General features: G+C 58.9%; 40 protein-coding genes and 2 pseudogenes (2 of these 42 only partly in view). 10 read left to right on the plus strand and 32 right to left on the minus strand.

Translation table 11 applies throughout. From position 1 onward, the window contains the following. Positions 1–1,260, plus strand: the 3' portion of a protein-coding gene (locus tag HBO23_RS08540; RefSeq protein WP_170037690.1) for an amidase. Its footprint begins 441 nt before the window's first position; the window shows 1,260 of its 1,701 coding nt (coding positions 442–1,701); its start codon lies beyond the left edge, outside the window; it ends in the stop codon at positions 1,258–1,260. Between the two features lie 154 nt (positions 1,261–1,414). Here the strand turns inward: HBO23_RS08540 and HBO23_RS08550 are convergent, their stop codons facing one another. The 3 genes from HBO23_RS08550 to HBO23_RS08560 are packed head-to-tail and all read right to left on the minus strand — an operon-like array spanning position 1,415 to position 2,845. Beyond that, complete coding sequence (locus HBO23_RS08550; RefSeq protein WP_170037766.1) at positions 1,415–2,152, minus strand: CPBP family intramembrane glutamic endopeptidase; 738 nt, start codon at positions 2,150–2,152, stop codon at positions 1,415–1,417. 7 nt (positions 2,153–2,159) lie between these two features. After that, on the minus strand, positions 2,160–2,630 hold the full coding sequence (locus HBO23_RS08555; protein ID WP_170037693.1) for a RidA family protein: 471 nt from the start codon (positions 2,628–2,630) through the stop codon (positions 2,160–2,162). Further along, entirely contained in the window at positions 2,627–2,845 is a 219-nt protein-coding gene (locus HBO23_RS08560) for a DUF6434 domain-containing protein (protein ID WP_017138970.1), read from the minus strand. Before HBO23_RS08560 ends, HBO23_RS08555 begins: the two co-directional genes overlap by 4 nt. Before the next feature lie 257 nt (positions 2,846–3,102). Between HBO23_RS08560 and HBO23_RS08565 the strand changes: the two genes are divergently transcribed. After that, positions 3,103–3,534, plus strand: a complete 432-nt coding sequence (locus tag HBO23_RS08565; protein ID WP_138453055.1) for a nuclear transport factor 2 family protein — start codon at positions 3,103–3,105, stop codon at positions 3,532–3,534. Between the two features lie 16 nt (positions 3,535–3,550). Here the strand turns inward: HBO23_RS08565 and HBO23_RS08570 are convergent, their stop codons facing one another. After that, a complete protein-coding gene (locus HBO23_RS08570) occupies positions 3,551–4,876 on the minus strand; it encodes a PLP-dependent aminotransferase family protein (RefSeq protein WP_170037695.1) in 1,326 nt (441 codons plus the stop codon). Between the two features lie 88 nt (positions 4,877–4,964). Between HBO23_RS08570 and HBO23_RS08575 the strand changes: the two genes are divergently transcribed. Further along, positions 4,965–5,855: a DMT family transporter gene (locus HBO23_RS08575; RefSeq protein WP_170037697.1), complete on the plus strand. Its 891-nt coding sequence runs from the start codon at positions 4,965–4,967 to the stop codon at positions 5,853–5,855. On the opposite strand, the gene HBO23_RS08580 is transcribed toward HBO23_RS08575, so the two are convergent. Then, positions 5,852–6,421, minus strand: coding sequence for a YceI family protein (locus HBO23_RS08580; protein ID WP_170037699.1), 570 nt, complete (start codon positions 6,419–6,421; stop codon positions 5,852–5,854). The two genes, HBO23_RS08575 and HBO23_RS08580, sit on opposite strands and share 4 nt — an antisense overlap. A 124-nt stretch (positions 6,422–6,545) precedes the next feature. Here HBO23_RS08580 and HBO23_RS08585 point away from each other — a divergent pair, with 124 nt between their 5' ends. From HBO23_RS08585 to HBO23_RS08595, 3 genes are all read left to right on the plus strand, one after another. After that, a complete protein-coding gene (locus HBO23_RS08585; protein ID WP_058420462.1) occupies positions 6,546–7,040 on the plus strand; it encodes a hotdog domain-containing protein in 495 nt (164 codons plus the stop codon). Between the two features lie 44 nt (positions 7,041–7,084). Then, positions 7,085–7,972 (plus strand): YghX family hydrolase, encoded by an 888-nt coding sequence (gene yghX, locus HBO23_RS08590; protein WP_170037701.1) that lies wholly within the window; start codon positions 7,085–7,087, stop codon positions 7,970–7,972. Positions 7,973–8,350: 378 nt separating this feature from the next. After that, on the plus strand, positions 8,351–8,644 hold the full coding sequence (locus tag HBO23_RS08595; RefSeq protein ID WP_225932995.1) for a hypothetical protein: 294 nt from the start codon (positions 8,351–8,353) through the stop codon (positions 8,642–8,644). 227 nt (positions 8,645–8,871) lie between these two features. On the opposite strand, the gene HBO23_RS08600 is transcribed toward HBO23_RS08595, so the two are convergent. The 10 genes and pseudogenes from HBO23_RS08600 to HBO23_RS08645 all read right to left on the minus strand — a co-directional run. Continuing rightward, a complete protein-coding gene (locus HBO23_RS08600) occupies positions 8,872–9,102 on the minus strand; it encodes a hypothetical protein (protein ID WP_138453804.1) in 231 nt (76 codons plus the stop codon). 476 nt (positions 9,103–9,578) lie between these two features. Then, complete coding sequence (locus HBO23_RS08605) at positions 9,579–10,130, minus strand: hypothetical protein (protein WP_170037703.1); 552 nt, start codon at positions 10,128–10,130, stop codon at positions 9,579–9,581. Positions 10,131–10,210: 80 nt separating this feature from the next. Next, positions 10,211–10,516, minus strand: coding sequence for a hypothetical protein (locus HBO23_RS08610; protein WP_170037705.1), 306 nt, complete (start codon positions 10,514–10,516; stop codon positions 10,211–10,213). A gap of 133 nt (positions 10,517–10,649) precedes the next feature. Next, positions 10,650–11,045, minus strand: coding sequence for a hypothetical protein (locus tag HBO23_RS08615; RefSeq protein WP_100219310.1), 396 nt, complete (start codon positions 11,043–11,045; stop codon positions 10,650–10,652). Between the two features lie 214 nt (positions 11,046–11,259). After that, positions 11,260–11,742: an RDD family protein gene (locus tag HBO23_RS08620; RefSeq protein ID WP_170037707.1), complete on the minus strand. Its 483-nt coding sequence runs from the start codon at positions 11,740–11,742 to the stop codon at positions 11,260–11,262. A gap of 75 nt (positions 11,743–11,817) precedes the next feature. Next, positions 11,818–12,210, minus strand: coding sequence for a DUF2846 domain-containing protein (locus HBO23_RS08625; RefSeq protein WP_026013838.1), 393 nt, complete (start codon positions 12,208–12,210; stop codon positions 11,818–11,820). A gap of 902 nt (positions 12,211–13,112) precedes the next feature. Next, positions 13,113–13,460: a hypothetical protein gene (locus tag HBO23_RS08630; RefSeq protein WP_056860342.1), complete on the minus strand. Its 348-nt coding sequence runs from the start codon at positions 13,458–13,460 to the stop codon at positions 13,113–13,115. A 501-nt stretch (positions 13,461–13,961) separates the two neighbouring features. After that, a complete protein-coding gene (locus HBO23_RS08635; RefSeq protein WP_170037709.1) occupies positions 13,962–14,447 on the minus strand; it encodes a hypothetical protein in 486 nt (161 codons plus the stop codon). 447 nt (positions 14,448–14,894) lie between these two features. Continuing rightward, positions 14,895–15,212 carry a hypothetical protein gene (locus HBO23_RS08640; RefSeq protein ID WP_017138984.1) on the minus strand — a complete coding sequence of 106 codons (318 nt, stop codon included), beginning with the start codon at positions 15,210–15,212 and terminating at the stop codon, positions 14,895–14,897. 5 nt (positions 15,213–15,217) lie between these two features. Further along, a pseudogene (locus tag HBO23_RS08645) lies at positions 15,218–19,810 on the minus strand (hemagglutinin repeat-containing protein); the annotation flags it as partial. A 331-nt stretch (positions 19,811–20,141) separates the two neighbouring features. On the opposite strand from HBO23_RS08645, the pseudogene HBO23_RS33815 reads away from it, so the two are divergent. Next, a pseudogene (locus tag HBO23_RS33815) lies at positions 20,142–20,411 on the plus strand (hypothetical protein). Between the two features lie 231 nt (positions 20,412–20,642). On the opposite strand, the gene HBO23_RS08650 reads toward HBO23_RS33815, so the two are convergent. The 5 genes from HBO23_RS08650 to HBO23_RS08670 all read right to left on the minus strand — a co-directional run bounded on the left by HBO23_RS08650 (position 20,643) and on the right by HBO23_RS08670 (position 39,550). Beyond that, positions 20,643–21,500: a PoNe immunity protein domain-containing protein gene (locus HBO23_RS08650; protein ID WP_017134667.1), complete on the minus strand. Its 858-nt coding sequence runs from the start codon at positions 21,498–21,500 to the stop codon at positions 20,643–20,645. Continuing rightward, complete coding sequence (locus tag HBO23_RS08655) at positions 21,497–35,389, minus strand: hemagglutinin repeat-containing protein (RefSeq protein WP_217858121.1); 13,893 nt, start codon at positions 35,387–35,389, stop codon at positions 21,497–21,499. The genes HBO23_RS08650 and HBO23_RS08655 overlap by 4 nt, the downstream gene beginning before the upstream one ends. 30 nt (positions 35,390–35,419) lie before the next feature. After that, complete coding sequence (locus HBO23_RS08660) at positions 35,420–37,132, minus strand: ShlB/FhaC/HecB family hemolysin secretion/activation protein (protein WP_170037713.1); 1,713 nt, start codon at positions 37,130–37,132, stop codon at positions 35,420–35,422. Positions 37,133–37,412: 280 nt separating this feature from the next. Further along, positions 37,413–38,597, minus strand: a complete 1,185-nt coding sequence (locus tag HBO23_RS08665; protein ID WP_026013734.1) for a DUF2252 family protein — start codon at positions 38,595–38,597, stop codon at positions 37,413–37,415. Between the two features lie 74 nt (positions 38,598–38,671). Next, complete coding sequence (locus HBO23_RS08670; RefSeq protein WP_170037715.1) at positions 38,672–39,550, minus strand: LysR family transcriptional regulator; 879 nt, start codon at positions 39,548–39,550, stop codon at positions 38,672–38,674. A 131-nt stretch (positions 39,551–39,681) separates the two neighbouring features. On the opposite strand from HBO23_RS08670, the gene ampC reads away from it, so the two are divergent. Then, on the plus strand, positions 39,682–40,824 hold the full coding sequence (ampC, locus tag HBO23_RS08675) for a class C beta-lactamase (protein ID WP_170037717.1): 1,143 nt from the start codon (positions 39,682–39,684) through the stop codon (positions 40,822–40,824). Between the two features lie 348 nt (positions 40,825–41,172). Here the strand turns inward: ampC and dctM are convergent, their stop codons facing one another. The 8 genes from dctM to HBO23_RS08715 form a co-directional block, all read right to left on the minus strand. Continuing rightward, entirely contained in the window at positions 41,173–42,453 is a 1,281-nt protein-coding gene (dctM, locus tag HBO23_RS08680; protein WP_017137472.1) for a C4-dicarboxylate TRAP transporter large permease protein DctM, read from the minus strand. Beyond that, the gene (locus tag HBO23_RS08685; protein ID WP_017137473.1) at positions 42,453–43,085 is read right to left on the minus strand and encodes a TRAP transporter small permease; all 633 of its coding nucleotides are present in this window, start codon (positions 43,083–43,085) and stop codon (positions 42,453–42,455) included. The genes dctM and HBO23_RS08685 overlap by 1 nt, the downstream gene beginning before the upstream one ends. A gap of 193 nt (positions 43,086–43,278) precedes the next feature. After that, positions 43,279–44,262, minus strand: a complete 984-nt coding sequence (locus tag HBO23_RS08690) for a TRAP transporter substrate-binding protein (protein ID WP_017137474.1) — start codon at positions 44,260–44,262, stop codon at positions 43,279–43,281. Positions 44,263–44,502: 240 nt separating this feature from the next. Beyond that, positions 44,503–45,318, minus strand: coding sequence for a CoA ester lyase (locus HBO23_RS08695; RefSeq protein WP_170037719.1), 816 nt, complete (start codon positions 45,316–45,318; stop codon positions 44,503–44,505). 15 nt (positions 45,319–45,333) lie between these two features. Continuing rightward, positions 45,334–46,527, minus strand: a complete 1,194-nt coding sequence (locus HBO23_RS08700) for a CaiB/BaiF CoA-transferase family protein (protein ID WP_099549623.1) — start codon at positions 46,525–46,527, stop codon at positions 45,334–45,336. Positions 46,528–46,536: 9 nt separating this feature from the next. Beyond that, positions 46,537–47,886 carry an MmgE/PrpD family protein gene (locus HBO23_RS08705; RefSeq protein WP_170037721.1) on the minus strand — a complete coding sequence of 450 codons (1,350 nt, stop codon included), beginning with the start codon at positions 47,884–47,886 and terminating at the stop codon, positions 46,537–46,539. Positions 47,887–47,896: 10 nt separating this feature from the next. After that, entirely contained in the window at positions 47,897–49,060 is a 1,164-nt protein-coding gene (locus HBO23_RS08710) for an acyl-CoA dehydrogenase family protein (RefSeq protein WP_099549621.1), read from the minus strand. Between the two features lie 28 nt (positions 49,061–49,088). Continuing rightward, positions 49,089–49,907, minus strand: coding sequence for a MaoC family dehydratase N-terminal domain-containing protein (locus HBO23_RS08715; protein WP_170037723.1), 819 nt, complete (start codon positions 49,905–49,907; stop codon positions 49,089–49,091). A 293-nt stretch (positions 49,908–50,200) separates the two neighbouring features. Here HBO23_RS08715 and HBO23_RS08720 point away from each other — a divergent pair, with 293 nt between their 5' ends. Next, positions 50,201–51,100 carry a LysR family transcriptional regulator gene (locus HBO23_RS08720; RefSeq protein WP_017137479.1) on the plus strand — a complete coding sequence of 300 codons (900 nt, stop codon included), beginning with the start codon at positions 50,201–50,203 and terminating at the stop codon, positions 51,098–51,100. Here the strand turns inward: HBO23_RS08720 and HBO23_RS08725 are convergent. Genes HBO23_RS08725 through HBO23_RS08740 form a run of 4 tightly spaced genes read right to left on the minus strand, consistent with a single transcriptional unit; the run spans position 51,087 to position 57,324 of the window. After that, positions 51,087–53,981, minus strand: coding sequence for a bpX6 domain-containing protein (locus HBO23_RS08725; protein ID WP_170037725.1), 2,895 nt, complete (start codon positions 53,979–53,981; stop codon positions 51,087–51,089). The genes HBO23_RS08720 and HBO23_RS08725 overlap by 14 nt on opposite strands. After that, positions 53,974–55,779 (minus strand): hypothetical protein, encoded by a 1,806-nt coding sequence (locus HBO23_RS08730; protein ID WP_170037727.1) that lies wholly within the window; start codon positions 55,777–55,779, stop codon positions 53,974–53,976. Before HBO23_RS08730 ends, HBO23_RS08725 begins: the two co-directional genes overlap by 8 nt. Further along, complete coding sequence (locus tag HBO23_RS08735; RefSeq protein ID WP_099549617.1) at positions 55,766–56,212, minus strand: hypothetical protein; 447 nt, start codon at positions 56,210–56,212, stop codon at positions 55,766–55,768. Before HBO23_RS08735 ends, HBO23_RS08730 begins: the two co-directional genes overlap by 14 nt. Then, a complete protein-coding gene (locus HBO23_RS08740) occupies positions 56,209–57,324 on the minus strand; it encodes an AAA family ATPase (protein ID WP_170037729.1) in 1,116 nt (371 codons plus the stop codon). The genes HBO23_RS08735 and HBO23_RS08740 overlap by 4 nt, the downstream gene beginning before the upstream one ends. 90 nt (positions 57,325–57,414) lie before the next feature. Here HBO23_RS08740 and HBO23_RS08745 point away from each other — a divergent pair, with 90 nt between their 5' ends. Further along, positions 57,415–57,671 carry the 5' portion of a GFA family protein gene (locus tag HBO23_RS08745; protein ID WP_017137484.1) on the plus strand. It continues 232 nt past the right edge of the window, so 257 of the gene's 489 nt are visible here — the first part of the coding sequence; the start codon lies at positions 57,415–57,417; its stop codon lies off the right edge, out of view.

Raw genomic sequence — 57,671 nt, forward strand, 5'->3', positions numbered from 1 at the left:
CCTTACAACGCCGACTACCTGACTGCACCATTTGCCTCCGGTTCGTCCAACGGCGCGGGTACCGCCACGGCGGCAAGCTTCGCCGCCTTTGGTGTGGCTGAAGAAACCTGGTCGAGCGGGCGCGGCCCGGCGTCCAACAATGGTTTGTGCGCCTACACACCGTCCCGTGGGGTGATTTCGGTGCGCGGCAACTGGCCGCTCACGCCGACCATGGACGTGGTGGTGCCCTATGCACGCACCATGGCCGACCTGCTGGAAGTGCTGGATGTGGTGGTCGCCGAAGACTCCGACACCCGTGGCGACCTGTGGCGCCTGCAGCCCTGGGTGCCAATCCCAAGCGTAGCGTCGGTGCGCCCCGCGTCTTACGCCGACCTGGCTGTGAGCAGCGAAGCCCTCGCCGGTAAACGTTTCGGCGTGCCGCGCATGTACATCAATGCCGACCCCGAGGCGGGCACCAGCGAAAAGCCCGGCATTGGCGGGCCGACCGGGCAGAAGATCAACACCCGCGCCAGCGTGATCGACCTGTGGGCAGGCGCACGCCAAGCGCTGCAAGCCGCCGGCGCCGAAGTGATCGAGGTGGATTTCCCGCTGGTGTCCAACTGCGAAGGCGATCGCCCTGGCGCGCCAACCGTGTTTACCCGTGGCTTGGTTTCCAGGGAATTCCTGCACGACGAATTGTGGGAACTGTCGGCCTGGGCCTTCGATGACTTCCTGCGCGCCAACAACGACCCGGCGCTCAACCGCCTGGCGGATGTCGATGGGCCGAAGATCTTCCCGCACGACCCGGGCACCCTGCCCAACCGTGAAGATGACCTGGCCGCCGGCATGGACGAATACGTGCGCATGGCCCAGCGCGGCATCACGCCGTGGAACGAGATCAGCACGGTGCCGGACGGTTTGCGCGGCCTGGAGCAAACCCGGCGCATCGACCTGGAAGACTGGATGGACACGCTTGGGCTCGATGCGGTGCTGTTCCCGACCGTGGCCGATGTAGGCCCGGCAGATGCCGACGTGAATGAAGCCAGTGCCGACATCGCCTGGAGCAATGGCGTGTGGGTCGCTAACGGCAACCTCGCCATCCGCCACCTCGGCGTGCCCACCGTCACCGTGCCGATGGGCGTGATGGCCGACATCGGCATGCCCGTCGGCCTGACCTTTGCCGGTCGTGCTTACGATGATTCGGCGCTGCTGAGCTTTGCCAGCGCGTATGAAGCCACCGGCAGCAAACGCCTGATCCCGCCGCGCACACCGCCGCTGTAAAAATTGTGGGATCACTGATCGTTCCCACGCTCCGCGTGGGAACGCATTCTGTGACGCTCCGCGTCACGACTTCAAGAGCGGACGCAGAGCGTCCAGGGTTGCATTCCCACGCGGAGCGTGGGAACGATCAGGGCGATCAGGGTTGTGTTTAATATCAGGCCATGTAGGGCACGGCGATCAGCAGGATGGCGGTGCCGTGGGCGAGTGCGGCGGGCAGTACGCCGTAACGCATGCGCACCAGCGCACAGGCCAACCCTTCAAGCAGGGTGAACAGCAACACCGGCCAGCCCAGTTGGGTAACGCTTAAGGCCAGGAACCCATGGCAGGCTGCAAAGGCCACGCCACTGATCAATGCAGCGCGCAATGGCGAAACCTGTTGCTCCAGGTAACCCTGCAAAAAGCCGCGGAACAGCACTTCCTCCAGCGCATTGGCGCCATAGGCCAATACCACCATGCCCGGCAACCACACCCAGTAGCCGTGGAACTGGCTTGCATCAATGCCTTGGTAAACCCGCAGCGGCACGCCGATCAAACAGCCGACCACAACCCCCACCGCCATGCCAACCAACGGGTTGCCAATGGACCAACGCATCAACCGCCACAACTCGGGTGCCAGGCGTGAGAGCAGCATGATCAGCAGCACCGACAGCCCGCCCAGCGCCGCCAGTACGAAGGCATTGCCACTGAATGCGATCTGCACATCGCGACTCACCGCCCACATACCCAGCGGCGTCATCACATCGCGCATCAGCACAAACGCCGCCAGCAGAATCAGGATGCGCATCGCCACCTGCGCTCTCGGTGTCAACGCGAACCACGCACCAAACAGCAGCAGACCCGGCGCCAAGTGCACGGCGTAGTCGTTCAGTACCTCAAGCCCTTGGGTGATCATCGCCAGTTCAATCGTGTGCAACAGCGATCATGTCGATCTCGACGGCCGCCGATTTGGGCAACTGCATCACCCCCACCGACGTGCGCGTGTGCACACCGGCAGCGCCGAGGATTTCGTGGAACAGGTCCGACGCGGCGTTGCCCACTTCACTTTGCTGATCAAAGTCTTCTGCGCTGCGCACATACACGGTGATACGCACGAGGGTCTTGACCTGATCCAGCGAACCCAGCGCTTGCTTGAGCAACCCCAGGCAACGCAACGCGCTGATACTGGCGGCGATTTGCGCCTGGGCCAGGGTCAGGCTTTCACCGACCTTGCCCGGCAGCATGAGGGTGTCACCGACACGCGGAATCTGGCCGCTGATGTACAGTTGGTTGCCATCGCGCACCAACGGCGTGTAGTTGCCGCCGATTTTGAATTCCTCCAGCAGGTAGCCGATGCGTTCCTGGGCAGCCTGGTATTTTTCGTCGCGTGTCATGGGCGTGCGTCCTCGTTGCGGCGTTGCCACTCATCCACCACATCGCCCAAGGTTTTGGGCATGTCGTTGCGAATCCAGGCCATGAACGGCCGGTCGAACTTGAACGTCGGGCCGCAGTGTTCGAGCATGAAACGGCGAACGTTCTGGGTATTTTTGTAGTGTGGGGTCACGGGAGTGGCGCGGGTGATGGCGTCGCTGTGCCAGTCAAAATCCATGTTGTCTCTCGGGCGGCTTGTTATTTGCGCAGTAGCATAGCGATCGGCTTGTTGGGCTGGAAGCGACAAGGTGTACCGCCCTCAGTTATTTATTGTGTTGGGACGTCGTACAAGAAGCTATGTGATTTACGACGCCATCTAGCTTAATCTTTTCGAGATATTTCAAAATTTCACTTTCCTTGCCCCCCGAAAATATTGCATGGTTGTACGACGACTTAAGTTGTCGTGTTCACCCCAACAACAATAAGGAAACACCCATGCCAAACGTCAAAGTGCTGATCGGTTTTCTGTGCCTGTTCACCGGCTACGTCGCAGCTGCGCCTGCCCCGGCCGAAAAGGATGTGGCTCACGCGGTCGACCAACTGACCCAAGCCATGCTGCACCTGGACCTCAAGGCGCTGCACGCGCTGACGTCCGACAAGCTCACCTATGGCCACTCCAGCGGCAAGGTGCAGAACAAAGCGCAATTTATCGCTGACCTGGAAACCCACACCAGCGCGTTCAAAACCCTCGAAATGCAAAACCAGACCATCACCCTGGACGGCGACACCGCGCTGGTGCGCAACCACTTTCACGCCCTGGCCGTGAACAGCGGCGTCGAAGTGCCGACCGATATCGACAACTTCCAGGTCTGGCAGAAGCAAAAAGGCAAATGGCTGCTGATCGGGCGTCAGGCTTACAAATACTGACGCCAAGCGGTGCGGCTCACCACCGCACCGCTTCCCGGACCTTCAGCAGCGCCTCACCCAGCGCGGCCATGCTCACCGAACCCAGCGCCAGGCGCAGCGCGTGCGGCACCGTGGCCGAGACCGCAAACGGCTCGGCGGTGGACACGGAAATCTGCTCGCGCTGCAAGGCCATGGCCACCTGATCGGCCCGCGCCTCGTCCCCCAGCGGCAACCACAAAAAATACGAAGACGGATGGCTGATGTAAGGCACGCCTTTGAGCACCTGCGCAGCCAAGGCTTGGCGTGCCCGTGCGTCTTGGCGCTTTTGTGCTTCGAGCTGCGCGACGGTGCCGTCCTCGATCCAGCCCACCGCAATCGCGCTCATTACACCGGGCACGTTCCAGGTGGTGGCCATGATCGTGCGCTCCAGTTTTTTCACCCACTCCAACGGCGCGGCGATAAACCCGACGCGCAAACCCGTGGCAACGCTTTTGGATAACCCGCCCACGTACACCGTGCACTCAGGCGCCAATGTGGCCAGCGGCGGTGGCGCGTCTTCGGCCAGAAACGCGTAGGCCGCGTCCTCAATGAGCATCAGATGGTGCTCACGCGCGATGGCAATCAGTTGCACGCGTTGCGCAAGGCTCATCACCCACCCCAACGGGTTATGCAGGGTTGGAATGCTGTACACCGCACGCACCGGGCGCCTGCGGCACAGCGCGTGCAGGAACGCCAGATCCGGGCCGCTGGCGGTCACCGGAATGGCGACGATTTCCAGGTGCAGGGTTTCGGCCAACACCTTGAAGCCTGAATAGGTCAGCGCATCCACGGCAATTACATCCCCAGGCTTGAGCAACGCCATCATCGTCACCGCCAGGCCGTGCTGGGCGCCGCTGACCATCAGCACCTGCTCCGCCTCAACCGCCAGGCCTCGGCTCAATAGATGCCGTGCCACGGCAGCGCGCTCATGCAAGCGACCGGCATGCGGCTGGTAACGCAACAGCGCTTCCAGGTCGCCCGACAGCGCCAATTGGCGCAGAGCGGTGCGCAGCAGGTCTGCCTGACCGGGCAGCGAGGGGTAATTGAAGTTCAGGTCGAGCATGCCGGTGGCCACATTCATCTGCCCACTGCCCTGCCCCGGCGGCAACGCGATTTCCCGCACAAAGGTGCCGCGCCCGGTTTCGCCGCTGACCAGGCCCATGGCTTCAAGCTCCGTGTACACCCGGCTCGCGGTGACCAACGCCAGGCCATGTTCAGCCGCCAATTGCCGGTGCGTGGGCAGGCGTGTGCCGGGCGCCAGTGCGCCTCTGCGGATGTCTTGGGCAAAGGTGTCGACCAGCGACTTGTAGCGGGCGCGCGGCATAGGCGGTGTATCCATGACAATTTTTTGATTGTCTTAATCCTGGCCCCTAGGATGGTGTTTACGCAACCACCTAGTTCGAGCCCTCACCATGGAACGCACCGCAAGCCTCACTGCACCGGATACCAGCGCCCAAGGCTGGATCAACGGCTTTATCGGCGTCGTCATCTTCAGCGGCTCCTTGCCAGCCACGCGCCTGGCGGTGATGGAGTTCAACCCGGTGTTTCTGACCATGATCCGCGCCGCCATTGCCGCCGTGTTCGGCGTGCTGTTGTTGTGGTTGTTCAGGGAAAAACGCCCTGCACGCCACCAATGGGGGCCGCTGGTGATCGTCGCCCTGGGTGTGGTGATCGGTTTTCCACTGCTCACGGCACTGGCGCTGCAATACGTGACCTCGGCGCACTCCATCGTGTTCATTGGCCTGCTGCCGCTGGCCACTGCAGTGTTTGGTGTACTGCGTGGCGGCGAGCGGCCGCGCCCGGTGTTCTGGGTGTTTTCGATTCTCGGCAGCCTGCTGGTGATGGGCTACGCCGTTGCCCAAGGCTTGAGCGCCGCGCCGGCCGGTGACCTGCTGATGCTGTTGGCCGTATTGGTGTGCGGCCTGGGATACGCCGAAGGCGCCACGTTGTCGCGCAGCCTGGGCGGCTGGCAGGTGATCTGCTGGGCGCTGGTGGTGTCGTTGCCGGTGGTGGCGCCGTTGAGCGTGATGCTGGCGCCGGCAACCCTCACGGGCATCAGCCTGCCGGCGTGGCTGAGCCTGGGCTATGTGTCGCTGTTCAGCATGCTGATCGGCTTTGTGTTCTGGTATCGCGGCCTGGCCCAGGGGGGCATCGCTGCGGTCGGCCAGTTGCAGTTGCTGCAGCCGTTTTTCGGCCTGGCGCTGGCGGCGGGCCTGCTGCATGAGCAGGTCAGCCTGGGCATGCTGCTGGTGACGGTTGCGGTGATCGGCTGTGTGGCCTCGGCCAAGAAGTTTGCCCGTTAGCGCTGCGGCGCAACCATCTTGAATTTGATGTTGATGTCATTGGACACCACGCTGTTGCCCGCCCATTCACCCTCACCAATCTTGAAGTCGCTGCGCTTGAGGATGAACGCCCCGTCAAACACGCCGATGCCGCTTTGCTCCTTGAGCTGCACCTCAATATCCACCGGCCGCGTGATGCCCCTGATCGTCAGGTTACCGGTGATCTTGTAGCGGTTATCGCCCAGCGCCGTGGCGCCATTGGACTCATACACGCCCACAGGATAGGTCGCGGTGTCGAACCACGCCGGTTGCTGCAATTGGGTATTGGCGTCCTGGCTGCCGGCGTCGATGCTGGCGAGCTGGATCTTGAGCAACGCATGCGCCGCCTCAGGCTTTTGCGTGTCGAAGGTCAGAGTGCCTTCAAAGTCACTGAAGGTGCCATACACCCGCTGCCCGAATTGCTGGAAGGTAAAACTGATCTGGCTGGCGGTGCGGTTGACGTCTTTGTATTCCACGGCCTGCGCGTTGCCGAGAAACACACCAAGGAGCACCGCCAGGCTTACAAACAGGGGCATTCGACGCTTCATGCAACACTCCGCAAGATAAATGAACAGATGTGCTGAGCTAACACGCCATGCCATGGTTTTATTCCCTTTCGCAGCGTGCCCTGCTAAACAGAGTAGTCGCCAAAAGAAACAATAAGGACTTTGCATGCACACCCCTTCCCTGCAGGACATCACCGCGCCCGAAGGCATCTGCTACGGCTGCGGCGGCAGCAACCCCCATGGCCTGCACATCAAAAGCCGTTGGGATGCCGATGGTATCCATGTGATCGCCGAGCACCTGCCCGAAGCTCAATACAGCGGCTGGCCGGACCTGGTCTACGGCGGCCTGATCGCCATGCTGGTCGACTGCCACTCCAACTGGACCGCCATGGCCTACCACTACCGCAACGAACAGCGCGAGCCCGGCAGCCTGCCGCGCATCGACTGCGTGACCGGTAACCTGGGGATCAAATTCATCAAGCCCACGCCCATGGGCGTGACGCTGACCCTGCGCGCGCGGGTTGAAGGCGACGTGGGGCGTAAAAGCCGCGTGGTCTGCGAGGTGTACGCCGGTGACGTGCTCACCGCCCTCGGCGACTCGGTGTTCGTGCGCGTCGATACCCGGCAACTGTCGGATTCCGCCCATGGCCGCGAACGTTGATCCTGGTCTACAGTGATGACCACCGCTAATCGAGGACTGCTCCGATGACTCGTCTCACCGCGAAAGACTTCGCCCCCGAACTGCTGGAACTCTACGACGGCTACGCCCACGGCAAGCTTAACCGCCGCGAATTTCTCGACCGCGCCGCGCTGTTTACCTTCGGCGGCCTCACTGCCTCGGCCCTGCTGGCAGCCCTGAGCCCCAACTACGCGCTGGCCGAACAGGTCAAATTCACCGACCCGGACATCGTCGCCGACTACATCACCTACCCCTCGCCCAAAGGCAACGGCACCGTGCGCGGCTACCTCGTACGCCCGGCCAAGGCCAGCGGCAAACTGCCCGCCGTGGTGGTGGTGCACGAAAACCGAGGCCTTAACCCCTACATCGAAGACGTCGCCCGGCGCCTGGCCAAAGCCGGCTTCATCGCCCTGGCACCCGACGGCCTCACCTCCGTGGGCGGCTACCCCGGCAACGATCAAAAAGGCGTGGAACTGCAACAAAAAGTCGACCCCACCAAACTCATGAACGACTTCTTCGCCGCCATCGAATGGCTGATGCACCACGACAGCAGCACCGGCAAAGTCGGGATTACCGGCTTCTGCTATGGCGGCGGCGTGACCAATGCGGCGGCGGTGGCGTATCCGGAGCTTGGCGCAGCGGTGTCGTTTTACGGCAGGCAGCCAGAAGCGAAGGATGTGCCACGCATCAAGGCGCCGATCATGCTGCATTACGGCGAGCTGGACACGCGCATCAACGAGGGTTGGCCGGCGTATGAACAGGCGTTGAAGGCCGCAGGCACGACCTATGAGGCGTTTATTTATAAGGGCGCCAATCATGGCTTTCATAATGATTCGACGCCGAGATATGACGAGGCAGCGGCGAATCTGGCGTGGGAGCGCACGTTGGGCTGGTTCCGCAAATACCTGGTCTGAACACGTTCAGAACTGTGGCAGCTAACTTCTTGTGGCGAGCGGGCTTGCCCCGCGTTGGGGCGCGAAGCGGCCCTGACACCTCACGACGCGATACATCTGGAAAACCGCGTTGACTCCCCTGGGGCTGCTGCGCAGCCCAACGCGGGGCAAGCCCGCTCGCCACAACACCCCGCCTCTCAGCTTTGATCGGTGTTGCCTGATCGACATGCAGTGTTAAAGGCCAGCAATCCATATCCCTTAACCTTGCAGGAAGCTTCCTAAGCAGCCCTTCGGCCTTGCGCCTGCGCATGCCACTGGCTAGCCTGTGCTCTGTCGCTGCCTATCAGCGAACAGGTGTGGAAACCTGAAACAAGTAGGCCCCTTATCAGGAGCTTATGCATGAGCAATACAACGCGCTTCACCCCCAGCCGCGAAATATTTGAACGCGCCCTGAGTCACTACCTGCAACCCACCTCACCGCAGCCCTTTACAGTGCATCACGACCTCAGCTTCGAAGACGCCCTCGCCCAACTCTGCGACCTGCTGCGCTGCGCAGCCGCCACCGCTGCCGACACCACCCAAGGCCTGACAGGCGATCAACGCCACATGGCCGGTGCCACCGAACACCTGATCGACAGGGCCCAAACCCTGGCCGACCGTGCGCTGGAGTGCCTGCAACCCAAAACCTGCTGACACACCACAAACCAACTGTGGGAGCTGGCTTGCCTGCGAAGGCGGTGTGTCAGTGCGGGGTTAATGACTGATACACCCCCGTAGGCAGCAAGCCGAACTGAGCACTTTCCCTCATGAGCCAATTTGCCGATTCAGGAAGGTTTTTTAAAAAAAATAGGGGTCAGACCACGTTTAGTGCTCCGTCAGAAGAATAGTGGTCTGATCCCACTCGATCTCTTTTGCTCCATCTACACTGCTTTAATCGCTGAAATCAGACCCAAAAGCTCGGACTCAGTCAACTCAAACTCCTCACCGTCCTCCATTGCCATCAATGTGAGAAGTGCTCGATCCATGCGAGCAGTGATTTCTAAGCCATGGTTTTGATAAATTTCAAATGCCAGTTTAGAAATCCTAAAGACATCGAAACCGTTAACCAGTGCTTTTTCTAAATCCATAGCGAGGTCGGCTTGTGAGTACATATTCCTAACTCTTCAACTCTGGAAAAATAGGGGCCAATCCACGCTTAATACTCAGCAAGAACAATAGTGGTCTGACCCTGAGGGATCCCCGATTTTTCTTAAGAAAAATCAAGAAGTTGGAATCATTGAAGAAGCCTGCATGAGTCGGCAACTTGGTTTGCACCACACTAAAACAAGATCCTCGACCCATGCAAGCCATCCGTTTTTTACACAGAGCGCTCGCTCAAGCACTGCCTTCAATCCATTCTCGTCGCCTGACAACACTGATGAGTTGTGTCAGTTCGTTACTGCAGGGATTCCTCAGGGTCAGACAACGTTAGTGCTCCGCCAGAAGAATAGGCGAAAAATAGGGGTCAGACCGCGTTTAGTGCTCCGTAAAAAATAGTAGCATAACCCCATTTTTTGCTCTTCCAAAGAAGAATAGTGTTCTGACTTATTTTTATCCTGTTTTCCTTTTACTGAACGATTCAACTAGACTAAAACCTTTTTGAGTAACGCTTTTCTAATCTTTCAGCAGACCTTAGAACAGCGCCCCCATCATCAGGAAAGAAAGTAGAGTATACATGAGCTGCAATTTTCATCAGGAAAACGTAGTCAGGCACTGGAAGACTTGAAGTTTCCACCTCGCCCAAAAAAAAGCTGACCTCATTGAAATCCTCTGGATCGTCCCAATCCTGATCGAGAGAGTAAAAAAAACCTTCACTTACAGAGACGCCAACCCCCCGCGAAGCATCATAGATAAAAGCCGGGAAGTTAGTCCTCCCTCTCGCTATAGCAGCCTCTATGAGTTCGTAAAGATCTTCATAACCCAGACCAGTTGAAGAAAATGACTCCTTGAGTTTTTCAAGCCAAACCAATCCATCCATCATTTTGTCCTTGAAAAATAGGGGGAAGACCACGTTTAATGCACCGCCAGAAGAATAGTGATCTGACCCCATTTCTCCCTTGACCTGAAGCGTCCAATTCTTCCAGTAATGCCCACTAAACTCATTAGAAACAGTAGAGATCAGACCACCTTTAGTGCTCATTTAGAACAACCTAGCTCTCCACATTAGTGATCTGATCGCATTTTTTTCGCAGGATCCGACCCATTTTTTCAACTCAAAAATCACTCTTTTCGACGATAAACAGCCCTATTGCCTTCCGAAAAACTAGGTAGATTTTCATTACCGACTAAAATCTCTGACTTGCATTGTAAACTCGAATCCTGATACGCGGCATATTGACATATAATGTCTTCTATCTCAGCGATATCATCTTCTATATTTTTCTCGAGATAAAATCTTATTACCCAGACATCAACCTCACAAGATAACACCACCATTCTAAAGTTTGGAGTAACTGCCCCTAGCATCGCTTGAACAAGCATTAACACTTGGAAATTCCAAGCTTTCAATTTGGCTACCGCATTCATTTCTCGAGAAAAATGGGACAGATTTATTTAACTTTCCGAGCCCTTTGTTACTTAAACCAACCCATCCCCTTTTCCCTAAATACCTACCAGGACAAAAATGGCAATAAATTTCATTTTTAAGTGGGAAGGCGGGCTAACCTTTGCCATCACAGAGAAGAACCTCAAGCGCGGACTTAGCCTTATCCACCACTAACTGCCACTCTTTCTTCTCCAAGTAATCCTTATCAGAAAGATCAACGCCATACTTATCAAAAACCACATCAATGGCACTCACAAGGGCTGCCATAGAACTGGCTTCTTCCGTATTTCTCAGAACCACACCTATCCAAGCATAGGGATCCTTAGCGAGCCCGGTATCATCATATAAGAAATGCACAGTGTAATCGAGTTTGTCATACCCAGACTCTGGCAAGGAGTGTTCAACCCAGGCCCGATACTGATAATTAGCGTCTGACAACCCCCCCATATAAGACAGAAGCTCCTCCCTCATTGTCGGTAGCTCCAGCTCGGAAAGTTCAGTACGTTTCATTTTTACACTCACCCAAGGACATAAGAAAAAAGGTGCCAAATTTACTTGTGATATCGACCACGTAAAATCAAATAAATTACCCACATTTTCCGCCCAGGGGAGAAAAAGCGGACGGATTTATTTGATTTTCCGAGTTCTTTGTTACTTAAAAAAATCTGTCCCCTTTTCGCCCCAGAGCCTTTTAACCTACACGTTGAAACCAGAGCTACCACCCTCAAGCAGTGCCGGGCTTCCCGTCGTCATAGATGTCGGCAAGACCGCGTACCTTAGTCAAGTTGCCGGTTTGAATCACGATGGTTTTGGCGAACATATCGCCGAGGCGGGTTCTGGACTCAAGGAAAATCCACACCCAGTCGATGATCACCAGCACCCCGGCATTGCGGGTGAGCGACTGAGAAATGGAGCAGCCCTTGCGGGTTTTACGGTCGACGACCGCGATGCTCAGCAAGCGCTTGCCCAGGCTCTGGCCATTGGGCAGCGCGTCTGCGAGCAAGAGGTAGGCAAAACCTGCGAAAAACGCCGCAAGGAACCCGCCCTTGGCCTTCACGGCGGGGACGGACGCCGACAGCACCTCGGCGCCGAACTTGACGATGAAAAAGATCAGCACCGCGATGCCAGAGTCGATGATTCGGGCCAGCAGGCGACGGCCGATGCTAGCCAAAATGGTCGGCCGTTTAGCGGGGGTAATTGCGTCCATACGGTGTCACTCCGGCTTATGTAAACAGCAACAACGGCCAAGCTCAACGCCCGGCCGCCTCAATCGCTTTTTTACTCACTTGCTTTCTTTTGCAATGGTACCCAACGACGCGTCCTTGACCAGATAACGGCCTTCCACATCGCTCAGCACTTTGAGGCTGTTGCGCGCCACGGCGAAGCCCATTTCGACTTCCTGCTTGAGGTAAACCACCTCACCGGCCTTGACGTTGATCGGCATGTCAGCCCAGTTTTCAGCTTTGGAACTGATCACGTGCTGGCCCGGCGACACGAAGAAATAAATGTACTGGTTACCACGGTTGTAACCCATCTCCGAGTCGGCTTCCTTGTCATCCAGGAACACGTTGAACCGCACCATCATCCCCACGTTGCTTGGGCGCACGACATACACCAGGCCTTTATCGGCGACGGCGGCCTTGGGCAACGAGTAGTTCGCCACGTCAGCCTGCATCTTCTCCACCGACGGCGTCGAGGAGCAGCCAAACAGCGTGGCCAGGGACAATACAACAGCAGCTTTGCAGAACAGCTTGATCATGTACTTCTTCCTTGTGGTGTGACGGTAGAGCGGGTTGAGAGCGCCGGCGATTGGCCGGCGCGGGTTCTTTGATGCGTTTAATCATCGCCAGGGTATCGGCCGCGGGGATGAAGACGTGAAGCGTTGTGCGTGGGCCAGCACTTTGATGCATTGTGGGGGGGTGGGCGCGGGGCTTGTAGTCCGGCCCGTCGCCCATATGGCGAACAGGTTTGGCGACCTGACAAGAGAGTGCAAAAGCAAGTTCTTCGTTATTTAAATAAATCTGTCCCCTTTTCGTTTCATCGTAGATAAAAAGCTCATCACCTAAGTTTAAAATGGATAGGCAAAAACCGTTATCAAACGAGAGAGCAACGCCTATCACTACGTCTTCTGCTAAGGACTGCACAAGCGATGCCGACACTAACCTTCTTCCTACAACATTGGAGAAATAAAGCTCACCAGAAATATTAAAAATATCTTGCCTACCGTATTCACCTAGATCGCAGTTTGAAATCGGATTCAAAGAAAAACAGATAGACGCACCATCAGGCCCGCCATAGAGCTTCCCAATTTCAGAACTTTCAAATAGAAGGCCAACCTCTTGAGGGGCAGAATCCCTCTCGAAAGAGAAACATGGAATAGAGCATTTACTGACAGTAATTTCTTCCCGAGCACTGTTAACAGCCAGGCAACCATAAGTCTAGGAGAGTTCATTACCTAACGCCGCCCTTTGATGCACTCTGCAGAAAAATAGAGGTCAGCACCACGTTTAGTGCTCCGTCAGAAGAATAGTAGTCTGACCCCATTTTTCTTTTTACCAATCCCCTCCTATTTCATTCTTATACTTTGTGTAACGTCCACCATCGGCAACTCACCTCAGGTTCGAATATCACCCTCGCCTCTGACAGTGATTCAGACATATCAAAGACAACATGAATCCCAGCCCCAGACTCATCTCGCACTAACTCAATAGACTTGACGCTCTCGGACGAAATAACTGCTAGCTCTTGAGTGGAAAGCCTAAGCACGACTTGGAATGACTTCATCACAGCACTAAAAGAAACATCAACCTCAAGTTCGCTATTTTTAGACTTCTGGATATAACGACATAGCGCCAAGTTTGGATCAACCTCAATAGGCTGGATACCGAACTCTTCCAAAAAATCATCTGTGCTTGGAAATTTCATTACGACCTCCTCAGTGAAGCGGTATGACTGTGCTGAGTTTACGACTTCCATCATCAAGAACCTGGAACGTGCTCTGAAAATTAGCAGCCTTACCCGATGGTCCCATAAACAAGGACTCTCTGACCTCAAATTTTCCGTATTGATTGGAGAATGCATTAATTAAATTGCCGTCAGTTTTGGCAGAGCGAGTCAAGTGATCAGTTAGCATCTGGCGACCAGCGGCATTATCTGGAACACCAAGTCTCTTCATTTCGAGAAAAAATAGGGGTCAGACCACGTTTAGTGATCCGTCAGAAGAATAGTTGCCTGACCCCATTTTTCCTCATTTACAAGCGAACCGGTCTTCCAATTGAGAAGGTGCGACAGCGGGATACTTTCAAACGTCTGCCCAAACAGGTCTTCAACCCGGCTGAACTTGGGTGGGCTGATTGCATCAGGGATAACCTGCACTGGTCCTTTTGCACCGCTTCAATCCAGAAACAGGACGTTGCCTCTTATAAATCACACACTAGAAAGCTTCCACAGTATCGCGTAAGGCAGCTCATCATCAACAATATCATGCAAGCGAAAATAATAAACAGCCAATGAACTTTCTAAGCCCTTATGAACAAATGCACCATCAGACATAACACGATAAGACGCGTACTCCATAAACTTCTCAGAACCAAGAGAGCTAAGAGCATTTTTAATCTGACTATAGGTCCCCCCCGCCCCAACCGGAAGCAACTCAGGCGGCGGCCGGCATACGGCCATGTCATCATTTTCAACATCCCTGTAGTAGGCTCTTCTAAATGCAGGCTCACTGCAAGCCCAGTAGAGGGATAGCAAACAAAGTTTTTCCTCTCCCTCATCAGAAAAAGCGTCAGCTAAAAAATACTGATCGTCTGAAATTTTGTATGCGCCGTCGTCCATAGCGATAACGCATTGCTCCCGTACATCAACGGCGTCCCCAACCTTTGACTTGCACAGCGATGACCATTCTTTCATCTTAAATACCTCAAGCCTATTGTGGCCATTTGAATATTCGGCCTTCGACCCTGCCAGCCTTAAGCGCACTCTCTGCGGCTGCTTTGGCCGATCCCTCCGGCATATTTTTAACAGAGTTTATGATCTCTGACTGCCAGGCCTGTAACTTTGAATCTGGCAAGGACGTCGGATAGCTTCCGCCAGGAGCACGATACTTGGCGTCCCAGACGATCACAGATCGCGATGATGGATCATACGTAATGTAATCTGCACCTGGGAGTGACGCTTTCCCAGGTCCGGAAATTGGTGTTTGCCCCGATTCAATAGCCTGACTCCAGCCACGAGCCTCCCCAATTGCACCGTTTAACTCAGAATATGGGCTGCGTCGAAAAAGGGGACAGATTTATTTAGTCCGAGCTCTTTGTTACTTAAATAAATCTGTCCCCTTTTTCCGTTGCTTTTGCACCATCAAGTTTTAACTAAAACGAACTCCAATAACGTATCAGGGTCTGAAATCGTACTTAGGAAGTACTTGGCCGATTTTCTAGACTCAGCTGGGAATAGCTCTCCGGCAGTCATAGCCAGGGCAGAAAAATCCGCAATACAATCCATGTCAGGCACTCTTTTACCTCCAACGACTTTGAACCCCTCGATTCCGAGTACGGCTGCATCGTGCTCATCGCAAAAAACTAGTAACTTATGCCCATCAATTAAGTTAAATAAAGGCGTTTCACCCCAAAGCCTAGTGGGCTCCGGCCCCGCACCCAGAAATATGAATTCATTCATTACATTTAGTCCCATGGCGCGACCCAATTTTTATCATTCTTATCCGATACCTGCACGATCGTACCAGTCCGGTCATTCCGCACAACGTAAGAACCATCTTTGGCTACATAACCAGTTGCGGGATCATTGAGTCTAGTACCAGAAGCCGGATCGAACCTAGTATCTTTAGTCACAACAGTCTTGCTTGGGTTTGCGATAACACCTTCAAGAGAATCGGTTGTCCAACCTCGCTTCCCCATTTGCTGAGCAATTTTTGGCTCCACGATTGAAGATATTCCTTTTGCACCAGACGGCATAACCCCTTTACCGTCTGCCGACGTTTTATCCTGCCCCGCCTGCGCTCCCGACGTCCCTCCCTTATTCTTCCCAATCATCGACGCGATAGACGTTTTATCACGCCCTATGGACGCACCTGTAGAGGTAAGCACCTCTTTTCCAATTAAAGCTGCTTTCTCCCATGTAGGTAGGGAGTTGTACAACAGCCCCATGTCGTACTGGTTTTCTTCAGTGACAAACTGGCTCAGGCGTGAAGCGTCTGCTTCTGAAAGGCCGAAGAACCAGCGCATGCTACTGACACTATCAGCCGTCTGTATCCCACCCTCATACTCAGACTGGTAACCCACGCTGCAAAGCCCGCCCGTGCCCGCACAGCCTGCCAGCATCTCTGCGCGCTTCTCAGCGCTCAACTCTTTGTATTTCTCCCAAATGGCTTCTGTTGGCTGTCCATTTTTACTGGCTTTTGCGAGTTCAGTCTGTAAATCCACGACATCTTTCGCGCTCAATTGGTTGTTTTCAACCGCATTCTTCCCAGCCTGAGCCGCCGCCACCGCACTCAGCGCATCCTTGCCCACAGCAGAACCCGCAATCCCTGCCACTAACGTCGACAATGCAGAGATCGTTTGTTTCTGCTCCGATGTCAGCTCGTCATTACTGACGTTTCCGTACAGCTCACTACGAATCAACCTCGCCGTGGCTTCCGCTGCTAACGCACCACCGGCCCCCACCAGCGCCGAATTACCACCAGCCCTGGCCAATACCGCGCCCAACACCGCATGAGCCATCAGGTTGGCGGCGTCATCACCTGCCGTCAGGTCTTTTACTTGTTGCGCGAGGTAGGGCGCGGATGCCCCCGCAATGGCCGCTCCCACATTGCCACCGGCGATCCCCTGCACGATGGCGGTCACGGTCTGCGTCGTGCGTTGGAAACTGCTGCCAACGCCGTAATCCCGTTCAGCCTGTTGCCTCACCTGTGCGGTGGTCGGGTCACTGATCCCACTGTCCAGCAACTTCTGCCGAGCAGCTTTACCCGCGTCGCTGTTGGGATCTTCAGACTCGTCGATCTTCGCCTTGCCAATGGTGCTTCCGATCGTTATGGCCAGTTGCGCAGAGCTGTTGATCAGGTCCATGCGTTCGCGCATAGCCTTTTCATCTGGCTTGTCGAGGTGCTTGTTGGCGTTTTGCGTATCGCGATTGAGGCCGACCAGATCGTTGGCGCCCTCAGGGTTACGCACAACAATCGTGCCCTCGCTGACCGCCGCCCGGGTTTTGCTGCTGTCGGACTCACTCAGTACTGCGCCCATAGGCGGGCCCATTGTGATACCGCTGGACCCTCCGGAAATGCCTGCGCTTGCCGAAGTGCTGTTGATCTTGCTGGTGTTCTTGATGTCACTGGTAAGCAAGCGATCGGTAATCAACAGGTTCTTGTCAGCACTGGCTTCGCTCGCAATGACGGCGCCCTGTAGCGTGGTGTTTTTACCCACATCCAGGGTGTAGCCATCCTTGCCCGCATACAGCCCCGTCTGATCGGTGACCGCCTTGTAGTCACTGTTCATGTTGCCGGCAGACATGTTCGCGGACGCCGTCACCGTCGTACCGTAGCAGAATGGTGGCACGCAGATACTTGCGCCAACACCGGCGCTGCTTTGCTTGCTCTTCTGGGTGTCGGTGTCATGGCGCGAAGCGATGTTGAGGTTACCGCCGATATCCGCCTTGATGCTGTCAGCACGTACCTGGGCACCCGCCAGTGTGGTGTCTTGGCCACTGCTCAGAACCAGCGCACCAGTGTCCAGTTTGGTGTTGACCTGAGTAACAGAACTGCCGGAACCCATGCCTTTGGCAATTTGTGCACCGAGGTCCAGAGTGAAGCCGTTTTGCTCGCCGATATTGAAGCTGGCACCGATGCTGGTTTTATTGTTGTTACTGTCGTTTTTCCGCTCGGTAGTGTTCTGTGCGCTTTCCAGAATGATGTCGTTTTTGGCGATGAGCGTGGTATTGGCTGCCTTCAGCTCACTGCCAATGACATGGATATCACCTTGGGTTTCTGCGGCCTTGCCGGTGGCCACAATCGATAGCCCTTGACCGGCGTTGAGCGTGCTTTGCTTCGCCGTTTCACTGCGGTACTCAGTGGTATTTTTACTGCTGGTATTGGCCAGTTCGGTGCCAATTTTGATCAGTGAGCCGTTGCTGGCCGTGCCTCCTTTTTTATCCGCGAAACCAGAACCCTGACCATTGGCATCCGCCATCTGGCCGCCCAGGTTATAGGTGTTCAAGGCAACCTGAGCCAGCTTCACCGCTTTGAGCCGAGGATCATCGGCATTTTTAGCGGCCTCAACCCCGTCGCGGATGCTCCTGGCGGTATCGACAACGGTTCCGCCGATAACGCGCCCAACTGCAAGGCTCTTGGACTTGTCGACCGTGCTTTGGCTGGCATTCTCCATACCCGCAGCAATGGTCACATTGGAGCCTTTGAGATCCATGTCCTTGGTACTGACCAAGTCACTGGCCACCACCTTCAGCTCACGCCCCGCCTCCAGCTTTACGTTGCCAGCACTGGAACCGACTGTGCTGCCGGTAAGCGTAGTTTCTGTCGCAGTGCCGTTATGTTTCTGGCTATTGATGAACAGATGCTGGTTGCCGGTGATGTCATCCAGGCCCAGCTTATTGCCGGTTAGCACACCCGTCAGGTCGCGGTTCTTTTCCTTATGCATGTCAGTGCGCGAGAAGGTGTTCTGCGCCGCGTCGATGGCCAGGTCACGTCCGGCCTGTACCGTAAGGTCGCCGGTGCTGACCAGTGACGAACCCGTCACTTTCACGTCTTGCCCGCCCGCAACAGTGACGGTATCGCCGGAGACCATACTCCCCACCGCAGTGGTACGTTTCTCGTCGACCTGGTCCTCAACCTTGCTCGACTTGAACCCACCCCAACTGCTTTTGCTTTCCTTGCGCTCATGGCTAACGCTGTCGGAATCGGTCACGGCCAGAATCTGTACATCCTTGCCGGCCACCAATTTCGCGGCACCTTTCTCGGCAGTCACGGCACTGCCGGCCAACAGCAGGTTTTCACCGGCTACCAACGTGCTGTTACCACCTGAGTTGACCAAGCTGCCAACGTTCGTGACGGTATCGGTTTCATCGAGACGGAACTTCTTGCCCGTCGATGTCTTGCTGGTCTTGCTAAAGAAGCTGTAGTCCTGGTCCTCAGCAGATTTGAGTTCCAGATTTTTACCCGCGTACAAATACGCCTCATCCCCCGCCGTCACCCGGCTGGCAATCAACGCCAAATCATTCCCGGCACTCAACGCCACATCACCACCGGCCTTCACCGTGGTGGACACTTGCTGGGCGTGGTCTTCCTGGATCTTGACCTTCTTGGTGTTATACGAGTAATGCTGTTCATCCACGCCTGAAGCCAAGGTCAGGTCGCCCGTGGCGGCCATGGCAACGTCACGCTTGGCGTCGATCCGGCTGGCAATGGCGCTGATATCACGCCCAGCCTGCACACGGAAGTCACGGCCGGCCTCGATCACGGTGCCGTGTTGGGTGACGCTGCCGGTGCTAGCCTCTGTGGTGCCACGGCCAGTGCGTTTTTCGGCTGCGATGAGGTTCACATCGCGCCCCGCCGCTATCGTCATGTCGGCGCCGCTGCTCATCACGCCGCCAACGCTGTTAACGTCGCGACCGGCGCGTACGCTCAGGTTGTTGGCCGCTTCGATACGGGCAGCGTTGTCCACAAAGTCCTGCCGCACCTCTCGGATGTACGCCCCGCCGCTGCTCTCGTGAGTGGTAACCGTGCGCTCGTTGATCACGTCGCCGTTAACCGCCGTGAGACTCACGTCGCGCCCAGAAATGATCCCGCCCGCCTTGTTGATCAGGTTATTGCCCGCCAACAGATCGAGACGATTACCGGCCTCGATCAGGCCGCTATTGACCAGGTTGCCGCCGGCGCTGGCCGACAGATTGTTGGTGGCGCGCAGGGTGCCGACGTTGTTGAGGTTTTCACCGGCAATCAGGTTGACGTCGTTACCGGCGATCAGTGCACCGTTGGGGCCAAGACGGTTATTGGCTTGGGCCAGATACAAAACCGGTACCAGCACTTGTTGACCGGCTACGGAGGCGCTTTCCATCCACACGATGTCGTGGGTCAGCGCCGCGACCTGTTCGGAAGTGAGGCTTACGCCTACGGCCAGGTTCAGTTGTTGCTTGCTGGCGATGGCGTTGTCCATCAGGTATTTGTACAAACCGGCATCGCTGGTCTGGTTGTCGATGAAGCGCTGTCCGGTGCGGGCGATAACGGCTTGCTGGATCAGCCGTTGTTCGTAGCGCAATTGATCGGTTTCACTGAGTAAGTCAGCGGCACGAGAACATTGGCTTTTTGATACCTTGCGCGTCTTTGCGCTGAAGGCTTATAGTCCGCCGGTCGCCCATATGGCGATTCAGGTTTGGCGACCTGACGGTAGAGAATGCGCAAGCTGACGGCTTTTTTGCAGACACTTGTGCGCCCGCAAAGTCGTTTATGACGGCTGTGCGCGGGAGACCTTAGGGTCTGCCGGTTTTCTCTACTGCCGGTTCGCCAACCTGCGTACAGCTGTCACCCATACGTTTGGCGACGTTTGAGTGATGGCATCCATCACTTAAGTAGAGAGATATAAAATGACCCGATACATGGCACTGACAGGCCACGATTCAACCATCCCCGCGCTGGTGATCGACACGCAAGCCCCTCTTGATGTTCTCTATGATGCCGCTGCTTACCGCATTCGTGCGGTGACTTAGTTTCTGGAAAACCTGGCATTTCGCGAGGAAATCAGGAGTGATGCGATTGTCCTTCACGACTTTGCGTTGTTGCTGGCTATTCCATTGCGTGATGGTTGCGATCTCATGGATGTGATTGGGCGAAGGCTGATTTCGCAAGACTTATAAATAAATTCGGGCGGCGTAGAGCCGCCCGATCTGGGTAAGCTCAGAGCCCACAATTTAAAAATAAAAGCCAATTTTTTAAAGAGCCAGTTTTTAATGTCTCAAACAAAAATCACATAGACCCAACAAAATCACACCAAACCTAAATAGATCCACCTTCCCCAGACACAAATACTCTATGAAAATCAAATAAATTTGTCCCCTTTTCCTTTCAGTAGCTCATACGGGCAACGCCTAATCTGACCTACCCAACAACCGCGCCCACCATCCAGACTTGGCACTTGGATTAGGTGTTGGTATCACTTCCTCACTGGGATGGAGCAAATCACCCGGATAGTGTTCGTGCCCAATGCAATTGCTGTCATCAAGCCCAAATACTTTCACGGCGGCGACCGCCTCAAGACACCAGCGGCCGAAGTAGCTTCCCATCTCAAGTGGATGTTTTACCGGATCACCATAGATGTACCACCACGGTTGCTGTTTACCGCGCCTGTTCAACTCCGGATACCAATGCTCTACGAATGCCAACAGCAGAGCTGCTTGTTGCACCTGTGGCGCATCAATTGCCTTGAGCAGTCTCGCATATGGTTTGGCATGTAACAGCTTCTCCCCAATTGCCCGCTCTGGTTGGCGGTACGCAATGATCCGATCCAGCAGAACGTCCTGCCCCCCTTTACCTATTAACGCAACCAATCGAAGCCACTGGTCATCGGGAATTTCGAGAGCAAGCGCCAGGCCCACCAGCCAGAAACAGTAGATGTAGTGGTTTAAGTCGGTCAGCTCGAAGGTCCAGTCTCGGCAAGTCTGAAGACCATTTTCAGCGCATATTTTGTCGGATTCTCGGTTGGAAAGTTCCCATGCATCCAGAACTCCGGGGAAGTATGTTGCGATCGATTTAACATCTCCACCACTCGAGTAGACCCGTATGGCCGCACGCAAATTATCTTTGGCAAAGTCGAACGTAAATTGCGCTCTGTATACGGGGTTAGCCGATGGCTCCGACAAAATCTTACTGGCACGCTCAATCCATTGCAGATCCTTTGCCTCACGACCATCCCAATACTGCTTATCTCCCCAAGGCGCACGAATCATGGAAAAACCCCATTCAAATTTTTGGAAGATATAATTTTAGACGTATCTATCGCTTTGATTTTTCCACGGGCATCAAGCACTTCAATTTCTGTCGCACCATCTGGCCGAGTTCTCACAACCCAGGTTTCAGTACGATTCGCATCCACGGCGATCCGTACATCTATGCTTTGATTCTCTCCGACCGCACGTTCCAGACGGTCACCTCCGAGTATCCATGAAGTCGAACCTTGTTTACCATCTTGCGTATTGCCTAGCCCCGAGGAGCCAGATTTTTTGTTATCACCAACAAATTTGTACTCGATAACAACAAAGTCGACATCCGGGCGATTGACCTTATAAAGATCATCGACCCCCGTCTCTCCAACACCCGGTACCCGCGCCAGTTTCTGTCCTTCGGGAACGATTTGCTGGACAGAACGTTCGCCAAACAAGTCACCCATGACACCTTTCTGTTCTCTGGTTAATATCCCCAGGTCCATCATCGGCTTGCCATCTGGACCAAAGATACCGCCACTCTTGATCAGTGCTTGTTCGGACGCTTCGTTGAGTATTCCGGTGAAACGTCTCCCCACGGCCTCTGCAAGCTCCCCTGTCAGGCGTGTCGTTGCCCCCCCCGCACCACCGACACCGGCACCACCCAGACCAATACCCACTCCCGCAGAGGTCGCGATAGCCTCATTCTGCCTCAGTACATCAGCACCATATCCCTGCATAATATGAAGTGTGTCCAGATACCCCTTGAGCCTTAACTCCTCAGGCAAACTCTGGACAGCTTCAACAGCGGCGACAAACTGTCGCCCTCCACAACTAGGGCAATTCACCGTGCTCATCGCCCACAGTGCCGTCTTGGATCCAAGGCTTGCCAAATCCTCTACAGCATTAGCAAAACCTTCGGCGCTACCCTGGCCCTTCGCGTTAAGTATTTCAGCCTGATTCTTAGGATCGTGCAGGTACTTATCAGGGTCAACCAACTCAATGTACTTGACTAGGTTTTCAACTGATTTCCTATCTTTCATCAGCTGTGACAAGCCCAGTCGCTCATTATTGTAGTCCGCCAGACTCACCTGAAACAGATCCGTACTTTTCGATTGCGAAAGCTCCGCGCGAAGGAAGCTGGCAGCATCCGCCGTATTGCCATCCCCGACACTCAGCACAGCATTCCACCCTCGGTCAACCATCGCCGCAGCAGTTCGCAGAAGCTCCATACGCGCTTGCTCGTCAGTAATACCTTTCTCTTTCGCGTAGCGATTGACTCGATCATTGTCAGAGGCGAACTTGATTTCGTCCGGATGCAACTGGCGGTTGTACTTCTCCACACCCACTGCAGTCCCAGCGGCCACGACTGAGCCGCTCACGCCATTACTGGATCCGACCGCAGTACCTACACCCGCGGCTATCAATGAGGCTACGGCCTTTTGATCAGCCTCATTCATCTTGCTGTCAGCCAGAGCTTGCATGACGGATGGTAGTAGAGCCGCCGAGGCTCCCGCACCCAACGCTCCGCTCTGCGCACTACCGCTGGAAAGCCCAATCGCTGCGCCCGCCAAAGCGTGCAATAAAACGCGCGCCGCGCCGCCTTCTTCCCATGCAGCCTTAGTCACGCTATCTATGTCTTTCCGGTTTTTCTGTTCGTCGGCGAAGCTACCAATTTTATTGAATATGTCACTGGATGAAGTATTAGCAACAATCCCAACCGCCGTACCACCCGTTGCACCACCCAAGCCCGCAGCAACCAGGCCCGATGCAATATCGGCCATCATTTTCTTATCGCCACCGACCTGCCAACGCTGGGCCTCTGCGTATGCCGCATCGGCTGCACGTGCTGTTCCGGCTGCATCAGACGAACCTGCGTTAGCCTGCGCCTCCGCCTGCTTGCGCAGTTTATTAGCCTCATCCGCCTTGGCTTTACCCACCATGCTGATCACGCTGCTGGAAAGCTGCGCCGAGCTTTGGATCAGGTCGATCCGCTCTTGCATGGCCTTCTCGTCCGGCCGATCAAGATGTTTGTTGGCATTGGCGGGGTCGCGGCTCAACCCCACCAGATCATTCGCCCCGGCAGCGTCACGCACGACGATGGTCCCAGGGCTGACAGCGCTGCGGGTTTTACTGCTGTCGGATTCCTTGAGCATCAACGGCATCGTGCCGCCGGTGTCCGTGTGCGCCCACTGCCTTTGATCGTCCGGTGTTTTTGGACCGCCCGGTTTATCCCCTTTGGTGCTGGTATAGGAAAGGCTCAGGCTGGCCGCCTGGCTTTTGATATCACTCTTGTTCTTGATATCGCTGACCAGCAAGCGTTCGGTGCTGAGGCGGTTTTTATCAGCGCTGGCTTCACTGGCAATCACGGCGCCTTCAAGCGTGGTGTTTTTGCCCACATTGATGTCGTAGCCACCGCTACCTGCAAACAACCCGGTCTGATCAGTGACGGCTTTGTAGTCACTGTTCATTTTACTGCCGGCGATATTGCCGGAGGCCGTCACCATCGAACCCCAGCAGAAAGGAGGTACGCAGATACTCGCGCCGACACCTGCGCTGGTCTGCTTGTTCTTCTGGCTCGCCTCGTCCTGGCGCGACGCGATATTCAGGTTGCCGCCAATGTCAGCCTTGATGGCATCGGCTCGCACTTGGGCTCCGGCCAGCGTGGTGTCCTGCCCGCTTTTGAGCACTAACCCACCAGTGTCGACGGTACTATTGACCTGAGTAACCTCCTGCCCAGTGCCCATGCCTTTGGCCATTTTGGCGCCAAGGTCGAGGGTGAAACCGTTCTGGTCACCAATGTTGAAGCTAGCACCGATACTGGTTTTGTTATTGCTGTTCTGGTTGTCCCAGTTTTTGCGATCTTGTGCGCTTTCCAGAGTGATGTTGTTTTTCGCCAGCAGCAGCACTTCCTTGGCCTTGATGCTGCTGCCAATCACATGGATATCGCCTTTGGTATCCGGCGCGTTGCCTGTGGCAACGATAGCCAGACTGCCACCGCTGTTGAGACTCGATTGTTTGACCGTTTCGGCGTCGTACTCGCTGGTGCTTTTCTTACGTGTAGAAGCCAGCTCGGTACCGATCTTGATCATGGAACCTTTGCTATTGGCGGGCTTGCCATCCGATTCGTTGGCCGCGCTGTCATCGCCGTTCATTGCGCCATAGGCAGAAAGCAGCGCCTGAGCGCCTTTGACGGCTTTCAAACGGCTGTCATCGGCCTGTTGTGCCGCCCGCACGTCATTGCGGATGCTCTTGGCGGTATCGACGATTGTCCCGCCGATCACGCGTCCCACGGCCAAACTTTTGGAACTGTCCTTACTGGTCTGGTTAGCCGTTTCGGTCCCTGCGGCGATGGTGACGTTCGCGCCATTCAGGGACATGTCTTTGGTGCTGATCAGGTCACTGGCTATCACCGTTAGCTCGCGCCCTGCGGTCAGCGTCACGTTGCCAGCGCTGGAGCCAACGGTGCTGCCGGTGAGGGTAGTTTCTGTAGCGGTTCCGTTGTGTTTCTGGCTGTTGATGAACAGATGCTGGTTGCCGGTGATGTCATCCAGGCCCAGCTTATTGCCTGTTAACACCCCCGTCAGGTCACGGTTCTTTTCCTTGTGCATGTCGGTGCGTGAGAAGGTATTCTGCGCCGCGTCGATGGTCAGATCACGCCCAGCCTGCACAGCCAAGTCACCGGTGCTGACCAGTGACGAACCCGTCACTTTCACGTCTTGCCCGCCCACGACAGTGACGGTATCACCGGAGACCATACTCCCCACCGCAGTGGTATGCTTCTCGTCGACCTGGTCCTCAACCTTGCTCGACTTAAACCCACCCCAACTGCTTTTGCTTTCCTTGCGCTCATGGCGAGCGCTGTCGGAATCGGTCACGGCCAGAACCTGTACATCCTTACCGGCCACCAATTTCGCGGCACCTTTCTCGGCAGTCACAGCACTGCCGGCCAACAGCAGGTTTTCACCAGCTACCAGAGTGCTGTTGCCACCTGAGTTGACCAAACTGCCAACGTTCGTGACGGTATCGGTTTCATCGAGACGGAACTTCTTGCCCGTCGATGTCTTGCTGGTCTTACTAAAGAAGCTGTAGTCCTGGTCCTCAGCAGATTTGAGTTCCAGATTTTTACCCGCGTACAAATACGCCTCATCCCCCGCCGTCACCCGGCTGGCAATCAACGCCAAATCATTCCCGGCACTCAACGCCACATCACCACCGGCCTTCACCGTGGTGGACACTTGCTGGGCGTGGTCTTCCTGGATCTTGACCTTCTTGGTGTTATACGAGTAATGCTGTTCATCCACGCCTGAAGCCAAGGTCAGGTCGCCCGTAGCAGCCATGGCAACGTCACGCTTGGCGTCAATCTGGCTGGCAATGGCGCTGATATCACGCCCAGCCTGCACACGGAAGTCGCGGCCGGCTTCGATCACGGTACCATACTGGGTGACGCTGTCAGTGCGCGCCTCTGTGGTGCCACGGCCAGTGCGTTGTTCGGCTGCGACGAGGTTCACGTCACGCCCCGCCGCTATCCTCATGTCGGCGCCGCTGCTCATCACGCCGCCAACGCTATTGACGTCGCGACCGGCGCGTACGCTCAGGTTGTTGGCCGCTTCGATACGGGCAGCGTTGTCCACAAAGTCCTGCCGCACCTCTCGGATGTAAGCCCCGCCGCCGCTCTCGTGAGTGGTAACCGTACGCTCGTTGATCACGTCGCCGTTAACCGCCGTGAGACTCACATCGCGCCCAGAAATGATCCCGCCCGCCTTGTTGATCAGGTTATTGCCCGCCAACAGATCCAGACGATTACCGGCCTCGATCAGGCCGCTGTTGACCAGGTTGGCGCCGGCGCTGGCCGACAGATTGTTGGTGGCGCGCAGGGTGCCGACGTTGTTGAGGTTTTCCCCGGCAATCAGGTTGACGTCGTTACCGGCGATCAATGCACCGTTGGGGCCAAGACGGTTATTGGCCTGGGCCAGATACAAAACCGGCACAAGCACTTGTTGACCGGCTACGGTGGCGCTTTCCATCCAGACGATGTCGTGGGTCAGCGCCGCGACCTGTTCGGAAGTGAGGCTCACGCCTACGGCCAGGTTCAGTTGTTGCTTGCTGGCGATGGCGTTGTCCATCAGGTATTTGTACAAACCGGCATCGCTGGTCTGGTTGTCGATGAAGCGCTGGCCGGTGCGGGCGATCACGGCTTGCTGGATCAGTCGTTGTTCGTAGAGACCATCACCCAGGCGTTTCCAGCTGTTATCCGGGTTGTAACCAAGTTTCGACAGCAGGTAGTCCGAGCCCATGAACTGCTTCAGATCGGTGAGAGCCGGGTTGGTTTCGATCAAATACTTTTGAGGATTGGACACGTAGCTACTGTCAGGCAACCCTTGCACACGGTTAACGGTCAACGAGCCCGTTGATGTCGCCTGCCCCTCTACGGGCGTTGCCGAGGTGACACCGCCGACGTCTGACCGGCCGGGCAGTGTGGCCCCCGTAACAGGATCTACGACCGGGGCCACGTTCAGGGCCGTGCCGCTACCGGATACATTGGCCGCCAGGTCAGCGGTGTGCACAGGTGCTTGCGTGGTCACTGCGGTTTGAGCTGCATTGCCCACCTGCACGGCCCTGCCGCTACTGGCAGGCACCGCTTGTTCACGTTGGGCAGTGTCGATAACCGCGCTGCCCATGGTCCAGCTTTGCGGGCCTTGTTGGGTCGGTGTTGCAGCACCTTGGCCGCTCAGTCGAAACAAACCATTCTGCCCTGTCGGCAGGCTAAAGCCGGGAAGTGTTATTGGGTTGACTTGTTGCTGGGCGAGATCTGGAGGGAGTTGCGCATTGATGGAAATAGGTGTCGAGTAGGCGCTGCCTGCGCCCGTGTCGGTCTTGGTTCGACCTGCCGCGACATAGGCATAGTAGGGACGAACTACGCTGTTATTAATATTCTGGGCAGCGTTGAGAGTGACTGCGCCCCCTGCCTGAATAATCGCATCCAGAGACTCGATGTTGGTGACGGTTGAGCTCTTGGGCAGCGTGACGGGTGGTGGCCCGGTCAAGGCCAGAAAGTTGCTCAGGTCCGCCTCGACCGTGGCCGAAGGAGTCGGGCTGTTTCGTTGATTGAAGAGAGCGGCCAGTTGAGCCGCTGTACCTGTCTGGTCAACGTAACTCACATATTGCTGGCTGGACTTGATCTCTTGCGATTGCAGCCCTTTGTTGTTGATCGTCGTGGCATTTGCCGTCAGGTTACCGGCCGCGCTGATGCTGCTGCTCGTGTTGTTCAGTTCTCGGGCATTGATCACCAGATCCGCACCGCTATTGATCGTGGCCGCTGCGGACCGCAGCGTGATCAGCAAGCGGTCGGTTTCTGAGACCTCCCAAAGGCCGTTGAAGCGCCCACCGCCCCGATTGTCGCATCCCCATATGGGTATCAGTGCGCACGATAGCCGAGTGATGGTCGTGGCACTTTTCTCATGTTCGGTGTACTGCAACACGTCCATGGTGTTGTTGAGTGTGGCGGCGGCGAGGGTCAGGTTGCCCACGCTTTCGATCCCTGCGGAACGGTTGTCCAGCAGGTCTGCTTTGGTCCCGTCTTTGTCCCGGGCAATCAGTAAACTCCCCAAGCTGTAGACCTGGGCGTAGCTGTTGGTGAAGCTCGGGCTGAGCAGCTGCATGTCTGCGCCACTGAAGATCAGGCCGCGGTCGTTGAGCAACGTCCCGGCAGTCACTGTCAGGTTCTGGCCGGCGCCCAGGGTCCCGGTATTGTTCACGCTACCGGCGGTCAGGGTCAGGTCGGTCGCCGACGTCATGCGCCCGGCATTATTCAACTGGCCCGTCACAGACACCGTCGTATTGCCGCCGCCCGCGAGCGTGGCGGCGTTACTGAGGTTCATTTGCGCGGCACTCAGGCCCAGTGTTCCGAGGCTGCTGACGCGTCCACTGCCGCTATAGGTTCCGCCCAGCGTCAGCTTGAGGCCGCCATCACTGGCAATCAGCCCATCGTTACTCCAGTTACCACCATCACCAATCAAGCTATCGGAAGCCAGTAACTGCCCCCCTGCCGTTTGGTTGAGCGTCTTGACGTTAACCGTCAATCGCCCAGCCTGGATCACGCTGCTGTTGGTCCAGTTGTCGGCCGTCAGGGTCAGGCCGCCGCGGGTGATAACGGTGCCGCCCGCATTGGTCAGGTTGGCGGTACTGATATCAAACGTACCAGCCCCCACGTGCAAGACACTGCCGCCCACGTTCTGGAAGCTGCCGGCGTTCAACGTCAGATCGCTGTTGGCGGTTTCCAACGTGCCGTTGCGGTTATCAAACACCCCACCAATCTGAAACTCAGTCTTACCGCTAGCCCCCAGCGCCCGCAGTTGGCCTTTCTGGTTGTCCACGCTGCCCGCAACGACTTTCAGGGTGGTATCGCTTTCAATGATGCCTTTCTGGTTGTTCAGCGCACCGCTGAGGTTGAGGTCGATCTGCCTGCCTGCAACCTGGCCGCGTACATCGCCGCTGTTATCAAAGCTGCCGCCGGTGACCTTGACCGCTCCTTTGGCGTACAGGCCGCCGTCGCGGTTGTCGAAGGCGCCTGTGGTGACAACGGTGTCGCCGCTCTGTGCAGCAATTCGGCCGCCGTTGTTGTTGAGGCTGGCGCTGGTCAGGATCAGGCTTTGTGCCTGGATGATGCCGGCCTGGCGGTTGTTGTTCAGGTCGAAGTCGTTGCGCAGCCAGCCGCCCAGTGCTTTGGCTTGCAGGGCGCCTTTGAGGCTGGCCAGGGTGCCGCCACGGTTGTCGAGGGTCGCGGCGTTGATGTCCACATCACCGGCCTGGGCGATGACTTTGCCGCTTTGGTTGTCGAGGTCGCCGCTGATGTCGAGGTTCAGGGTGGTCTGGCTTTGGATCGAGCCCTTGGCGTTGTCGAGGCTCGCAGCCTTGAGCTTCAAGTCGGCGTTCTGGCTGTAGATCAGGCCGTCGCCGCTGTTTTGTACGGCGCCAGTGGTGGTGATTGCCAGTGCGCCGTTGGCGGCGACGGTGCCGCGATTGCGGTTGTCCAGGCTGCCCGCGAATAGCGTCAGCAGGCCTTGGCTGGCCAGTTGGCCGCCCTGGTTGTTGATTTCAGTGGCGCGTTTGAGCAGCAGCGCGCCAGCGCTGGCGAGCTTGCCATTGGTGTTGGTCAGGGCGCCGAGCAGGTCCAGGGTTACGGTGCCGTTGCCGATCAAGGTGCCGGCGCTGTTGTCGAGGCTGGTGCCGATCAGGCTGAGTGCCTGTTGCGCATTGACTGTGCCGCCCGCGTTGTTGAGCGTTTGCGCTTGCAGGTCGAGGGCCGCGCCGCTGTCAATCAATCCACCTTGGGCGTTGTTGAGCAGGCCGGTGACGGTCAGGGTTTGCCCGCCTGCACTGGAGAGGATGCCTTTGTCACTGTTGTCGAGGCTGGCGGCTTTGACGGTCAGGGCTTTTTGGCTGACCAGCGCACCGGCGCCGCTGTTGAGCAGGCTGTTGCTCAGGGTGGCGTCGACGTTGCCATAACGGCTGGAGACGGTGCCTTGGTTGCGGTTGTCCAGGTCCGCGCCGCTGATGCTGACACCCTGCCAGCCGGAGATCAGGCCGCTCTGGTTGACCAGCTTATTGCCGCTTAGGGTCAGCAGGTTGTTGCTGATCAGTTTGCCGGTGCTGTTATCCAGCGTGCGACCACTGAGGTTGAGGTTCTGAGCGGTGGAGATTTCGCCACCCTGGTTGCTCAGGTCACGCAGGTGCGTGATGGTCAGTTGGCCGTCGGTGGTGATCAGGCCCGCGCTGTTGTTCAGGTCGCCGGTGGCGCTGCCCAGGTCGATGGCAATGGACTTGCCCAGCACAGAGCCGCCCTGGTTGTTCAGGCCGGTGCTGTTGAGGGTCAGGGTATTGGCAGCGTTAATCAGCCCTTGGTTCTGGTTACTGAGCTGGCCGTCGACATTAAACGAAGTGTCGCCACGACTGGTCAGGGTGCCGCCGCTGTTGTCCAGGCTGGCGGCACGGCCGTCGATGGACTGGGCGGCGATCAGGCCTTTGACGTTGCTCAACGCCTGGTTGATGCGCAGGGTCAGCGCCTGGTTGCTGAGCAACTTGCCGTTGCTGTTATCCAGGCTGTCGGCGGCCAGAGTGAAGGCTTGGGCGCTGGAGAGTTCACCGCCCTGGTTGTTCACGCCTTTGAGGTTTTTCAGCATCAACAGCGGACCGTTGATCAGACCGCCCTGGTTGTTCAACTGGCCGTGGTTCAGGTCCAGTGCGACCGAGGTGTTGCTGAAGAGTTTGCCGCCCTGCTGATCCAGGCCGGTGACCTTGGCGATCAGGGCCTTGTTGCTGGTCAAGCGACCGCCGTCCTGGTTGGTCAACTGGCCGGCGGTGATGTCGAGGGTGTCGCTGGTGCTGACGTTGCCGGCGTGGCTATTGTCGAACGCGCCGGTGGTGATCTTCAGCGCGGCAGTGCTGCTGAGGGTGCCTTTTTGCCTGTTATCCAGGCTGGCGCTGCTCAAGGTCAGGCCTGCATCAGTGACCAGTTCCCCGCCTTGGTTATCCACGGCCCCTGGGGTGGTGACGTTTAACGCCCCTGCACTGGATACGCTGCCTTGACGGTTGTTCAGGCTCGCCGCGTTAACAGTCAGCAGACCTTCACTGCTCAACTTGCCTTGGCTGTTGTTCAGCTCGCCACCGAGCTTAAGGGCAAGGTCTTTCTGGCTGATCAGGCTGCCGCCGCTGTTGTCCAGACTGTCGCCTGCCAGGTTCACACCGCTCTGGCCGCTGAGTTGGCCCTTGTTACGGTTCAGCACCTTGTCGACGTTTAGCTTCAAGTCAGTCGCGGCGAGCACCAGGCCACTGTCACTGTTATCCAAACGCTGGCCGGTTATCTGCACGGCGGCTTTGCTGGAGATCTCACCGCCACGGTTATCCACCGCGCCTACGTTGACGTCGGCACGTTGGTTGGCGCCTACGAAACCATTTTTCCGGTTGTCCAGCGTCTGACCTGTAAGGGCAAGCGCACCTTGGGCGATCAGGGCGCCGTTCTGGTTGGTGACCGCCGCGACGTTCACCGTGAGATCACCTTTGCTGGAAACCTGGCCGTCGGTGTTGTCCAGGCTGGCCGCCGTCAGTTGCGCGTTGCCGTCGCCAATCGCCGAGCCGTCCTGGTTCTTGAAAGCACCGTCAACCGTGAGACCTAACTCGCCACGGCTGCTGAGCAGACCGCCGCTGTTATCCAGGCTGGCGCTATGCACCTGCAGCGCAGCTGCAGAAACCAGGCCCTTAATGTTGCTCAGAGCCTGTTCAACGCGCAGGGTCAGCGCTTGGTTGCTGATGAGTTTGCCGCTGCTGTTATCCAGGCTTTTGCTGGCCAGGGTGAACGCCTGGGCACTGGAGATTTCGCCGTTCTGGTTGTTGACCCCGTTGAGTTTTTTCAGCATCAGTAACGGCGCGTTGATCAGGCCTTGCTGGTTGTTCAGTTGACCGTTGTTCAGGTCCAGGCTCAGTGAGGTCTTGCTGTAGAGCTGCCCGCCCTGCTGGTCAAAACCCGTCACGCTGGCGACCAGATTTTTGTCACTGGCAATACGACTGTCCGTGCCGTTGCTGACCTGGCCGGCAGTCAGAGTGAGGGTGTCATTGCTGATCAGGCGACCGGCCTGGGTATTGTCAAAAGCACCGGTGGTAACGCCTACCGCACCCTTGGCACTGAGTGTGCCCCCGCTATTGCCCAGGCTGGCACTGTTAAGGATCAAGCCTTGGTCGGTGGTCACGGCGCCATTGTGGTTAGTCATCGCACCGGTAGCGGTTAGCGCAATGGCACCGGCACTCGATACCTTGCCCGCCGTATTGTTCAGCCCGGCCGTTGTGGCGGTGATGGAGCCTTGACTGGTGAGCAAGCCGCCGGTGTTATTCAGATCACCACTGTGGGTCAGGGTCAGGCCTTGCTGGCCGGACACCGTGCCGCCGCTGTTGTCCAGGCTCAGGCCTTGCAGCGTCACCTTGCCCTTGCCGAACAACAGGCCTTCGCTCTGATTGATGACCTGCGCCACCTTGAGCCCCAGGTCGGTACCGGCCAACAGCTTGCCGTTACCGCTGTTATTGAGGCGGGTACCCGCCAGGTTCACGTCTACGGCGCTGGAGATTTCCCCGGCCTGGTTGTTGATGTCATCGACGGTGAGGGTCAGCGCTTTTGTCGCGCCGATCAGACCGCCGTTGCGGTTATCGAGCGTGCTGCCGGTCAGGCGCAAATTACCTTCGGCGACCAATTCACCTTTTTGCTGATTGAAATGGGTGACGTTGGCCGTCAGATCAGACTTGCTGGAGATACGCCCGCCGGCGTTTTCCACGGTCGTCGCGTCGAGGCGCACCGGTCCCACGCCACTGAGCAAGCCGCCCTGATTACTCAGGGTCGTGCCCAGGTATTGGATCGCCGATTGCCCGCTGAGCAGGCCTTTGTCCTGGTTATTCAACTGGGTGACGTTGAGCTGCAGGTTCTTGTCGGCACTGACCTTGCCGCCACGGTTGTCCAGGCTGGCCGTGTTCAGGGTCAGCAAGTCTCTGCCGCTCAGGCTGCCGCCCCGGTTATCGAGGCTGCCCGCCTGCACATCCATCGTGCCTTTGGCGGTGAGCAAACCGTTGTTCTGGTTGTCCAGCAGGCCCGTGATACGCGCGGTGAGGCTGCCGTTACTGAGCACTTTGCCGGTGTTGCTGTTGTCCAGGCTGGCGGCGGTGATCGAGGCCGTCTGGCCGGTGCCGAGTACGCCTTGACGGTTGTTCAGCGCGCCACGCACATCAACGTTCAATGAGGTATCGCCAGTGACCTTGCCGCCGCTGTTATTCAGGCTGGCAACCTGCACTTGCGTGGCGTTCGTGCTGGAAACTTCGCCCTGGTTGTTGGCCAGGGCCCCGTCCAGGTTCAGCAACAGGCCGGCGTCACTGGTAAGCGTACCCGTGCTGTTGTTCACACTGGCCGCACGGACATCAAGACCGTTGGCCGAGACCACGCCTTTGACGTTGGTCAGCGCCTGGTCCAGGCGCACGTTCAAGGCCTGATCGCTGAGCAGTTTGCCGCCCGTGTTATCCAGGCTCTTCGCCGTGAAGGTGAAACCCTGGGCGCTGGAGATTTCACCGCTCTGGTTGCCGACGTCGGCGAGGTTGTTCAGGGCCAGGGCCGGACCACGGATCAAGCCGCTCTGGTTGTTCAACTGACCCTTGTTCACGTCCAGGGTCAGCGACGTGACGCTGGTGAGTTGACCGGCGTTATTGTTCAGACTGGCAACGTTGGCGGTCAGTGCCTGGTTGCTGGCGATACGGCCAGCGGCGCTGTTATCCACGGCACCGGCCTTGAGGTTCAGCGTGCCTTGGCTGGTAAGTTGACCGCCCTGGTTATTGACCGCGCCGCTGGCGGTGAGGCTCAGGGCGTTGCCCGCAGTGACCAGCCCGGCAACGTTGTCCAGCGAAGCGATGTTCAGCGTGGCCGTGTCAAGGCTCGACACCTCGCCGCTGCGGTTATTCAATTGCCCGGCCGTCGCGCTCAATGGACCACTGCTGTTCACCAGCCCGCCCTGGGCGTTGAGCAATTGGCTGGCATTCAAGGTCAGGCTGCCCGTGCTCAGCACGCGGCCTTTGTTCTGGTTGTCCAGGGTGCCCGCGCTAATATTGGCGACCTGTTTGGCACTCAAGGTTCCGCCCTGGTTGTTCAGGGCTTGTGTCGCGTTGACGGTCAGGTTGCGACTGGCAACCAGACTGCTGGCGTTGTTGTTAACGGTTTGCGCGGTGAGGTTCAGATCACCTGTGGCGTTGCGGGTGTTATCCGCGTTGACCCCGGCCTCGATAATGCCGTTGTTGGTCAGTTGGCCGCCGCTGGTCAAGGTGATGCTGTCGCGGGCCGCGAGGGTTTTACGGCTGTTCAGGTCGCCTTGGGTCTGCACATCCAACGCCGTGCCGGCGTAGACCGGTCCCTGGGCGTCGAGGCTTGCGGCCTTGATGTTGACCGCGCCGCTGGCCGCCGCCTGCGCCATGCTCAACCGCCCATTGGCATCCAGCTGAATATCCCCACCACTGGCCGCCAACGTCCCGTCCAGCTTCACGCCCACACCGGCTTCGGTGCCCACCAGCTTGATCGCACCGGCGTACATCCCGCCTAACGCCGACGAGTCAATCGCCAGTTCCGGCTTGGCGCTGCCGTCATCGGCACGCGCGGTGGCATTCAGGGTCTGGGCGTTGACGTCGTTACGCCCGGCAATCACGGTCAAGTTGCGCGCATTGATCTGCGCGTTGATCTTCGCCGAGCGGGTGATGATTTCGAAGCGGTCGACGTTGCTGGCGTTCAGGCCCTGGCCGTCGATGGTCACGGCGCCGCCATCGACCTGGTAACGGTCCAGGCGGCCGTTATCGAGGATGGGTTTGCCGGTGGTCAGGGTGACGTTGGGGGTGTTGATGAAGCCGCAACCGTTGCAACTGATGCCGTAGGGGTTGGCGACGATGACCTTGGCCGACTGGCCCGCCACTTCGGTGTAGCCACGCAACTGGCTGGGGCTGCCGCCGTTGACTTCGTTGAGGATGATGTTGGCGGCGCGGCCCTGCAGGTTGGAGTTACCGAGGATGATCCCGCCCAACTGGGTCGACTGCGTGGTGGAGGTGGCGTTGTTGAGGATCAGCCCGTTGGCGCCGACGTTGTAGTCCTTGAACTGGTTGTGGGACAAGCCACTGCCATTGGGCGCGGCGATGTTCACCACCGGCACGCCATTGCCGGCCTGGCCGACGCTGGTGCCGGGGGCGCTGACCACAATGCCTTCGGCTTGGGCCAGCAATGGCTGCCAGAACAGCGCATTGGCCAGGATCAGGGCCAAGCCACGTTTGGGCAGGCCCAGGAACGCGTCACGGCTTTTCAGGGCAGCCGAAGGCTGGCGAACAAGGAAGGCAAACTGGCGAACATCCATTTCAAATTCTCGATGCAACGGGGCGTTGAATTACAGGAAAAAATCCATGCGGAAGTAGATCGGCGCTTCGCGTTCAAGCAGCGTGGCCGGTCGTTCCAGCGAGTGGGCAAAGGTCACACTGGTGCTGACGTATTGGCCACGGGCAAACAGCTCCAGCGAGTTGCTCGAGACCCGGCCGTGTAACTCGCCGTTGTAGCGCGCATTGCGAATCACGCCTTGGTCATAACCAACACTGGCGCCGTACTCACCGAACACCGGGCGCAGCCACTCCAGCGTCACCGGGCGACTCCAGCGCAGGTCGTTGCGCCAATAACTTCCACTGTCGCCACTCAGTTGCTGGTCCTTGTAGCCACGAATCGACGAGGAGCCGCCGAGGCTCATGCGCTGCGGGCTGAACAACACATCTTCACTGCGCTGCCCGGTGGCCAGGCTGGTGAAACTGAAGGACTCGCCCCACAGCTTGAACGGTTGCAGGTAGCTGACGGTGGCGGTGTATTTGCGGTAGCGCGCATCCGGCACGCCTGGGCCGGGGTTGTGATTGCCCTGGGCGTCGAACGCGCCGGTGCCGTTTTGCATGCCGACATCGAGGTTGACGAAGGCGCTGCCAATCCGGCGCCCGTGGTTGATGCCCACCTGCAACTCACTGAGGCGGTTGCTGCTCTCTTTGAGGTGGCTGTCGTTGATGTAGTTATTGGTGCGCAGATGGGCCAGGCCCACGTTGACCGAGGTTTTGCTCAGGGCGTCGCGATGGATCACCCGTTCGGCGCGCAATTGGTGGTTCTGGCTGTCGCCGGTTTGCTTGAAGTCAAAGCCGTCGCCCTGGGCCACCGAGCGGTAATCGCTCTGGTTGTAGCTGTAGCTGAAGTTCCACCAGCCCCACGGCACGTTGTAGTAGAGCATGGCGTTTTTTGAGGTTTTCTGGTGGTCGCTGATCGCGTCGTGGCCGCCGCGCAGCACCAGTTGATCAGCCAGGCCGAGTGGGCTGTCCCATTCAAAGCCGGTGCCCCACTGTTGCTCGCCGGTGCTGCGCTGCCCATCGTTATTGCGCGACAGGCTGGCACGCCAGGGTTTTTGCGGGTTGTTTTTGACCAGCACCGTGCTGCCGCCCACTGCGGTGCCGGGAGCCAGTTCCATTTGCGCCTGGTTGGACGGCAACCGATTGAGCTGATCGATGGCCTGCTCGACTTCTCGCAGGTTGAGCAAGTCGCCGGTGTGGCCGGGAAACGCCATGGCCAACTCGCGCTCGGACAGCTTGCTGTTGTCGGCGCCTTTAACCCCTTCGAGCTTGCCTTCCACCACCAATACTTGCAGACGACCGCTGGACAGGTCTTGTTGCGGCAAGTAGGCGCGGCTGGTGACCAGACCTTTGTCGATGTAAGAGTCGGTCACGCGCTTGAGCAATTCATTCAGCTGGGAAACCCCCAGGCACTGATTGAGATAAGGCTTGACCAGGCGCTCGCGCTCATCGACAGACAGGTTGTCTGCGCCCTTGAGTTCAATGTGCTGGATGGGGAAGCAACGGGTATCGACGGGGGTGGCGGGCGCCGCCGGTTTCAGCTCTTTGCCGGGCAGGTCCTTGAGTTCTTCAAGGCGCCGCTGTTGCTCTTCCAGCAGGCGGTTTTGCCGGTCGCGAATCAGGTCCTGGTCACCTGGATTGGTCGCGGCGAAGGCGCTGTTGTGAGCGCTGAGGCACAACACTGTCAGGCACAGTAATGGCCGAATCCATGGCGTGGACAAGTGCATATTCGATCCGTCGATAATTGAAGGCGGAACGCTATCATCGAACTTTGAATATGCCAACATTCCGGCAATTTATAAAATAGTCAGAATTATAGATATAACTTGTTGATATATATAAGAATAAAATAAATTTGTGCATTTTTTGGCATTTAATCTTTCCGACAAGCGGCAATAGACCTTGGCTTGACACTCTCAAAATAACGACTAATGAAATAGGAAATTTCCTAAATAATAGCGAAATTTTCTTAACGCCATAAATAGCCACAACGCTCATGCCCCGCTTCTAGTGCTCCAACGCATACCGCCGACAATGGTTGAGATACCCCTGCTCATGGCTGCCCACCAACTGCACCACGCTGGTCCATAACCACGAGGGCGCATCCAATTGTTTGGAGCGGTTTTCCTGCAACACCGCCATCCACTCCTTGCGCGTATCGCGGTCCATCTGCCGGGCATGGGCGATGCCGACCACGCGGGCCAGGTAACCGGCGGCGTGCATGGCGTCGATCTCGCTTAGCTCATCGAGTTCCAGCTTCATGTCTTGAGGCAGCAGTTCCCGGATGAAGAAACCGTGATCGAGAAAACGTGTGGCCAGCATGCGCTCGCCCAGGCCCGGTGACAGCTGGCGGGCGCCTTCCACCACGCGCCGGCCATTGTCGCGTGGCATCTTCGCGCGTGCCGCCCGGGGCGCGGCGGCGCCGACGGCTTCCTTGATGTCGATCAGGCAATATTCCTGGTCGTCCTTGTCGCCCACGCCCAACAAGGCTGCATAACGCAGCAAGCCGAGGGAGCTGCAGCCTTTGACCCAATAGGCCGAATCAAGCAATTGGACCTTGGCGTCTTTGGGCCGGCCTTTGAGCGAGGTCACCAACTGGTGGATTTCATCCGAGGCGCAAACACTTTGCAGCGCGCTCTTTTCCGCCCGTGACAATGACCAGAAGTGCTTGCCCAACGGAATAGTAGGCCGGGCATTTTCAATGCGTTCACGCGCCAGGTTTTTCCAGGTGCGTTCCACCGCGCTGCGCATGCCAGCCTTGACTTGGGAAGGACGCGGCGGCGCTTCATCGGGCTTGTCTTTGAAGGCTTGTTCGTAGCCCACCATCATTTCTTCCAGCATGCGTGCGGTGGTCACGCCCGGCAGGTCCGAGCCGCGTGCGGCGGTGGCCAACGACAGCGCCAGGCGCACCAGGTCATGGGCCGGGTTGCCGATCACGGTTTGGTCGAGGTCGCGGATATGCATGTCGATACGGCCCTTGGTATCACCCGTGGGGCCGAGGTTGCCCGCGTGGCAATCGCCGCAGATCCAGATCGCCGGGCCATGGGGCAAGCGGCGGCCGGGCTGGCTGTGCAGCCACTCGTAAAACTGCACGGTGCTGCCGCGCACATAAGCATGGGCCGAGCGCGCCATCTTCAGGTTGCGCAGTTGGATGAGGTGGGGCATGCGGGCAGAGGGGCGCGGAATTTTCATGGAAGCACTCGGTACGGGGTACGGTAGAGGTTAACCCGTCACGAATGTTTCATTTTGTTTCAAGAATAAAAACTTCAAGCCTGGGCGCTGTGTGCTTTCAACCAGCCTTTGAACGCGGCCATGGCCGAGGTTTCTGCCCGCGATTGCAAGCGCGTCAGCCAATAACTGCCGGTGCTGATGCCCACGCTGAACGGCTGGCGAATCACATCACTCTCCAGTTGCCGTGAGAACATCATCGCCGGCGCCAAGGCCACGCCGATGCCCTGCTGCGCGGCCTCCATCATCGCCAGGGACGAGTCGAACACGATGCTGCGCGGCACCGGCGTGTCGGCCGGCAGCCCGGCGGCCTGGAACCACAGGTTCCATTCATCGGCGCGGTAAGAGCGCAATAAGGTGTGCTTGAGCACGTCGTCCGGCGTGTGCAATTGCTCGGCAATCTGCGGCACGCACAGCACGGTCAACGGCGCGTCAAGCAACTGGCAGGCGTCGGTGCCATGCCAGGCGCCAGCGCCGAAGCGGATCGCGTAGTCGAGGCCCTCGGCGGCAACGTCAACACGGTTGTTGTGGGTCGACAGGCGCAGGTCGATAAACGGGTAGCGGCTTTGAAAGTCCGGCAAGCGCGGCAGCAACCAGCCGACGGCGAAGGTGCCCACCGCCCCGACGGTGAGCACTTCACGGTAATGGCCACCTTCGAACTGGCCTAAGGTAAGGGCAATCCGGTCGAAAGAGTCGCGCACAACCGGCAGCAGTGTTTCGCCTTCGCGGGTCAGCATCAGGCCGCGTGGCAGGCGCTTGAACAAGGTGACGTTCAACTGCGCCTCCAGGCTTTTGACCTGATGACTGACTGCCGCCTGGGTCACGCACAGCTCGATGGCCGCTCGGGTGAAGCTCAAATGCCGGGCGGAAGCTTCGAATGCGCGCAACGCATTGAGCGGTAAATGGGAGCGCAGCATGCATGACCCTAAATTAACTAATGGCTGATGCGAGATATCATCGTTTGCCCGCCGTACAAAATCCACCTAGATTTGCCCCGCCTGCGCAGGCCTTGATCGTCAGCACATCTTTTACATGGAAGCGAACCCGCATGAATCACACCTTACAAAAAATTCTGTTCAGCGCCCTGTTAATAGGCTCCGGTAGCTGCATGGCCGCCACCGACCTGCGCACGGTAGTCGATGCCAGCGTGGAGCCGCTGATGCAGCAACAAGGGATTCCCGGCCTGTCGGTCGCGGTGGTTAACCAAGGCAAGGTTCAATACTTTAACTACGGTGTTGCATCAAGGGAAACCAAACAGGCCGTCAACCAAGACACCCTGTTTGAAATCGGATCGATCAGCAAAACCTTTACCGCCACCCTCGGCGGCTACGCCCAGGCCACCGGTAAGCTCGAGCTCTCGGATACCGCCAGCCAGCACCTGCCAGCCCTGGCCGGTGGCGTATTCGATCACATCAGCCTGCTGCAACTGGCGACCTACACACCGGGTGGCCTGCCGTTGCAGTTTCCCGACGCGGCCGACAACGCCGGTGCCATGCTCGGTTATTTCCAGCACTGGAAACCCGCGTATGCGCCGGGCGAACAGCGTTTGTATTCCAACCCCAGCATCGGCTTGTTCGGCTACCTCGCGGCGCAAAGCCTGGGGCAGCCGTTTAACGTTGCCATGGAGAAAACCTTGCTGCCCAAGCTGGGCCTGACCAACACCCACGTCAGCGTGCCGGCGAGCAAAACCGCTCAATATGCGCAAGGCTATGACAAAAATCTGAAACCCATTCGCGTCAGCCCCGGCGCCCTGGACAGCGAAGCCTACGGTATCAAGACCAGCACCCAGGACCTCGCCCGCTATGTGATTGCCAACCTGCACCCCGAGCCCCTGGAAAAACCGCTGCAACAAGCGATCTCCACCACTCACGCGGGTTACTACACCGTCAATGGCATGACCCAGGGTCTGGGCTGGGAACGCTACCCCTACCCGATCAAGCTGCAGGCCTTGCTGGAGGGCAACTCGACCGAAATGGCGATGCAGCCGCACAAGGTCAATTGGCTGACGCCGGCGCAGGCACAACCGGCCAACGTGCTGTACAACAAAACCGGCTCCACCGGCGGTTTTGGCGCGTATGTGGCTTACGTACCGAGCAAGGACATGGGTGTGGTGATTCTGGCTAACCGCAATTACCCGAATGCCGAACGGGTGAAGCTGGCTTATGCGATCTTGGGCGCGATGGACCACTAAGACCTGACAAAAACCAAATGTGGGAGCTGGCTTGCCTGCGACGGCGGTATATCAGTCACCGAATTGGCTGACTGAACCACCGCTATCTCAGCATAGGTATCTACACAACTGCCGGTTAAAACAAAGCCTGCGGTACGCCGCTTGTTGTGGCGAGCAGGCTTGCCCTGCGTTGGGCTGCTCAGCAGCCCCCAGCAAGGGCACTGAAATTCTTTCTGAAAGAACTCAGCGCCTGGTTTTGGGGCTGCTGCGCAGCCCAACGCAGGGCAAGCCTGCTCGCCACAGGGGAACGGGGTGCCTTCGAACGTATGGCTATCGCAGGCAAGCCAGCTCCCACATTTTCAGACCGTGTTACATGCCCAGCCAGTGCGGCAGCGCCAGCGAGATAAACGGCAAGTACGTGACCATGATCAAAAACACCAGCAGGATCATCAGCCACGGTAACGCTGCGCGAATCGTCTGCCCGAGGGTCAACCCGGTCACCGCCGAGGTCACAAACAGGTTCAACCCTACTGGCGGGTGCACCAGGCCGATTTCCATGTTGACCACCATCACAATCCCCAGGTGAATCGGGTCAATCCCCAGCTTCATGGCAATAGGGAAGAAGATCGGCGCCAGGATCAGCACAATCGCGGACGGCTCCATAAAGCTGCCGGCCACCAGCAACACCACGTTGACCATGATCAAAAAGCCAATCGGCGTGAGGCCTTCGGAGATCACCCAGGCGGTGATTTCCTGCGGGATCTGTTCGGTGGTCAGTACATGGGCAAAGAGCATGGCGTTGGCGATGATAAACATCAGCATGATCGCCAGGCGCCCGGATTCCAGCAGCACCTTGGGGCAATCGCGCAGCTTCATGTCCTTGTACACAAACAGCGCGACAAACGCCGAATACACCGCCGCCACGGCCGCCGCTTCCGTCGGCGTGAACATGCCGCTGTAGATGCCGCCGAGGATGATCACCAGCAACAGCAAGCCCCAGAACGCGCGACGTGCGCAGGTCAGCCACTCGCGGAAGGTCGCACGGGGCTGCGCCGGCAGCTTCTTGATGCGCGCGACGATGTAGATCGCGACCATCAGCATCAGGCCCAGCAGCAATCCTGGAATCACACCGGCCATGAACAGCTTGCCCACCGAGGTTTCGGTGGCTGCCGAGTACACCACCATCACAATCGACGGCGGGATCAGGATGCCCAGGGTGCCGGCGTTGCAGATGATCCCGGCGCCGAACTCCTTCGGGTAACCCGAGCGCACCATCCCCGCCACGGCAATCGAGCCCACTGCCGCCACCGTCGCCGGCGATGACCCGGACAGCGCCGCAAACAGCATGCACGCCAGCACCGCCGCAATCGCCAGGCCGCCTCGGATATGCCCGACACAGGCGTTGGCGAAGTCGATCAGCCGTTGCGCCACACCGCCGGTGGTCATGAACGCACCGGACAGCAGGAAGAATGGAATCGCCAGGAAGGTGTAGGCGTCGGAGGTTTCAAACAGCTTGATGGCCAGCGAACTCACCGAGTCCTGGCTGAACATCAGGATCGACACCGCGCCGGACAGCCCCAGGGAAATCGCGATCGGCACCCCGAGGAACATGAACACGAACAACAGCAAAAACAGACAGAGCACGGCCATCAGTGACGCTCCTCATGGCTGCCAGCCAGCTTACTGGCCTCCCCGGCCTCGTCGGCCAGCCCCAACCCGACCTGACGGTGGGTAAAGATGCGGTAAAAAATTTCCAGGTAGCGGATAAACACCAGGGCAAAACCGATGGGCACGATGATCACGATATCGCCCACGTCCACGCCGTATTGGTCGAGGTCTTCGGCGCCGATCTGCGCGGTCATCACCGCACTCACCCACTTGTAGCTGGCGACCATGAACAGCCCGGCGTAGGCCAGGCAACACAGGCAGGCGAGCATGCCGAGCAGGCGTTGCACCGGGCGTTTGGTCAGCTTGACCAGCGCATCTACGCCAAGGTGGCCGGCGGTGCGCACGCCGTAGGAGATGCCGAAGAAAATCAGCCAGCCGAACATGGCCTTGGTCAGCGCCACGCTCCAGGTCATGTCCTGGGCCCAGGTCATGGTGTGGTCGCCCAAGGCACCGAAAAAGCTGCTGCTCCATGCCCACTTGTCAGACAGAGCAAAAAACAGGGTGTAGATGTTGTTGAGCATGACGTAGACGAATGTCACCAGGGTCATGGCGGCCAGCAGGAAGGCGATAAACCCTTCCTCCAGGTGCTCCCAGACGCGCCTTAGCGTTTGCATGGCAAAACCTCGCGAAGCGGGAATGATGTCGGGGTGGAAAGCGGAACAAACTGTGGAAGCGGACCTCTGTGGGAGCCGGGCTTGCCCGCGATGGGATCAACTCGGCGCTACAGATACACCGAGTTGCCTGCATCGCAGGCAAGCCAGCTCCCACATAAAGCCCTTTCCACAGTAGTTTTGGGTAGTCGCCCGATTACTGGTTGGAGGCGTCCGCCGCCTTGATCAGGTCGGCGCCGATCTCACCTTCGAACTTCTGCCACACCGGGCGCATGGCTTCGCGCCACAGTTGGCGTTGCTGCGGGGTCAGTTCGATGATTTCGCTGGTCTTGGCGTCGATGATCTTCTGCTTGGCCGACTGGTTCAGCGCTTCGGCCTGCTTGTTCACCTCGACGGTGACTTCGACCATGATCTGGTCCAGGGTGGTGCGCACATCCGGCGGCAGGCCGTTCCAGAACTTGGCGTTGGTGATCACCATGTAGTCGATCAGGCCATGGTTGGACTCGGTGAAGTACTTCTGCACTTCGTTGACCTTCTGGCTTTCATAATTGGACCAGGTGTTCTCGGTACCATTCACGGTGCCGGTCTGCAGGCCTTGATACACCTCGGCAAAGCTCATCTTGCGCGGGTTGGCGCGGATCGCCTTGAACTGTTCTTCAAGTACGCTGGAAGCCTGCACACGGAACTTCAGGCCACGGGCGTCCTTGGGTTCACGCAGTGCTTTGTTGGCCGAAAGCTGCTTGAGGCCATTGTGCCAATAGGCCAGGCCGAGGATGTTCTTGTCTTGCATCGAGGTCAGCAATGCCTTGCCCTGTGCAGCCTGGAAACGGTCGACGGCGGCCAGGTCGTTGAACAGGAACGGCAGGTCGTAGATCTGCACTTGCTTGGTGTACTGCTCGAACTTGGCCAGGGACGGCGCCAGCATCTGCACATCGCCCAACAACAACGCTTCCATCTCCTTGCCATCGCCGAACAGCGAGGAGTTGGGGTACACCTCGACCTTCACACGGCCCGGCAAGCGCTCTTCAGCGAGCTTTTTGAAGAGCAGCGCGCCCTGGCCTTTAGGCGTGTTTTCGGCAACCACGTGGGCGAACTTGATCACAATCGGGTCTGCCGCCTGGGCCAGGCCCGCGGCAAACAGAGTGGCGGCGCACAGCAGCGCCCGAGAAAGCTTGAGCATGGGGAATCACCTTCTTATTGTTGTGTTATAGGGCAAGGTGCCTGATGTGATGCGTGTAGTGAATTTCGAATTTTAGATACCTGCGTTCGGCCAGGCCGAACGCCATACTTCAGAACAATGAAGATCCAGTGTGGGAGCTGGCTTGCCTGCGATGGCGGTGTGTCAGGCCGTCAATTCATGGGAGGGTCCACCGCTATCGCAGGCAAGCCAGCTCCCACATTTTGCTCCCGGTTGTTTCAGTCAGAGTTGGCCGGCCAGGAGCCTTTGTGCGCGCAGCAACACCGGCGCATCCACCATCTGCCCATCCATCTGATAAGCCCCGGCCCCATGGGCACCCGCCTCTACCACGCGCTTGGCCCAGGCCAGGTCTTCAGCGCTGGGCGCCAGTGCGGCATGAATCACTGCCACCTGCTTGGGATGGATGCACAGCGCGCCGGCAAAGCCCATTTCATAGGCATGCCGGATCGAACGGCGCAGGCCTTCAGGGTCGTCGATGGCCGGGTGCACGCCGTCCAGTGGCGCCACCAAGCCAGCAGCACGGGAATGCACAATCAGCGCCAGGCGTGCCTGATCCAACGCAAACTGCGCAGCCGCGGAACCGCTGCTCAGGTTCAAGTCCAGCGCCAGGTCCAGCCCGCCAAACGACAGGCGCTCAACCTGCGGCGCGTGGGCAATCTCAGCCACCGCCAGCAAGCCCTTGGCGCTTTCGATAATCGGCCATATCACCTTGCCAGCAGCCGCCACCACGGCCACCTGGGCGGCGCTCTCTACCTTAGGCAGCAGCACACCCGTCACATTGGCATGGGCTTTACAGAACGCCACATCCTCAAAATGCTCGGCATGCTCCGGCGCGTTGATGCGCACCCACACCTGAGCCTCTGGATGCGCTTGCAAGAACACCCCGAGGTTATCCCGCGCCTGGCGCTTGAGGGGTTCTTCAACCGCGTCTTCAAAATCCACAATCACCGCGTCGGCGCCACTGGCCAGCGCTTTGGAAAAGCGCTCCGGGCGGCTGCCGGGTACAAACAAGGCCGAACGAACTATAGGCTTTGGCATCACTTGAATTCCTTATTAGATAACGCCGCGTGCGCGCAGGCCGTCGATGGTTTGCGCCGAAAACCCAAGCTGATCGAGGATGCCCTGGCTGTGCTGGCCCAAGGCGGGAACGCCGTCCATGCGCGGGGTAAACGCAGCATTACGCGCCGGCGGCAACAACGACGGCAGCGGCCCGGCCGGGCTCTGGACTTCACGCCAGCTGTCTCGCGCCTTGAGCTGCGGGTGGTCCCACACGCCTTGCATGTCATTGACCCTGGCGCTGGCAATCTGCGCGTTTTCCAGGCGTTGGATCACGGCTTCAGCGTCCAACTGCGCGAAGCTGTCAACGATGATCTGGCGTAGCACGTCACGGTTGGCCGAGCGCTTGAAGTTGGCCGAGAAACGTTCATCGGTAGCCAGTTCAGGCGTGAGCAGTACTTTGTCGCAGAACGCCGCCCATTCGCGTTCGTTCTGCAAGCCGAGCATCACCGTGCCGCCGTCGCCGGTGGGAAACGGCCCATACGGGTAGATCGTCGAATGCGCCGCCCCGGCCCGTGGTGGCTGGGGCGCGCCGTCGAAGGCGTAATACATCGGGTAGCCCATCCACTCCACCAGGCTTTCGAGCATGCTCACATCGATGCGGCTGCCCTGCCCCGTCTTGCCGCGCAACAGCAGGGCCGAGAGGATGCCACTGTAGGCGTACATGCCGGCGGAAATATCGGCGATCGAGCAACCGGCCTTGGCCATCTGATCTTCACCTGGGCCACCGGTTACCGATAAAAAACCGCCCTCGCTTTGGATCAGCAGGTCATACGCTTTCTTTTTCTCGTAAGGCCCGCCTTCGCCATAGCCGGAAATATCGCAGACGATGAGCCGTGGAAAGCGCTCATGCAGCGCTTCAAACGACAGGCCCATGCGCGCCGCCGCGCCGGGTGCAAGGTTCTGCACCAGCACGTCGGCATCCGCCAGCAGGCGTTGGAGGATGTCGCCGGCCTCGTCCTGCTTGAGGTCCAGGGTCAGGCTTTCCTTGGAGCGGTTGGTCCACACAAAGTGCGAGGCCAGGCCGCGTACGCGCTCGTCATAGCCACGGGCAAAGTCACCGGCGCCGGGGCGTTCGATCTTGATCACACGGGCGCCGAGGTCCGCCAACTGGCGGGTACAGAATGGCGCAGCAATCGCGTGTTCCAGGCTGATCACGGTGATGCCGTCCAGCGGTCGTTGATTAGTCATGACGCTTCCTCAAAGCCAGTGGGCCATGGACGCTGCACTGCGCAGGTTCCAGACCTTCTCGATCAGTGCATTGGCCTGCGCGGGTGTGTGCGCGCCGCTGAATTGGGTAAGGCGCCGGAATTTATCCGCGAGCTCCACCCGACTCAGGGTGTTACCAGGGTCGCCCTTGGGTTCATCGATGGCGCCTTGCAGCGTGCGGCCATCGAGCGTGGTGACGGTGACGCGGCCCAGCCAGCGCTGCGGGTAGGCGCCGTCAACTTCTGCGTCGAGGGTCATGCTGACCTTGTCGCGGAAAGCCGAGACGGCGGGGTCGGTCAGCGCTCGTTCGTGGAACTCGGTGAGCCCGGCTTTACCGTGCACGGCGATCAGGCCGAGCACGGTGCCCATGGAGAATTTGGCCTGGTGCACAGTGGCAGGCGTGGTCACGCGGCCCAGCACGTCGATGGCACCTTGATGGACACGCGTTTCAACCGTAGCGATATCTGCAGCGCACAGCCCTTCGCGCTGCATCAGATCCAGCAGCGCATCGGCGGCCGGATGGGTGTGACGGCACGAGGCGTGGAACTTGAACGAGGTTTCCAGCAGCGCCCAGCGGCTGCCAAGGTCGGCCGATAACTTGCGAGGCTCGGCATCACTGGACATGCCTGCTGCCAAGCCTTGATCGCCTTCCAGAATATTGCGTGCGCCGGTGAGCCCGTCCGCCGTCAAATACGCCGCGAGCAAGCCATCCGCCGCCGCCTTGGCGGTGTGCAGTTGCTTGGAGTCGGCGGCATCGCGCAAAAACTCCCACAGCCCGGCGGCCTGGGTGCCGGCGCTGCCGAGCAGGGTGATGAACTGTTCCTGGTTAAAGTCCAGCAGTTTGCCCACGGCCACCGCCGCCGCCAGGGTGCCGACGGTGGCTGTGGTGTGGAAGATGCGGTAGTGGGACCGGCCCATGAATTCGCCGATGCGAATTCCGGCTTCATAACCGGCCACCGAGGCCAGCAGCAATTCACGGCCGGATTTGCCGAGGTCCTGGGCGGCAGCCAGCGCGGCCGGAAACACCACGGTCGCGGGGTGCAGCACCGAGCTGTTGTGCAGGTCATCCTGCTCCACCAAGTGTGAGGATGCGGCGTTCACCAGCGCCGCAAAATACGCGCTGGTGGTGCTGCCATTGACGATCACCTGGGCGGGACCGCTGTGGGGTCCCATTTTTTGTGCATAGCGTTCAAACAACGGGATCGGGTGCGCGCCCTTGCTTGCCAGCGCCGAGGCCAACCAATCCAGATACAGATCTTCGGTGCGTGCCAGTACCTTTTCCGGCAATTGTTCGTAGTTCAGGTCCGCAAGGAACCGGCACAGCGTTTGGGTATGGCTCATGCTCAGGCCCTCAGAAACTGCGTGGCAGTTCGAGCAGGTGCTCGGCCACGTAGGACAGGATCAGGTTGGTGGAGATCGGCGCAACCTGGTACAGGCGTGTTTCGCGGAATTTGCGCTCTACGTCGTACTCACAGGCAAAGCCGAAACCGCCGTGGGTTTGCAGGCAGGCGTTGGCCGCTTCCCAGGACGCCTTGGCAGCCAGGTACTTGGCCATGTTGGCGCTGGCCCCGGCATTCTTGCCGCTGTCGTATTCTTCGCAGGCACGCCAGCGCATCAGGTCCGCCGCTTCGATTTCGATATGCGCCTCGGCAATCGGGAACTGCACACCCTGGTTCTGCCCGATCGGGCGGCCAAACACCACGCGGTCGCGGGCGTAGGCACTGGCCTTTTCGATAAACCAGCGACCGTCGCCGATGCACTCGGCGGCGATCAGGGTGCGTTCGGCGTTGAGGCCGTCGAGGATGTATTTAAAGCCTTTGCCCTCCTCGCCGATCAGGCTGTCGAGGGGTAGCTCCAGGTTGTCGAAAAACAGTTCGTTGGTTTCGTGGTTGACCATATTGGCGATGGGCTGCACGGTCAGGCCGTTGCCGATGGCTTCGCGCAGGTCGACCAGGAAGATCGACATGCCTTCAGACTTCTTCTTCACCTCGGCCAGCGGCGTGGTGCGCGCCAGCAGAATCATCAAGTCGGAATGCTGGATGCGCGAGATCCAGACCTTCTGGCCATTGATCACATATTTGTCACCACGCTTGATCGCCGTGGTTTTGATTTTGGTGGTGTCGGTGCCGGTGGTGGGCTCGGTCACACCCATCGATTGCAGGCGCAATTCGCCGCTGGCGAGCTTGGGCAGGTAGAAGCTTTTTTGCGCTTCGCTGCCGTGGCGCAGCAAGGTGAACATGTTGTACATCTGGCCGTGCACGGTGCCGGAGTTACCACCGCAACGGTTGACTTCTTCGAGGATCACCGAGGCTTCGGCCAGGCCCAGGCCAGAGCCGCCGTATTCTTCAGGGATCATCGCCGACAGCCAGCCGGCGTCGGTCAGGGCTTTGACAAAGGTTTCGGGGAAGCCTTTTTGTTCGTCGATCCTGCGCCAGTACGCCGCGTCGAACTCGGCGCACAAGGCGCGCACGCCTTCACGGATGGCATTGAGTTCTTCGTTGTCATTGGGGTTCATTAACGGCTCTCCGCCTGTTGTTCCTGGATTATTCGAAGTGGACCTGAGCGGTCTGCGCCAGGCCACCGGCGTTGCCCGCCCACAACTGCGCCACACCGGTTTCGGTCACGCGCCCACCGACCACAAATGGCTGCGGTGCAATCAGTGGGCGAACACCGCGATAGGCAAAACGGCGCAGGGTCGCGTCGGGATGGGCGCGGCAAAACGCGCACAGGCTCAAGGTAGCGATCAGCGGGCCGTGCACCACCAGGCCTGAATAGCCTTCGGTGTCGGTGACATACGGGTAGTCGTAGTGGATGCGGTGGCCGTTGAAGGTCACGGCGCTGTAACGAAACAGCAGGGTTGGCGTGGGGCTGATCGATGCCTGCCATTCGCCTTCGGGCAAGGCGTCGCCACTGCCCTGTTTGGGCGGCGTCGGTTCGCGGTAAACGATGTCCTGTTCTTCTCGGATCGCCAGGCGACCGTCCTGGGAATAGTCATGACGCACGGTGACAAACAACAGCGAGCCGGTTCGCCCGGTCTTTTCTTCGACCTGGGTGATGGTCGACACGCGGGTCGCCGCCTCACCCGCGCGCAAGGCATGCACGAATTCGATGCGCCCACCGGCCCACATGCGATTGCGGTTATCAGCGGGCGGCAGGAACCCGCCACGGGCCGGGTGGCCGTCGGTGCCCAAGGCCGACTCCGGCAGCGGGTCCTGGAAAAAACACCACTGCCACAGCGGCGGCAAATCGGCGCCCTGTTCCGGCACAGCTTCGCCAAAAGTAGCGGCAATGCGTTTGAGCAGGTTAAGGCTCAGGTGGTCGTTGGCGGTCTCGCTTCGGCCGATCCAGTCAGTGGCGCTCATTGGGTGCAGGTCCTCGGGCAGTGAGTGTCTGCCCCGGATCATGCAAGCGCCTGCCCGTTCTGAGAATTTGCATTTCAATAAACCAGCGTTCGGTTATGCTGAACGCTAGCCATGAGTACCACTCCATCCCCTGTGGGAGCTGGCTTGTTGTGGCGAGGGAGCTTGCTCCCGTTGACTGCGCAGCAGTCTCCGGTTTTTGGGGGGCGCTTCGCACCCCAGCGCAAGCAAGCTTGCTCGCCACAACAAGCCAGCTCCCACACTTGAACCTCACCGTTGCCAAAATAGGGGTTTGCATGCATTTCGATCTCGCCGACCTGCGCCTGTTTATCCACATCGCCGAATCCCCCAGCCTCACCCAGGGCGCCAAGCGTGCGTTCCTCTCGCCGGCCGCTGCCAGTGCGCGGATCAAGGCGCTGGAAGGCCAGTTGGATACGCGCCTGCTGTACCGCGACAGCCGTGGCGTGGAGATCACCCCGGCGGGCGAACGGCTGCTGCACCATGCGCGCCTGATCATGCGCCAGGTGGACTACCTAAAAAGCGAGTTCACCCAATACGGCGTGGATTCGGCCGGGCATATCCGCATCTTCGCCAACACCACGGCGGTGACCGAGTTTCTGCCGGAGGTGCTGGCGGGCTTCCTGTCCCAGCGCCCGGGCGTGACCGTCGACCTGCAGGAGCGTTTATCCCGCGACATCGTACGTGGCGTGCTTGATGGCACCAGCGACATGGGCATCATTGCCGGGCCGGTAGAAGCGGCAGGTTTGCAGGTGTTGCACTTCAGCACCGATGAATTGGTCTTGATGGTGCCCGTGGGCCACCCATTGGCCGACCAGTCTTCGGTGACGCTGGAGCAAACCCTGGCCTACCAGCACATCGGCCTGCACGAAGGCAGCACGTTATTGAGTTTTTTGCGTGAACACGTCGATCGCCTGGGCAAGCAGTTGTCGCTGCGCATTCAGGTGTCGAGCTTCGAAGCGATCTGCCGAATGGTCGAGGCCGGCGTGGGCATCGGCATCATTCCCGAATCCGCCGCCGTGCGGCACAGCAGGACCATGCAGTTGGTGACGGTGAAGCTCGATGAGCCATGGGCGATTCGCGAACGCAGTATCCTGGTGCGCGAGCTTGAGGCATTGCCCGGCACCATTCGGGCGTTGATCGCCACCTTGATGCCGGACACACTCAGTGCAGGCTGATGTTGCGCTGGCTGGCGTTATCAATATTGATATGGCTCAGCCGGCCCTGCCCATCGAACAGCAACAGATCAGACCCGAGGCGGCGAAGCTGGGCCGGCGATTGCGGCCAGTGCAACGTGACGCAAAGCCGATCGCTGGCACGGTGGATCACGTGCCAGCAGGTGTCGTGCTCCTCAACCCGATAACTGATCAGCAACCAGTCCTCAAATAGAAACGGGCTGACGGACTCATCCCATTCTTCTTCCGGTAAGTTGCCAGGCAGCCGGTAGCGCTTTCGAACCCCGTGCTGCTTCAGTATCAGCGTGGGTGTTCCATAGTCGTGCTTGATCCGATACTGCGCCGATTCAGCGGTGGCACTGGGAACCTGGAAGTCCGTCGCGACGATGTCAAACGCGCTTTCGCGGCTGACCAAACGCCGCTCCGGCAGACGATAATGCCACAGCATCAGGCACCCGCCCGGCGCCGACAGCCACAGGTATTCATTGTGTTCATCCACCTTGATGGCACGCACCGACTCCGGTAGATCACTCACATGCCAGAGCGTTTCAAAGCCACGGTCAACATCCACCACGCGCAACTGCGGGCCTTTGCCGATGGTCCAGTTGCTGCCATCAAACGCGTGTGCAAAGACATCCATGGCCAGCATACCGAGGTCTTTGGCGACACGATTGACCAGGTCCAGTTTGCTCACGCGCCATACATTCCCCCGCCAGATCAGCACCAACGCAACCTGTCGGCTATGGGCAATCACGATTTTCTGCGCCGGTACAGCAAAGTGAAACAACGTTGTGCCCGCCGCATCCACCACCATCACACCCGACTCGCCCAGCGCCACCAGGTAACGCTGGTCTTCCAGCGGCGCCGCGTCGAAAATCGGCCGGCTGCCAGCCGCCGGCGCAGCCCACTTGCGGGTGTCGCCCAAGTGCTCCAGTGAGACCACAGGCGTACGCTTCAGGGCTTGGCCCGGCAAGTCCGCCTGAAGCGCTTTATCGCGACTCATCTTGACCAGCGCTTGTAACTGGTTATGGGTCAGTTGGCCTTGATCGCTGAATTGATCGGCCAGAATCGCGTGCACAGTGGCACCTGCCAGCCAGGCCAAGGCGGTGGTGTGTGCCTTGTGTTGCAACAACGCCTGCGCCAGGGCGGCGCGTTCCCCGGCGCGCGCGGGGTCGTCACGCAATTGCTCGACCCACGGCCCGTAAGCGTGCAGCGTTTCGGGCAACAGGACCGCGCGTTTAACCAGCGCCTCAATGCCCAAGCGCCCGCCGGCAGCCTCGGCGTTGAGCAGCCATTGCGCGGCGCGTGGGCGCTCTGCAGGCAGGCTCCAAATAACATCGACGGCTTGCAACCACAGGCCTTTGGCGATCAACGACTCGGCCCATTCCAGGCGCAAGCGGTCGGCGGCTTCCGGCGACTTGGCCTGGAGCATCACCACGGCGTCAGCAAACGCATTGTCGCGCCGCGCCACCAGCACGGCGCGCTGCCACTGCTCGGCCAGGCACAGCAAGCGCACGATCACCGCAGGCGGCATGTCCCACGCCAGGGCCAGGTCAGCGGCCTGCTGATAGCGCGCGTGTTTCTCCAGGTAATCGAGAGCTTGCTGATGCTCCTTGAGCAATTCGGCAAGGACAAACACCGCTTCCTCGATACGACCGGCACGGTCCAGGCGTTCAAAAGTCTGGCGATACACCTGGCGCAAATGCTCGGTCAAGTCGTCTTCAAACAGCATCGAGCGCGCGGGGCCAGCCTTTTGGCTGAGGCTCAAATCCTCGCGGCGCTGTGGCGTACCAAAGCTCTGTTCACCGCTGGAGGCAGCGCCGTTCAAGGGGATCGCGTGGCGCAAGGCTTCTTCGAAATTGCCGTCTTCGAACATCTCCAACATGCGCTGCATGTAGGCGGCCTGGCGTTTGCCATACAGTTTGGACAGCTGGGAATGCTGGGTCAGCCGGGTCAACAAACGGCGCCACGCGGCAGGTTTATAACTGCGCGGGGTGGCACGCGCAGCGATGCCTGGGTTAGCGGGTGCGCGAGCCACCGGCCGGGGCGCCGCTTGGGCGGGGGCAGACGCGCCACGGTGCAGGAAGCGGTTCAACCCGTACAACAACGCGGTGATCACCACCATCCAGATCACGGCGCCCAGGAGCATGCCGCCGAAGGACTGTGTGTGCTCGGCCAACAGCGCGGCGGGCTCGCTCTGGCCGAAGAGGCGGACCAGCCCACCCAGCAGTACCAGGCCGATCACGATTTTCAGCACCGGGGAAGAGACTTCGCGGGCGCTGTTTGCGTTGTTTTGCGCAGACGCCGCGCTGGCGCCAGGCCCTTTACTCGACGTGTGACGCGGGCGCTCCAGCAGTGCTTGCATGATTGCTTCGCGCTCCGGGCTGACGGGCTCCAGTGGCCCACCGAGGATTTCACGCAGGTCGGTGACCACCGCCTCCGGCAGCGTTGCCGGCAACGGGGTATGGCAGTCAAAGGTGTCGAGCAGCGTGTAGGTACTGATGTCGAGCCACAGCCCAGGCGTCAGCACGTGTGCATCGCGCAACTGCAATGCATGGATCTGGCTGCCGCGCACCAGCCACAAGTCGGCAACGGGCAGCCCGCGCAATTCCTCAGGGTGCAGCGCGGCAGACGACAAGCCCAGGCCCTGGCGGATCAGCGGCCAGCCGTGCAGGCTTTCGCAGTGTACCGGGCAAGGTGTGTGGAACTGCAGCAAGTCGCCGTCGGCAAAACGGTAGGCACGCGCGTCGACTTGCCAATACTTGAGGATCAGGCGCCTGCGCTCGCTCTCATCAAAACGCTCGGCGGCAAACCATAGGCCGTCAATCTGTTGGTGCCCGGTGAGTACCGGGCGGCGAATCAGCATCCGTTCTGGCTCATGCATTGGCAGCTTCCTGGGTGAGCTGCGGAGCCTGGTTGCACATCACTTGCAAACGCATGGAGCGCTCGCAAACCGAGTAAACCAGTAATTCGCGGTCAGTGGTCAGTACGGCGATCAAGCCGCTCATGGGGCAAAAGCTCGCGCGGGCAATTGGCGCCGAGGTGGTGAACAACGTGCGCTGTTGCCCCTCGGCGTACAGCCCGACGCTGTGCTGGTTCGGCCCCAGCAGCACCAGTGAGTAAGCCGGCCGTTGGGCGTACGTATAGTGCAGGCCGATGGCTTTCCAACCGGGCGCCAAGTCGATCTGTTCGTGTTTCGCCGGAAAGCTTTCATGGGTCACCAGGCGCCAACTCTGGTAGCCGTCCTCGGTGGTCAGCAGCGCGCAACCACCGCAGTACTGGCGCCAGTAAAAGTTGGCAGCCAACAATACCTGGCTGACGCCCGCTGCCGAGCCGACCGCATGACCATTGGCGCGTAAACCGTCAGCAGACCCGGAATACGCGACAATCTGCCCGCCTTCTCTGCGCGCATAAGCGATGGTCAAGGGGTCGACCTGCAACAGGCTCATCACGTCATCCGCCACCTGGCAAAGTTGACGCGACTTCCAATAGGCAAGCCGCCCCTGGCTGTCGAGCAAGTACACACGCACGGCGTTCTGACTGTGCAGCCAGACACTCGGCAGGAACGTCGCGGTGCCCGGTGGCAGTTGCAGCTGTTCACGGGCGGGCTTGTCGACGGTGGGCATACCGGGAATGTTCCAGAACGTCAGGCTGTCGTTGTCGCTCAACACGGCACCGAGGCTGCGGTGGTGAAAGGTGGTGCTCAATACGCGCTGATGCTTGCCCCACAGACGGCGTCGAACCTCCAGCGACTTTTTCTGGTTTTTGTGCGGCAGCTTGATCACCACCATGCCCGCCTCATCGAGCAGGCGCAGCGCCACATAGTTACCGGCGCTGGAGATTACCGGCGGCAAGGTCAAGGCTACGCGTGGCACCGCACGTGCGAGATTCGGCGGCGGCGCCTGGACTTCATCGTCGAACTGGCCTTTGAGCAGTTGCACCGCGTGCGCCTCATCCGGCATAGGCAACAGCACGCGCCGCACAGAACCGGCTTGCAACTCGAATGACAGGCTGTGCCCATCCAGGCTGCGCTGCACCTGCACCCGGTGCGTACAGGTCTTGGTCGTGTCCTTGGGCAAGCGTTGCCCGACTGTCCAGCACTCACCCAACGTCTCACCCTGCGTGGCCAGCCATTCCTGCCAGGCTTGCCAGTGCGCCGGGGCGACACTTTCATAGGTGCGCGCCCTGAGCAGTTGCTTGAGCTGCCCCGCGCTATCGAACTCATGCAGCAGCGGCGCGCCTTGCAGGATCCCCCAACGCAACTGCGCCCCTGCCTCCTCGGCACGCCGGGCCAGCAGCATCAGCAAGGCGATATGCACCAGCCGCGCGGCGCCCCATTGCAACGGGCCGGCGTCGAACAGCACGACAATCAGGCGGTTGGCTTCACGGGCGCGGTACTGCGGCGCCAGGAACATATGCTCGCCGCCGACAGCCCTGCGCATAAACTCATCCGGCACTTCATCGGCCAGCAGCCATTCGCTGGAAAGCAGGCGCTCGTAAGGCCCACGGCGTTGCAGATCGCCCACGCCATCCGGCTCAGGCACCCCGCCTTGCTGCCTACCGCGCAGTGGCCCCAGCACCGGGTTAAGCCGCCCAAGCAAGTCGGCGAACAGCGGCAGGTGCTGCGGCGCAAACCACTCCAGCCACTGGCGCCAGGGTTGCAAGGCTTCAGGCAGTTGCATGGCGGGTGCCCCAATTCGTCGCGATGCGCTGAAGGTGTTCAACCGTCACCGGCAACAGGCGATCCAACGGCACTACAACTTGCGGTTCGCGCCACAACAGCAAGGGCGAGCGCTTGAAACGTGCCGACAGCGTCTGGCCGAGCAAGTCTACCGGCACTGTCGGCTCCCAACTGGTGGGCAGCCATACGCCAGGCGCGCCGGGGTGTACTGCGGCGTATTCGACACCGTCGACCCACGGCAAATCCGCCACCGCCCCAGTGACGACCAATACATCGCCATTGGCGGTAGCGTGCAAGCGGGCAGCCTGTTCATCTGCGAGCAGCAGCAAGCGCGCAAGCAAGCGGCGCGCGGCGTCGCCCCATCCGACGGCTGCTTGTGGCTCGGCAGGCACCGGCCTTGGGCGCCAGGTCCAGGCGTAGTGGTCTGCACTCATGGCGTCAGCATTCGGGACAGTTGCCCGCGTACCTGCTGCAAGGTTTCCGGCATTGTCTCGCTATTGAAGTTGGCGTCGATCTCGCGCAGCAGCCCTTCGAGGACCGGGCTGTCGGGCGGCTCGCTGCGGGCCAGGTAGTCTTGCGCAGTTTCCAGCAAGCGATTCAAGCGCGACATCGGTTGCAAGGTGGCCTCTTCGACCGCACTGAACAAATGGCTGTTGCTGGACGCGGCAAACAGGTCGCGCAGCACCTCGCGGCCATGCTGCTGAGTCTCTTTAGTGGGCAGCACATACAGCAGGGGCCATAGATCCGCGTCGCTGGCTTCCAGCCGCCCGCCCAGCAACGCGGCGGCCGCGATCAGCCGTTGAGACTTGACGATACGGCGGTCCGATAACGCTATGCCGGCTTCGCGCAGGCGCCGAATCGCCTGGGCCAGGGCTGGACGCACCGCGCCCAGGTCGACGTTTTTCAGGGCTTGGCTCAGCGTATCCAACTGGGCCAGACCCAGTAACTGTTGCACCGGGCGCTGCTCCGACTGCCAACCGCCCGCCAGCATGGCTTCCAGTTGATTGTCCGGCACCGAATCGACGAACAGGTGCAACAGGAAGCGGTCGCCAAACGCCGCCAGTGCCTCATCGTCCGGCAAACCGTTGGCCGCGCCGACACACACACGCAGCGGACATTGAATTTGAGTATGACCCCGGCGAAAGCGACGCTCGTTGAGCACGCCCAGCAAGGTATTGAGAATGGCGGTCGAGCCCAGGAAGACTTCATCGAGAAACACGATATCGGCCTCTGGCAGCATGCCGCTGACGTCGGTTTCCACCGTGCCTTCACGCAATTTCTTCAGGTCTACGGCACCAAAAAGCTCCGACGGCTCAGTGAAGCGCCCCAGCAAGTATTCGAAGTAACGCCCACCCATGGACTGCGCCACACGGCGTACCACGGCGCTCTTGGCCGTGCCAGGCGGGCCGATCACCAGAATGTGCTCTTGGGCGACCGCCGCCAGCACAATCAGCTCGGCCAATTGCTCGCGCCCGATCAATCCTTCGGTCGCCTTGCGCACAGCGTGGCGGATTTGCGTGGCAGCGCTTTGCAACTGAGCAATCATGGGTGTCTTCCCTGAAACCAAAGCAGAGAATCTTGCCTGAGGCTAAGGTATTAGCAAAGTGTTGTTACACACTCTTAGAGGAGCCAGCCCATGCAACTCGAAGGATCCTGCCATTGCGGCGCCGTAACATTCAGCCTGAACAGCCAGCATCCCTACCCGTACCAGCGTTGCTATTGCTCGATCTGCCGCAAGACCCAAGGCGGCGGCGGTTATGCGATCAACCTGGGCGGCGACGCCAAGAGTTTGAAGGTACGCGGGCGCAAGCTGATCTCGGTCTACCACGCCAGGCTCAAGCCCGAAGGCGCCAGCCGCGCGCATGCGAGCACTGCCGAACGGCATTTTTGCTC

Source organism: Pseudomonas sp. WS 5532, assembly GCF_012985445.1.
GTDB lineage: Bacteria > Pseudomonadota > Gammaproteobacteria > Pseudomonadales > Pseudomonadaceae > Aquipseudomonas > Aquipseudomonas edaphica.

Bases quoted from the DNA above. Each gene is read 5' to 3' on its own strand.
- HBO23_RS08550 (WP_170037766.1), bottom strand. From the start codon at position 2,152: ATGATCACCCAAGGGCTTGAGGTACTGAACGACTACGCCGTGCACTTG.
- HBO23_RS08555 (WP_170037693.1), bottom strand. From the start codon at position 2,630: ATGACACGCGACGAAAAATACCAGGCTGCCCAGGAACGCATCGGCTAC.
- HBO23_RS08560 (WP_017138970.1), bottom strand. From the start codon at position 2,845: ATGGATTTTGACTGGCACAGCGACGCCATCACCCGCGCCACTCCCGTG.
- HBO23_RS08565 (WP_138453055.1), top strand. From the start codon at position 3,103: ATGCCAAACGTCAAAGTGCTGATCGGTTTTCTGTGCCTGTTCACCGGC.
- HBO23_RS08570 (WP_170037695.1), bottom strand. From the start codon at position 4,876: ATGCCGCGCGCCCGCTACAAGTCGCTGGTCGACACCTTTGCCCAAGAC.
- HBO23_RS08575 (WP_170037697.1), top strand. From the start codon at position 4,965: ATGGAACGCACCGCAAGCCTCACTGCACCGGATACCAGCGCCCAAGGC.
- HBO23_RS08580 (WP_170037699.1), bottom strand. From the start codon at position 6,421: ATGAAGCGTCGAATGCCCCTGTTTGTAAGCCTGGCGGTGCTCCTTGGT.
- HBO23_RS08585 (WP_058420462.1), top strand. From the start codon at position 6,546: ATGCACACCCCTTCCCTGCAGGACATCACCGCGCCCGAAGGCATCTGC.
- yghX (WP_170037701.1), top strand. From the start codon at position 7,085: ATGACTCGTCTCACCGCGAAAGACTTCGCCCCCGAACTGCTGGAACTC.
- HBO23_RS08595 (WP_225932995.1), top strand. From the start codon at position 8,351: ATGAGCAATACAACGCGCTTCACCCCCAGCCGCGAAATATTTGAACGC.
- HBO23_RS08600 (WP_138453804.1), bottom strand. From the start codon at position 9,102: ATGTACTCACAAGCCGACCTCGCTATGGATTTAGAAAAAGCACTGGTT.
- HBO23_RS08605 (WP_170037703.1), bottom strand. From the start codon at position 10,130: ATGAGCACTAAAGGTGGTCTGATCTCTACTGTTTCTAATGAGTTTAGT.
- HBO23_RS08610 (WP_170037705.1), bottom strand. From the start codon at position 10,516: ATGAATGCGGTAGCCAAATTGAAAGCTTGGAATTTCCAAGTGTTAATG.
- HBO23_RS08615 (WP_100219310.1), bottom strand. From the start codon at position 11,045: ATGAAACGTACTGAACTTTCCGAGCTGGAGCTACCGACAATGAGGGAG.
- HBO23_RS08620 (WP_170037707.1), bottom strand. From the start codon at position 11,742: ATGGACGCAATTACCCCCGCTAAACGGCCGACCATTTTGGCTAGCATC.
- HBO23_RS08625 (WP_026013838.1), bottom strand. From the start codon at position 12,210: ATGCAGGCTGACGTGGCGAACTACTCGTTGCCCAAGGCCGCCGTCGCC.
- HBO23_RS08630 (WP_056860342.1), bottom strand. From the start codon at position 13,460: ATGAAATTTCCAAGCACAGATGATTTTTTGGAAGAGTTCGGTATCCAG.
- HBO23_RS08635 (WP_170037709.1), bottom strand. From the start codon at position 14,447: ATGAAAGAATGGTCATCGCTGTGCAAGTCAAAGGTTGGGGACGCCGTT.
- HBO23_RS08640 (WP_017138984.1), bottom strand. From the start codon at position 15,212: ATGAATGAATTCATATTTCTGGGTGCGGGGCCGGAGCCCACTAGGCTT.
- HBO23_RS08650 (WP_017134667.1), bottom strand. From the start codon at position 21,500: ATGATTCGTGCGCCTTGGGGAGATAAGCAGTATTGGGATGGTCGTGAG.
- HBO23_RS08655 (WP_217858121.1), bottom strand. From the start codon at position 35,389: ATGGATGTTCGCCAGTTTGCCTTCCTTGTTCGCCAGCCTTCGGCTGCC.
- HBO23_RS08660 (WP_170037713.1), bottom strand. From the start codon at position 37,132: ATGCACTTGTCCACGCCATGGATTCGGCCATTACTGTGCCTGACAGTG.
- HBO23_RS08665 (WP_026013734.1), bottom strand. From the start codon at position 38,597: ATGAAAATTCCGCGCCCCTCTGCCCGCATGCCCCACCTCATCCAACTG.
- HBO23_RS08670 (WP_170037715.1), bottom strand. From the start codon at position 39,550: ATGCTGCGCTCCCATTTACCGCTCAATGCGTTGCGCGCATTCGAAGCT.
- ampC (WP_170037717.1), top strand. From the start codon at position 39,682: ATGAATCACACCTTACAAAAAATTCTGTTCAGCGCCCTGTTAATAGGC.
- dctM (WP_017137472.1), bottom strand. From the start codon at position 42,453: ATGGCCGTGCTCTGTCTGTTTTTGCTGTTGTTCGTGTTCATGTTCCTC.
- HBO23_RS08685 (WP_017137473.1), bottom strand. From the start codon at position 43,085: ATGCAAACGCTAAGGCGCGTCTGGGAGCACCTGGAGGAAGGGTTTATC.
- HBO23_RS08690 (WP_017137474.1), bottom strand. From the start codon at position 44,262: ATGCTCAAGCTTTCTCGGGCGCTGCTGTGCGCCGCCACTCTGTTTGCC.
- HBO23_RS08695 (WP_170037719.1), bottom strand. From the start codon at position 45,318: ATGCCAAAGCCTATAGTTCGTTCGGCCTTGTTTGTACCCGGCAGCCGC.
- HBO23_RS08700 (WP_099549623.1), bottom strand. From the start codon at position 46,527: ATGACTAATCAACGACCGCTGGACGGCATCACCGTGATCAGCCTGGAA.
- HBO23_RS08705 (WP_170037721.1), bottom strand. From the start codon at position 47,886: ATGAGCCATACCCAAACGCTGTGCCGGTTCCTTGCGGACCTGAACTAC.
- HBO23_RS08710 (WP_099549621.1), bottom strand. From the start codon at position 49,060: ATGAACCCCAATGACAACGAAGAACTCAATGCCATCCGTGAAGGCGTG.
- HBO23_RS08715 (WP_170037723.1), bottom strand. From the start codon at position 49,907: ATGAGCGCCACTGACTGGATCGGCCGAAGCGAGACCGCCAACGACCAC.
- HBO23_RS08720 (WP_017137479.1), top strand. From the start codon at position 50,201: ATGCATTTCGATCTCGCCGACCTGCGCCTGTTTATCCACATCGCCGAA.
- HBO23_RS08725 (WP_170037725.1), bottom strand. From the start codon at position 53,981: ATGCATGAGCCAGAACGGATGCTGATTCGCCGCCCGGTACTCACCGGG.
- HBO23_RS08730 (WP_170037727.1), bottom strand. From the start codon at position 55,779: ATGCAACTGCCTGAAGCCTTGCAACCCTGGCGCCAGTGGCTGGAGTGG.
- HBO23_RS08735 (WP_099549617.1), bottom strand. From the start codon at position 56,212: ATGAGTGCAGACCACTACGCCTGGACCTGGCGCCCAAGGCCGGTGCCT.
- HBO23_RS08740 (WP_170037729.1), bottom strand. From the start codon at position 57,324: ATGATTGCTCAGTTGCAAAGCGCTGCCACGCAAATCCGCCACGCTGTG.